The organism is Evansella tamaricis (assembly GCF_019042215.1).
In the GTDB taxonomy this organism is placed as follows: Bacteria; Bacillota; Bacilli; order Bacillales; family Salisediminibacteriaceae; genus Evansella; species Evansella tamaricis.
Map to the genome: position 1 here is coordinate 1 of NZ_JAHQCS010000091.1, position 57,671 is coordinate 57,671.

Below are 57,671 nucleotides of genomic sequence, written 5' to 3' on the forward strand. Positions count from 1 at the left end.
TAGAAGTCCGATCTTTGACTTCGGTTGTCACTTCCGAAGTGCCCCGTAGCGATTAAGAAGCAACTGAAAAAGTTTAAAACCACTTTTTCAGTTCCCATGCGAGTAGGCGCTGGAGATAGACAACTTGCCCGAAGGTGCCAAAACTTATAAATTCTTACCTTTTAAAATAACATAAATTGGTTCTCCTGCATCTTTAGTGGGAGAGCCAATTTAAGCTTAATTTCAGAATGTCAACGAATTCCCCCATCTATTTAATCCTTTTACTAAAATAAAATTGTCCCCCTTCATCGACAGTCAATAAAAAGAGTTCTTTTTCATCCTTTACTCCAAGGTTTTTTAGTTGTTCCTTTAACCAAGATAATGTTCCTATTTTCTTGAGGTTGGCATGAATTACTCTTCCATCCTCTATTAAAACAGTAGGATATCCTTTTGGTTTCGGTTTCTGAACCATGTCTTTTGGTGTTAGTGATTGATAGTCACTTTTCTTAATTACACTGATTTGCCCGTTCGGTTCTAATACTGCATAATCAATCTCATTTAAGTCTGCTGCGCTTCTGAGACGCATGTCCATTAATAGTGATTCAAGAGTCACTTTTGCCTTAGCCATTGCATTATGTAGTATTTTCCCTTTTTCAATGAGGATGATTGGCTCATCTTCAATAACTCTCCTAAATCTTGGAGTTTTAAGAGCGACTAAGGATAAACCAACATGAATAGCTCCTATAAGAGTGGCAGCAGCCATAGGTCCACCCAAAGGAATATCCCCGCTGGATAACGGTTCGCCTATTACATCTCCTATTATAACACCAAATATAAAATCAATTGGTGATATAGTACCCATAGAACGTTGCCCCAATATTTTTACTAATGTAAATACATAAACATATACGATAGCTGCCCTGACTAAAAAGCCCCAAATCGGCAACTCCTCTGCACCAGTCCAAAAGTCAAACACTACAATCACCCTTTTTTAAAAATAAAACGTACATTAATATACTCTCCTAATGGAAAATATTTATAGATAATACAATAAAATTATGGAGGCTTTTTTAAAACGATAATCACAGGCAAGGTATGTTATCAAAGTAGGATCTTGAGGATGTGAGAGTGGTTAGAAATTGATGTGGTTCCTTTTGGAATGAAAGATCGCGTATACCTATTAAAAACTAATTTACTTTCAGCTATCAAACTACTAAAAAAAAGTATTCAACATGTTAAAATAAATGTAAATACTTCCTAAAACGGTTTGGAAATATATTAATTGAGGTAAATTATCCTATGTGTGATTGCTCTAGCAAAAATATAATCTAATTTAATCAAAATCATTCTATATTCTACTAACACGAGAATGGAGGAAATTTATGCAGGATATAAAAGATACTATAAAAGAAGTTGTCTATGCAGTAATGCCAATTACAATAGTGGTTGTAATACTTCAATTTACAATCATCTGGCTACCTTTTGATGTCTTCTTACAGTTTTTGGTGGGAGTATTATTTGTAACAATCGGTCTGATTCTATTTTTACTTGGTGTACATATTGGTTTATTACCCGTCGGGGAAATGATTGGTTCTGCATTGCCAAAAACGAAAAAACTATGGGTAATTTTATTCTTTGGGTTTCTTTTAGGTTTTGTAGTAACCGTAGCTGAGCCTGATGTAAGGGTGTTAGCTTTACAAGTGGATCAGGTTTCAGGGGGAGATATCTCAAGGAATATACTTGTATATTCCGTTGCCTTAGGGGTAGGGATTTTTGTATTATTAGCGATGCTACGAATTGCTTTTAATATCAAGATCACGTATCTTCTAGCAGGGGGATATAGTGCGGTGTTTCTTTTAGCGTCTTTTACTCCAGCAGGGTTTATCCCCATTTCCTTTGATGCTGGAGGAGTAACGACAGGTCCAATGACCGTACCATTTATTTTGGCACTTGGAGTTGGAGTGGCCTCTGTTTTGCGGGGGAAAAATTCGCCTACTGACAGTTTTGGTCTCGTTGCTTTAGCATCCATTGGTCCCATTTTAGCAGTTCTCATTTTAGGGGTGATTTATGGATGAATGTTAATATATTCGAAGGTTTTGGACATGTTTTAATTGAAGTAACATTTGCACTAATCCCATTAATTATTCTGTTCCTTATCTTCCAAATCTTCTTCTTGAAATTAGAAAAAGAAAAGTTAATAAATATTTTTAAGGGGTTAGTATTGTCTTTCTTTGGCTTAGCTTTCTTTTTACAAGGTGTCCACATTGGATTTTTTCCGGTTGGGGAATTGATCGGAGAAAAATTAGGTGAAGTTTCTTATAGGTGGATACTTATTCCCATAGGCTTTGTCTTTGGATTTGTGGCAACATTTGCAGAGCCTGCTGTCCGAATACTGAATCATGAGGTGGAAAAAGTTTCAGCTGGATATATTTCACAAAAGGTAATGCTTTATACGTTATCGATCGGTGTAGCGGTATCCATTGCTTTATCTATGCTAAGAATTATTGTAGGGTTTCCATTATGGTTTTTTATTATCCCAGGATATGCTATAGCATTGATAATGATGTTTTTTTCATCAAAGAGGTTTACTGCCATTGCATTTGATTCTGGGGGTGTAGCTACTGGACCAATGACAGTAACATTTATCCTTGCTATTGCTGTTGGTGTAGCTTCTGTTATTGAAGGAAGAGATCCGTTGCTTGATGGATTCGGGATGATTGCATTAGTTGCTCTTGCACCAATTATTTCCGTTCTCACACTTGGATTACTATTTGAAGGGAAGGGTCGGGAACATGATAGTGAAAAAGATCGATCGTCAACATAAACTCATTGTTACTATTGTAAAGAAAGGGGCAGCGAAAAAAGTTGTAAGTGCTTCCAAGCGAGCAGGGGCAGAAGGGGGCACAATACTTTTAGGCAGAGGAAAAGGTGTGCATGAAAACAAAACGTTCTTAGGTATCCCAGTGATTCCTGAAAAAGAAATAATACTAACTCTTGTAAAAAATGATATTGTAGAACAAGTTTCGGACGCTATCATATCAGGAGCAAACTTTGATCATGCTGGTACAGGACTTGGAATGATAATTAATACAAAATCGGTCATGGGGATCTGTCATTTACCTGGTGTAGGTGAATCTCCCACTGATGGAATGGAAGGAGATAACATGGAAAAAAAATCTCTTCAATATGATCTTATTGTAACGGTAGTGAATAAAGGCGATGCGGAAAAAGTCGTTGATTCCTCTAAAGACGGAGGCGCAGAAGGTGGTACGATCATAAACGGTCGAGGAACGGGAATCCATGAACAGGCAAAATTTTTAAACATAATGATTGAGCCTGAAAAAGAGGTCGTTTTAACCTTAGTTGAAAAAAATATGACAAAAGATGTGTTAGAATCAATAGAAAAAGGAGCAAAGCTTAACGAACCTGGAAAAGGAATAGCATTTGTTCTAGAAGTGGAAAAAACAATAGGGATTAACCACATCCTAAATAAAATGGTAAATGAGCATCTAGACAATTAAAAGAGGCAGGGACATAACTAAAGTGTTTCATTGAAAATCCGTACAATACACAACGATAGCGAAGTATATTTCCTTAGCTATTGATTGCTTGGATTTTTCATTGATAAAACACTTTTGTCCCAGCCTCTTTAACTCCACCAACAAATATAAAACAAATCTGTTATTTCCTATATAAACAAAACAGAACCTTTAGCAAGCGAGTATATCAGATCAAATCCACTATGACTCTTGATAGGAGAAAAAGAAAATGGTTTCTATTTTAGAAAACGTTTATGATGTATCAATCGCAGTTTTATTGTTAGCGTCCTTATTCTATGTGAGACAGATGAAAAGAATTAAACGAGATCGAGGTCTAACGGCCTTTGAGTTAATTATGTATTATATCATTCAGACTGCTATTATTTTATGGATAATTAGTTTTCTATTACTTAACTATGTACTATAAATATTTTAGTTTAGTTAAAAAGATTGCTATAACCTAGAGTGGACAACATGTTGAATAAGGTAGAATTAGTTAAAGTTAATGGGTAACTATGCAATTCAGGTAATACGATTGATACAGTAATGAAGACGGAAAGGAGTGTAAAGATATAAATCAATTGCATTTCCACATATTCGGTTGGTGTTTTGTTTCATGAATAGCCATAATATATTTTTGCCTAATTTGCGTTATAGGGGGTACACAATAAACGGAAGGGTTTTACCTATTCCAGTGCGTGATTAATTCTTCCCAATTTGTCTTTTTTTTCTGATTAGCAATAAAAGGTCCACGAACATATTCCAGATGAAGGTTTTGTGTACTTATTAAGTCACCTGCTATGTTTTTTTTGACAGTAGAAAAAACAAAGCTGTAATAATCATCAAGGTGTCTGCAACTTTGCCTCTCATCCATTAATACATGCATCCTTGCTGCAACTCTCGAAGAGAAACCTGTTCTACTCTTGAAAGGTTTATCAATGCTGATCACTTCTATCGTGTTAATTGGACCAGATAGTTTTTCTAGATACCTTCTAATAATAGTTTCATAATCTGCCAGACTTTCTAAATCAAAATAAAAGTGAGCAATGGTTTCTGCTTGAATCATTTATACCACTCCCTATTAGTCGTTTATATATTGGAGATGACAACATAAGTTTATCGCCACCCTCTTTGTTATACTTTTAAGAATTTAGGGGCAAATATCTAGAAAAAACATAGGATATATGGATATTTTAGAAAGAAGGTGTATGAAGTGTATCCAAATTATCCTTACCCACACGACTGGTCTTCTGTTTTAGAAATATTAATCCAAAGTATGAATGGGGAAGAGATGGTCTGTTCCATGAGTTCTCAATTGTATCATATTCCAGAGACAGAAAATCTGGAGGGACTTGATGAAATGCATAGACATCTTTATGATTCGTCCTATCATCGGGTAACAGCAACCGGTTGTGCAAAACGGCTCCAAGCAGGTGAATATCATGACACAATTATAAAAACGATGATTTCATGTGTTCAAAATGCATTGGATGCGGATCAGAAAGTAATGAAATGGCTTCAAGTGATGAGAGATAACGCCCCGAATGAGTTTACTCAGTTCATTGAGATAATCATCAGGTGGCAGCAAGAGACAGTACAAAGCTTATCCATGGCACAACATAGATTAAGTCAAATGGGTTTTGAAATAGAAAATCAACGTATGAATGCTGCTTACTAGTTTTTTCCATAAAGCCATAACAAACTCCTTTGGTAATACCATTCAAAGGAGTTTGTTTTATAGTTTTACCGAATTAAAAGAGCGGGAAAGCCCACTCCTTCATAGGTGGGATCGTCAAACTTCTATTTTCCTACATTATTATCAAACGCTTCGGGAATCATTGTGAATCCTTCGATCACCGTGTCCTGTTCCACTTCAATCATTAAATACCGTTTTCCTTCAAAGTTTATTTGCCGTACGAATCGTAAATCCTGTGGACTTACAGATATTTTAGCGACTTTTGTATCAATTTTAATAGATTTGGATTTAAACTTAGGTATGACACTACTGGCTTTAAATTCATAGTTTTCATCATCGATTACTTTCTTGAAAGCAGATTCTACCATTTCCGTATTGATTTCATCTACACCGCTTACCTTTAAGACCCGCTCTACATCTTTATAATCTAATTTTGGTGCTTCTTCCTCTTCATTTTCCTCAATGACCCGGTTAATTTCTTCATAGACATTTGAGAGAGTAGCTGTATTCAATTGATCCCCGGTAACATCCTTTACGATTTCTTCAAAAACAATTTTATCATCTTGAGCTGTCATTACCTCTTGTCCATTTAAAACGTCCTCAATGAACTGATAGTCAGGTTCATTTGCTTTCCCTGCAGAGTACAGAATGTGGTTCACATCTGCATAATTGTCGGTAAAACACGGAAAGAGAAAGCCTCCAATAGGAGCATTCAAGTTAATAATCGGATCTACCACAAAATTGTATTTGAATTCCTTTTCCACATAATCAAAAAGCAATTCTTTTTTTGGCTCTTGCGTGTTATTGATACTGCACAAAATAAAGGAATGGGAATAGACAGTATCTGTTCCACCTTCTTCTGATGCTTCACTTCTTCGTTTCGTAGGTTTGTAATATTCCCCTCGGATGAAAGTGATTACAATATCCTTATCATATTGGCGGTTGTTCAGCATTTTGCCTATCATCATCAGCATTTGCTCTTTCCAGCCTTCCACATCACTGCTAAGTAAACCTTGGTGTAAAATGAGTTGACTGTTATTTTGCGCCTCACGATTAAACTTTAATTGAAATAATTTTTCATCCAATTGTCCACCAAGCATTTTCTTGAAATTATTCAAAAATAACTCCTTTTGATCTTGGTCCAGTAATTCAAAGGCTTGACTTTGATAATGATAAATATCACTTGATTCCTTCATAATATACACATTAAATATTTCTTTGATTTTTAGTAATTCATTTTCTACTTTGAATTGTTTTCGAAAGTGTGCGATGTCTTTTTTATTCATTTCTATTCCCACTCCCATGCTAGTTCAATTGTAAAATTCTCTGTAATGTAAAAATTGGCATTAGAAAATGGAGAGCATAATACTCCCCACCACTTAAAATATTCTTTTATTTTAACATAAGGAGTTTAACGGTAGTAAAGTTTCATTCGGACCCAAACAATAAAAATAACGATTACAAAGACTTATTTGACCAAACCAATGACAAAGTAGTAAAGTATGGATATGAGTCGAAGGGAAACCATAAGCCCGTGTCAGGTGGGAAAGGAAAAATACTAATAGAAGACAATTGCCAAGTACACTAACTAGCAGACTATTAATACATAAAGAAAGACAGGTTAACTACATGAAGCCAATTTTAAAATACCGTGGAGGGAAATCTAAGGAGATCCCTTTTTTCCAAGAATATATTCCTCAACAATTTTCTACATACTTTGAACCATTCTTTGGTGGAGGTTCCGTTTATTTTTATTTAGAACCAAAAAAAGCTAAATTGAATGATGTTAATACAAGATTAATCGGATTTTACAATACTGTTCGAAACAATTATACAGCACTTCGGAATGACTTAGATGATATTCAGAGACAATACGAGAATAATCGGCAAGTATATGAACAAAGGAAAAAAAAGTCCCCTGATTTAAGGGTCACCGATGATAATGAAGCTCTATACTATGAATTAAGGGACATGTATAACAATATCATTCCGAAAGTATATAGTGATGCAGCTCTGTATTTTTTTATTAATAAGACATCCTATTCTGGCATGATTCGTTACAATGCGAGAGGGGAATTTAACGTTCCTTATGGAAGGTATAAAAACTTTAATACACAGCTATTAACGGAGGCTCATAGCCAATTATTGCAAACTGCAGAAGTCACCAACGGTGATTACTCCTTACTATTTAACGAGATGACACAACATGATTTTATGTTTTTGGATCCCCCTTATGATACGATCTTCAGTGATTATGGGAACATTGAATTCACAGGTGATTTTGATGAATCTCATCATCGGAGATTAGCTGATGATTTTAGAAACGTAAATGGAAAAGCTCTTATGGTCATTGGATCTACGCCTTTGATTGAAGAATTATATAGTCCTTATATAAAAGGTAGATATCAAAAATCATACGCAGTTAATATCCGGAATCGGTTTAAATCAGAGTCTGAACATTTAATTATAACGAATTATGAAATATAATTAATACAAAAGTTAATAGTAAAAGAAGCTTAAGTCCGTTAGATGATGAAAACTTAAGTTTCTTTTTTTACATTTGTAGATGATGGGGGACTGTTTATGATTTCTTTTCAAGATGTAATTACTCAATTTGATCAGATTGTAACGGAGTTTAATGTTGAAAAAACTACTAGGGGGAGTGTAGTAGAATACACAACCGAAATTTTTAGTGAGAAAGTAAATATATTATTTTTAAAAACAAGTTTAACTGGGAGTGAAAGACCACGGCCACAAATAAGAGTGTTTACTGAAAAAATAATCGAACTAGCCAACCGTTCTTTGGAGAATAATGAAAGGTTTTTTTGTTTTATTCACTGTTCCCATAGTGTGGATCAATTAAAGTTTGAGCACGTTAAGCCATATGAGTATGTTGTCTCGTTGGAGAGTGATTGGAATATGGCAGCTGGAAGAATTGATGTGAGAAGTATCTACAATAACCTCGAAAATAATGTTAATCTCGATTATCTTAAAGTGAATTCAAGTCAACACTCCACTCCCAGTATTCGTCAGGCAGCTTTATTCAAGTTGAACGAAACTGGATTTAAGAATGTATTGCAGTATCTTCGTTTCTTTGATAGTAGGCTGATTTCAAGAGATGAGAAACCATCACATGATGACCTCCCATTGGATGATGAAATAGAGGAGGAAAAGGTTGATTTGGCATCCACTGCCAGCCTCGTATCTCAGGGGGTTAATAGGATCTATTTTGGGGCACCTGGTACGGGCAAGTCATTTCGAATCCAAAGATTTATCCGTGAAAATGGAATTGAAAATTACGAGGAAAAAACAGGACATCCGAATGTGTTTCGAACAACATGCCATCCCGAATTCACCTACCATGATTTTGTAGGACAAGTTATGCCTGTAGTAATCCCTGACAAGGATGACCCTTCAAAGACAAGAATTGAATATAAATTTGAACCGAAAGTTTTCACGAAAGCACTTGCACGTTCATTAGCAGAAGGGGTAGTAGAAAAACAACCAGTCTTTTTAATTTTAGAGGAGATGTCCCGGGCGAACGTTGCGGCTGTATTTGGTGATTTATTCCAGTTGTTGGATAGAGATTCCATGACGGGAGAGAGTGAATATAAGATTAACAATGATCTGATTTCGCAATTTGTTTATAACCGTGATCAGCAAATATATTTGCCAAGTAACCTTTTTATTATAGGTACTGTCAATACGAATGACCAAAATGTTTTCGTGATGGATACGGCTTTTAAACGGAGATTTGAATTTGATTATGTTTCTGCAAATTCGGTCGTTATGAGTGAAGGCCAACCTATCAATAACTTTGAGTTTGAATTAAAGGACAATGGAGTATCAATTACCTTTCAATGGATTTCTCTGTATGGAGCACTCAACCGCTTTATTACGAAAAAAGTGGAGAAGGGAGGGTTAGGTCTAAAGGAGGATAAACAATTAGGCCAGTTTTTTATAAAGTTTCGTGATGGGGATGATGAATATAACTATAATCAGATTAAGGGAAAACTACTTCAATATCTTTATGATGACATTGAAGAGGAAGCATATACAGGACAATCCCTTTTTAACGAAGAAATCAACAGCTTTGGAGATGCGTATCTCTCCTTAAATAAAAACCTTGCTATTTTTTCATCGGAATTTATGCAGGAGTATGAGAGATTCGTGAGAAAAACAGCACAAGAAGGATTAGAGAGCGATGTCTAACATGCGCTATCATATTGTACAAGATGGGGATTTTGTGGATCCATTAACGAAGATAAAATTTATAAATCAATTGAATGACAGAGATATTGCCTTCAACCAGGATGGGGAACGATATAATTTTGTGGGGATAATTTTCAACAGTGAAAATGTACTTATAAGCTTTCCGAAGAACACGTTGAATTTGGAGCAAAGGGAGGCCTTTGAAAAAAATAGAAATACATTATACAAACATATGCATCTTCTTTTTCAATGTATCAAAAAGACTGTGGACGCTAGGAATGACAGGTACGCGGGAATCAGGCGAGAATTGAATGCTGATTATCCATTTCTAGAGTTCTTTGTGATCTATCAATACTATAAGAAATTTGGGCTGTTTACCAATGAAAAAGAAATCAGGAAGTTTGGCTACACAGGTAAAATTTCATGGAAGGATACCATTAACAAATCTCCAACTGTCGTGAATAATAATAACATACTATTTTTGCCGCTTGTAATTAAGAATAACGTCAATGAACATGTGTTTATAAGTAAATGTATGGCTTTCGTTATTGATTCCACATTAGAGAAATTTTCTCTGATCCTCCAGGGAAACAAGTTGAATTTAGACACGAGTGATATAGATTTTACAAATAAGCCATTGATTATCTCCCAATTAAGAAATACGAAGCGAACGATGTTTAAGAACGTCCATCAACGACTTGTGGACGGATTAATCTCTTTTTTTGAACAAAGGGATAATCAAGGAGGGAATCAACATTTAAAGATTTATTCGTTCCATTTAGTATGGGAGAGTATGGTCGGCAATTATTTACGGAAAAAATTTAAAAGAGTCACTGAAAATGATGAGTTAGTGTTTTCTGATGAAACTATGGAACATAATCCGTTTATGAAAAAAATAGTATATCCGGATGTTAGGGGAGAAAATGGACATAGAATAGAGCCTGATCATTACTTAATTTCCGGAAATTTCAGGTATATAATGGATGCAAAATACTATCAGGCGATTAAAGAATTGGATTATAAACAAATTTCCTATTATTTTTTACTAAAACACTTTGAAGCAAAACGGGATTCCAATGGGGATGTGATCGAAGAGTTAAAGACATATAATGCCTTAATTTTACCGACTGCAGGTAAAAACGATAGTGAGAAGCATTTTGAATTTAACCCGGAATTCAATATGAATGAGGAGAGATTTGTCATTACCATTCAGTACCTTAATACATTAGAAGTCATGAGAATCTATACTAATGTTTAATACGGAATAAGGGTTGGTCAGGCAGAGGTTTTAAAATTTTATTTCGTACTAGATAAAGAGTTTAAAGGGTCTATCGTAGATTCTATACTTAATTATAAAAAAATATAATATACAACGTTTCAAAAATTTTGTATAATTAGCACGACATAAGAATATTTGAATTAAGTTAGGTGCTAGCCTTCATAGAATGTTAGCTTAAAAGGGAAGATTGGTGTAAAGCCAACGCGGTCCCGCCACTGTAAATGGGAGTAACCTGCATGATGCCACTGTCTTTTTGAAGATGGGAAGGCGCAGGGAACGATTACCATAAGCCAGGAGACCTGCCTCACTTATTTTTCACCGTACTACGAGGATAGGAGGGTGTTAAGTGGTAAAGTATGCTATTTTACTGTCTTAATTTCTTTCTCCTTCACAGGGGATTTTTTTATGCCATTTTTTATACCAACAACCACATAAGAAGAGGGAGAGAAGAAGATGAAACGAACAGGTAACATTTTTCTGAGTTTTCTATTAGTTTTTGGAATGCTCCTTGGCAGCATTCAAACCGCGGTAGTTGCGGAATCCGAAGGGGAGTTAGGAAAAGTAAGAGTAATCGGTGGAGAAGAACCCTTCGAAGCAACTTATGAGTACACGGAAGAAATGACGGCCCTTGAAATCCTGGAAGCCGTTGTTGGGGAAGAGAACGTTGAGACCTCTGAAACAGATGATGGTATCAGTCTTGATCTAATTTTTGGTGTGGGTTTAGGAGATACACATTTTTGGGATTTTTATATTAACGGAATACAGGCTCAAGTAGGGTCTGGGGTCTACGTTGTTAATGAAGGAGACAACCTAACATTTAAATACACAGATTGGACTGAAGATGTAGAAAATAGCACATCTATAAAAGTTATTAACTATGATACTACAATATTCGACACCAGTTGGCCTATTTCTTTCTTGCCAGAAGAACAACCTACTGCATTTGATTTATTGTTGACAGTTTTAGGCTATGAAAACATTGATTACACTTATTATGACGTAATGGGTTATTACATTGAAAGAATCTCAAATAATTCCATTAAAGAGAAACACTTCTGGGCTTTCTATGTAGATAAAGTAGCACAAGTTGTTGGAGCAAGTAACCACTATTTAGAGAATGGGGACCAAATAAAGTTCAACTACGAATCTTGGGACACAGGTGATTGGGATGACGACGGGTCTACAGGTGGATCTGACGATAAAGATAATAGCAATGATCTATCCACGAACTTAGACAAAGCCATTGTAAAAACATCCGTTGAAGCAGCAAAGAATTATGTTCTATCACAAACCGTTGGAGACTGGCAAGCCATTGCCTTAAAACAGGCAGGTTACCCTATACCTACTGAGTATTTAGCTAGTGTTAAAAAAGCAGTTAGTGACGCCGAAGGTCAATTCCGCCTTATTAATGATACGTCTCGACGCAGTCTGGGTATTTTAGCCGCAGGGGCAGACCCAACGAATATAGAGGGATATAACCTTATTGAAAGAATTTATAACGGGACCAACGTTACAAATCAAGGGTTAGTTGGTGTTGCCTTTAGCTTAATTGCATTAGACAGCGCAAACTTTACCGTTCCCGCAGACGCCCTATGGACACGGGAAGCATTAATAGAAGAGTTATTAAATGGCCAACTTTCCGATGGTGGTTGGAACTGGACTGGTAGGGCACCTAGTGATTTAGATTCCACTGCGATGATTCTTACAGCCCTAGCACCTTATGAGAATGACCCAGAAGTTCAAACTGCCATTGACTCTGCCGTTCAGTTACTAGTTGATAGCTTCATAGACGATAAAGTCAACAATAGTTCTACTGCTGCACAAATCATTATTGCCCTTTCCGCATTGGAACTAGACGCCAATGCTTACCATAACAGTAATGATACAAGTTTAATCGAGTACCTATTAAGCTTCCAGAACGAAACGGATGGAGGATTTGGTTGGCAAAACACGAATAGTGATGCTTTCTCAACGGATCAAGCCTTCCGTGGTATCGTTGCCTACCAATTATTTATAGAAGGAAAATCATCCTTATATTCCTTTGGTCAATCTTCTGAACCAGGACAGGAGCCTGAGCCAGAAAAGGAAGAGCCAGCGACTCCGATATCGGATGACGACGGTACACCCCCTGTAGCAGAAACAGAAACGGATAACGGGGAAACGGAAGAAGAAACAACTACACCAGTTTCATCTGAACAAGAAAAAGAAGGCCACCGCCTCCCGGATACGTCAACACTATACTATAATCTGCTTGCTTTAGGTATACTGCTTGTATTGGTTGGGGCTATTTACCTTGTAAGAGTAAGACGACTGAAAGCAATGAACTAATCTTATTAACCTGTCCCTCCTGTTCTTTCAATAGGAGGGATTTATAAAAATTGGTGGAACATGTTTTCTAGAATAATATTTATGAAGGGGGAAAACCATGGAAAAGTTCCGTCTGAGAAAGTATACAATCCTTTTGTTTTCCTTAATTGTAGTTTTTAATTTAATAGGATGTGGCACAAACAATGAGCCATTAACTAGTGAGGAAGAAATTGATCATACAGAAACACCAGAGACTATTGAGCAATCAGAGACCGTAACGGAAATTAGATTACCTGTGGAAGACGGCTATTCGAGAGTAAAAACGGATGATCTAGAAGACTTAGAACTGACAGAGGACCTACAGGAATCACAGACAGATGAAGAAGGAACAGATGAAATAGCAACAGAAGAAGTAAGTTCGTCTGATCGGACTAGTACCTCTGATTCAAAGACGAATACAGCAAAAGTGGAATCCAAACCAAAGGGAGAATCCAACGGGAAAGAAACTACTAAATCTACAACAAAACCAAAGGAAGAGAATACAAAAGAAAATAATTCTTCTAAACCTCCTTCTACAGAGCCAGAGAAAGAAAAAGCACCATCACCAACTGTTACAATAATGATTACTGGTCCAAAGGAGGTTGGCACACTAGTAAGTGAGAAAAAGGTTGACTTCAAGGAAGGGGATACTGTTTTAGATATCCTATTGAAGACATCTGTAGTTGTAGATTATACAGGCGGCGGTGCCACTGCTTATGTTTATGGAATTGCAGATTTATTTGAATTTGACTATGGACCTCGAAGTGGATGGATTGCTAGAGTTAACGGAAATGATTTAACGAAAAGCTCCGGTACTACTACAGTCAAAGAAGGGGACAAAATCACTTGGGTTTACTTAGAAGATTTTATGGACGGTAACTGATGATACACCGTTTTCAGGATTTTCACCCTTTCTTAACCTTTTTCTATTATTGTGGGGCAATTCTTCTGATTATGTTGTTTCAGCACCCAACGATATTAAGTGTTGTTCTTTTTATTATCCTCGTTATTCACTTTATAGATGATGGATTTAGAAGCTTACGTCGTTGGCGTGTTCTAATTTTTACAACTGGAATCCTGATTTTGGTCCTGAATCCCCTTTTTAATGAAAGGGGAAGGAATGTTTTGTTTGAGGTGTTTGGTCACAGAGTGACATTAGAAGCGCTAATTTACGGTGGAATAACAGCACTGTCAATCATAACCATTATTGCCCTGTTTGTTTCCTATAATGAAGTAATGACTCCAAATAAATTGTTATTCCTTTTTTCAAAGTTTTTACCACAATTCGCAATACTGCTAATGCTTACACTAAGGTTTATTCCATTGATGAAACGGAGACTAGAAGATATATCAGCAGTACAACAAAGTAAAGGGATATCAGTTCATGAAGGGAAGTGGAGGAGTAAAGCGAAGAATGGCCTCCTCTATGTGCAAGTACTGCTCACCTATTCCCTTGAGGAAGCGATTCAGACTGCTGATTCCATGAACGCACGAGAATATGGACAAGGGAAGAGAAGCACGTATGAGCATTTCCGTTTTAAAAAATCAGATGGGATTGCACTTGCATTTTTATCAATACTAATTTTCATTTTGTTAATGGGACGGTTTAATGGATACGGTTATCTCACTATCTATCCTGTCATGGGTTCGCTACAATTATCAGCATTGGAATGGTTTTATGTGGTGGTACTTAGCTTGTTTTACTCATTCCCATTACTAGTAGAAGGAGGAGGATATCTTAAATGGCGTTTATTGAAATCAATAATTTAACCTTTAATTATCCAAATAATATCAATGCGCCAGCTTTGGACGAACTCTCACTTTCTGTAGAAAAGGGACAATTTATTGTTCTTTTCGGACCTTCAGGTTGTGGAAAAAGCACACTTCTACGTTTATTAAAAAAGGAGATTCAGCCACATGGAGTGCTATCTGGTGATATTTTGTTCAATGGACATACACTTGATGAAGAAGGATCTGGATCGAGAGAAGTTGGCTTTGTTTTCCAAGACCCAGAGAATCAGGTCGTGGCTGACCAAGTCCTCCATGAACTGGCATTCGGACTGGAAAATCAGGGACTGCCTACTAATGAAATGAGGAATAGGATTGCTGAGATGGTTCACTTCATGGGTGCGGAACATTTGCTTCATCGGAAAACACATGAATTATCAGGGGGACAGAAGCAGCAACTCAATCTAGCTTCCGTCCTGTTAATGCAGCCTAGTGTGTTATTGTTGGATGAACCTACCGCACAACTTGATCCGGTCAGTTCCAGAGAGTTTCTAGATATGATTGTTCGTCTCAATGAGGAGTTTGGATTGACTGTAATTATGGCAGAACATCGCCTTGAAGAAGTTATTTCTGTTGCAGATAAAATTGTCATGATGGATAATGGACGGGTTCAGATTGCTGGGAATCCAAAACAGGTTGTGAATCACATTTGGAATAAAGCAGATAAAACATATATCCCATCGATTCCTTCATTTTATTTACAGATAACAAAGGAAGTGGATCAACATCATCAAAGTGTTGTAGAAGATATCCCTTTAACAGTGAAGGAAGGTAAAAACTGGTTACAATCGCAACCGTTTATTGATAATGGTAGAAAATCTGAATTAAATAAAGCGGAAGAAATAGATATGGCTGACATCGTTCGAGTAAACAATTTATTTTTTCAGTACGAAATAGGAAAAAAAGCGGAACTTATCCTTAAAGAATTGGATTTTTCGTTACGCAAAGGTGAGATTTATACTTTATTAGGGGGTAACGGTTCAGGTAAATCTACGTTGTTAAAAGTGATTTGTGGTATTCATAAACCGCAAAGGGGGAAGGTTTATATATACGAGAAATCACTTAAACGCTGGACTAGAAATGAACTTGCAAAGAGTATTGGTTATTTGCCACAGAACCCAAAATTGTTTTTTATTCAGGATACGCTAGAAAAGGAATTACAGTATACGATGGAGCAATGGGATATTGAATCACCTTATGAGGCCACAACTCTTCTGGAATCTTTGGGTATTTCTCATTTGCGTCACAAACATCCGTATGATCTAAGTGGGGGAGAACTACAAAAAGCAGCATTAGCCTGCCTTTTATTGCGTAAACCCGAGATACTTTTACTGGATGAACCCACAAAAGGGCTTGATCCCGTTTCTAAGAAACAGTTAGGGAAGATCCTGATTCAACTCCAATCAAATGGAATGACAGTTCTTATGACGTCGCATGATGTGGAATTTGCAGCAAAAATTGCAGACAGATGTGGCATGATGTTTGAAGGGAAGATCACATCTGAATCAGAACCTGCGTCCTTTTTTAGAGGTAATTTCTTTTATACAACAATGATTCAACGGTTGTTAAGAAGTACTCCCTGTGAGGCCGTTACATTGGAGGAGGCTGTTCAGTCATGGAAAATAAGCAGAAACTAAAAATGGCTGGACTCCTTGCCATATCAGTTTCACTAGTTATCATATCGGTACAGTGGATTGATTACTATTTGTGGTTCAGCTTTGGTGTTGTTATATCAGCTTTTTTTTTGTTTCTTGTTCGATTTGAGAGAAAAGTCATTGATGCACGTGAAATTGTATTGCTTGCTGTTTTGGCTGCCATTGCCGCTGTTAGCCGAATTCCCTTTGCGAGCATCCCAAGTGTCCAACCCACGACGTTTGTGGTGATGATGGCGGGGTTTGTCTTTGGAAAAGAAAGTGGATTCATTATTGGTGTGGTCGCAGCCCTTGCTTCCAATATGATATTAGGGCAGGGACCATGGACACCATGGCAGATGATCGCATGGGGCCTTGTGGGCTTTTCCGCTGGTCTTCTTCGCAACCAGACTTTTATGCAAAAGACATGGGGGAAAGTAGTATTTGGAGTAGTTTGGGGGTTTTTGTTCGGTTGGATAATGAACATGTGGGGTTTAATTGCCTTCACAGGACCCGAAGGTTTTCTTGATTTTCAGGTGCTCCTTCCTTATTTTATGGGAAGTGCCCTGTTCGATTCCATGCATGCCGTCTCCAACGTTATTTTTCTCTTATTATTCAGTGGATTATGGGTGTCGATTTTACAACGTTTTAAAACGAAATACGGGCTTTTGGAGTAGTAAATACTGAATACATCATTTCTACGTTCTTACTTAAACGTTGGAAAGTACCTGTCACTTTTAAATGAATTGACAGGTACAATTTTTCGATTAATAGTTTTGTTATTGATTTTTATATTCTTGTATCAATATAATTTTCAATGCTTGAATTTCTTCCTCTGTTAGCCGCTCACCAAGAAATTGTTCCGCATCTTCCATTGTTACTCTTCCTGCCATAGCTTCCTCAGACAGATTATTTATTTCACTTAGGCTAAATTCCCTTAAAACAGTCTTCATTGCATCTTCTTTTGTGGAGAAGGGAAGAGTTTCTTTTGATATGGAGGGATTCCCCAATGAATCTTCTGTGCCGATTTCCGTATTATCCATGAATTCCTTGATTTTCGGGTCTTTTAAAAAGTTATTGATTTCCTGATCATCAAGCATGTTTTCCATCATTGAATCTACCATCTGGTCAGATAGATAACCAATGGCGAAATTATATCCATAATAGCCTGCACCACCAAGTCCTGCTAATACAATGACGATAACTAGTAACTTTTTCATCAAGAAGTACCTCCAAAATATCAATTTCAAGTTACATATTATCATAGATTTAAATTAAATTAGTATAGGTAGTTACAACCACTTTCTCAGAAGGTATAAGGTTCATATATCATTTAAAAGTCTAAAAACCATTATGTAAAATCACCTAGAAGGAGTGTTTTTCCCGTTCCGGTAAGGAAGATTTCACCATGTTTACTTAAAGTGTAATTAATTCAATTTTACATATAATATCCTTAATCGTCATAGATAGGGGTTAAATATGTATGTTTATACGTAAAAAATATTACCAGTATCCTTATATTTCATTGTTAGTTGTCCATTCCCTGTTGTTGAAAACAAGAGAGGAAAGGTTTGCTCGCATTATTATTTTCCAATATGGGTTTTGCTTTAATATTTTACTATTTAGTAGTATCCTTTTTAAAGGGTTATACGTACAGGCCCAAAATTATAAAGAACAAATATCTCGATAATGTACTAGGGGCCACATTGTCACAAGCAGTATATGTCCCATTTACTGCCGTATTTATTACTGCATTTAAATTAGGCTGGAAAGTCAAAATACTATTTACTTTTTATTTCGCTTTTGTTGAAAGAGTTTTTATTAAATATGGTCTATTTCAGAAAAAGTGGTGGAAAACAGGTTTTACCGTTATATTAATTCCAGTGTATTTTTTTATTAGTGATATTCGTTGGAAATGGTTAGAAAAGGGTATACCATTTATGAAAACGTTTTGCTTGTTTAACATGATTCATTTGACATGGATAAACGGGTTGTATTTGTTAGAAGTACTTCGAGAACTACGATTTGGGTTCGGAAAAAACAATAAGTGGAATGAACAGATAAAAATTGTACCGTTTTATGTAATAGTTCTATCAGCAGTAGCCACATGGGTTGCCAAAAAAGGGGGATGGAGCATTAAAGGGCTTTTTTTATCGTTAATTATCATTTTGGACCAGCTATTAATTAAATTGGGGATATTAAAGGTACGTAATGTCATTCCAATTACATTAGTACATAGTATTACAGTTCTATTGTGGTCACTATATAAAAATTTATTAAGTCAAAAAAACTTTGTCGCAAGTGAGTAACAATTAGCTTAAACCAGTGGCATAAGGGGTGTACAGCTTGTTATCTTTTGAAGAAAAGTGCGCTATTTTTGATTCTTATCCAGAGCTAAAGAAAAAAAAGAGTAGTAATGGACGTATTAATTATGAGTATCAAGGGAGCCGAGTGAGGGGGAAGAATGTAGGGATTCAGCTGACTGCCAACGGAAAAGGTTATGTGGTAGGGAAATATCTCGACCAAAAAACTGCTTTGAAGTATGACCTCAATGAAACCGATGATATAAACATTACAAAGTTTAGTGAAGAGCGGTTAAGGATTTTAATAGGGGAGGTCATTGATTCCATGTCCAACAGGAAGATTTTTGGGTGGGATCGTTAAATATATAAACTAACAAACAAAAAAGAACTCAGGGAACTGAACCCCTAAGCTCTTTTACCTTATTCGAGAAAGAAAGGTATTCCTTTATTTAATTCCTACGGTCATCAAACCAACCAATTAAATGCTCGAGACGTTCTAAGCGGTGCTTCGGTTTACCAGAGCGTGAAAGGTCATGATTTTCATCTGGGAATCGGACGAATTTCGTTTCTACACCAAGTCGCTTAAGGGCAATATACCATTGTTCTGCCTGCTCCATTGGGCAACGAAGATCCTGTTCGCTGTGTAAAATCAGTGTTGGTGTTTTTACATTTCGAGCATGCGTTAGCGGTGAAATTTCCAACAGTTTGCCTACATCATCCCATAAATCTGCATGGCCGTGCTGCCATTCTGTAAAGAAGAACCCAATATCACTCGTGCCGTAAAAACTGTGCCAGTTACAAATACTACGTTGTGTTACAGCGGCTTTAAAGCGCTCGGTACGAGTAACAATAACGTTAGTCATATATCCCCCGTAACTTCCTCCAGTAACGAATAATTGGTCGTGATCGATGTAACTAACGTTTTCTAGGGTGTAATCGACACCTGCCATAATATCCTCATAATCCATTCCACCGTAATCACCAATTACTGCATTGACAAAGTCATGACCATAGCCATGGCTTCCTCTAGGATTCGTATATAGTACTACATATCCTTTTGACGCCATTAATTGCATTTCATGGTGTAACCCATTTCCATATACTGTTGCTGGACCACCGTGAATTTGTAAGATCATCGGATATTTTTTGCCGTTCTCGTATCCATAAGGCTTCATGATCCAACCTTCGATCTCCCAGCCATCAGTACTCTTATAGTGAATATTTTCTGGTGTGCTTAGGTGGACTTCATCATAAAGTTCTTTATTCCAATCGGTTATCTGATGAACATTCTCCACTTCGGTCAAGTCTTGTGTAACTAAATCTCCTGTTGAATGAGGGGTACCAAGGACCAGGACTGCTTGATCATCACTTTCGATATCGTAAGAAGTAACATTCGCAACGGCTGGAGACAGGGCAGATGATACCTCTCCTTCAAGATCGACTTTAAATAACTGACAATCACCACCTACTGTTGCAATAAAATAAATGTGTGAGCTTTTTGAATCCCATGTTAAGTTTAATCCTGCAGTGTCATATTTTGCATCCACACCTACAAGGTTTCCAATCGTGTAATCAAAGTTTTCTGTTAAGTTTTTTAGTTTTCCAGTTTCTACAGAGAAAAGAAGAACATTGGCATTCCCCTGGCTTCTTTCACCACGGTCATGACCTGCAACTGCTAACCATTTCCCGTCTGGAGAAAAAGATGGTGCCATAATGTATCCATTCGCCTGATAAAAAAGAGTTTCTTCTTTAGAATCTATTTCGTATTTCCAAATGGCTGGGAGGAAACCCCACTCTTTATCTTCTTCCTTTGTTCCAATATAGACTAAACTTTTTCCGTCTGGGGAGAAACAAGGCTGACCAAAATCATAATCCCCTTCTGTCACTTTCGTATAAGACTTTGTTTCAACATCAAATAAATATACATGTGTACGGTCTTCGTTATAAATACCAACCCCGTCCCCTTTATAACGAAGTCTAGTTATGACCTTCACATCACTTTTATCTTCCTTTTTATCTTCTTCCTTATCGGTAGTAAGTTTGAATTCCCCTCTAATCGTAAGCGCAAGCTTGGTTCCGTCTGGAGACCAGACAAAATCACCAATTCCTTGCTTTACATCAGTCAGTTGAATAGCTTCACCGCCATCCGTATGTAAAAGATAAACTTGATTTTTACCAGTGCGGTTGGAACGGAATGCCAGTGTGCTTCCATCTGGTGACCACTTTGGTGCCGTATCTACTTGTAACTTATCTTTGGAATAGTGAGAGGTAAACTGTCTTCCTGGACCTTTTAAATCAGTGACATAAATGGAAGAATAGTAACCATCTTTATCTTTATCGATTTGAGTTAAAACATAGGCTGCTTTGTCTTTGTTTGGGGAAATTTGAGGATCTCCCACAAACTTAAATTTACATAAATCTTCTGCTGTAATAGGACGCTTTGTCATTTTTAATACCTCCAAATAGAAATATAAGTCTATCATAACATTTCGACATTCGAAGTAAAACAGAAAGTTCTTCATAAAATTTTTGAGGATGGTGGTTCTCGTTGAAGAGAGATTTTATTGTTCCTTACCGGATGCACTTTATTGATGGCTTTCTATCTGAGACTAACTATGCTAAATTAAAACAGCATCAAAAATGTAATTTAAACAATTAAGCTTGGTTAATTTAATTGATAGAATATAGAAACTTAATTTTATTAACATTGAAGGGGTTAATACTTTTATGACAAATTCACTTCCATTTACTATTTCTAAAACAGAAAATTTCTTTGATCGTCTGGGAGAGTTTGTAGGGGATGTGTTTTACGACATCTTGCCAGAACAGGGATATGAACTTAGAGATGAACAAATTTATATGGCCTTTCAACTGGAACAAGCGTTTAAGAATAAATCAACTATTTTTGCCGAAGCTGGCGTTGGTACAGGAAAAACGTTCGTTTATTTGCTGTATGCGATTTGTTATGCCCGGTATAAAAGGAAGCCTGCTATCATTTCTTGTGCAGATGAAACATTAATTGAACAACTTGTAAAAGAAACTGGGGATATTAGAAAGCTGGAAAAGGCTCTCGGGATAGAAATTGATGTTCGTCTCGCGAAGGCACGAGAACAATATGTATGCATGAAAAAATTAGATGGGATTGTCCATAAATCAACCGATGAGGATGTTCAGCGTGTTTATGAGGAAATTCCTAGTTTTGTATTTCAGCAAGGCTCCTCCATGCAAGCTTTCCACCGCTATGGGGACAGGAAGGAATATCCTTGGGTACCGAACGAGACATGGGAAAAAATTGCTTGGGATCCTTTGCAACAATGTTCCACTTGTGAATGGCTTCATCGAAGTGGTTTGACTCTTAATCGCGAGTATTACCGGCAGGCAACAGATTTGATCATCTGTTCCCATGATTTTTTTATGGAACATACTTGGACGAAAGAATCTCGAATACGGGAAGGACAACTACCGTTATTACCAGAGTCAAGCTGTGTCATTTTTGATGAAGGTCATCTATTAGAATTTGCAGCACAGAAGGCACTGACTTATCGATTCCAATCTCAGGCATTAACGACGATTCTTACGGGATACATGAGTCAGGATGTGAGAGAAGAGTCATTATACCTTATTGAAGATATCATAGCCCTTCACGATGAATGGTTTGAAGTATTAACAAAAACTGCGAACACCGTAGAAGGTTCTAACCGAAAAGAAGTACCCCGTTCAGGCTTGATAATGGAATTAGCCGCTAAAATGAGTAATAAAGTAGATTTACTGTTAGAGCAACTTGTTTTCGATTCAGAGCTATTCACCATCGATGAATATCATGTGAAGATTATTGAAGAGTATTTAGAGTTTTTTTCCTACGGATTAGGTATTTTTCTGAAGGATGATCAAGGAATCTATTGGTTGGAGGAAACAGCTTCTGATATAATTTTTGTGATTATGCCGCGCTTGGTGGAAGATGTGTTGAAAAAAGAGGTGTTTTCTCAAGATATTCCCTTTATTTTTTCCTCTGCAACGATGTCTCAGGCTGGAGACTTCCGTTATATTTCGAATAGTTTAGGAATTGAACGGTATGACTCTTTTTTAGTGGAATCTCCATTTCAATATAATGAGCAAATGAAGATTGTTGGTCATATTGGAGAATCTCTGTTAGAAAAATGGCAAGGAATTGCAGAAAATGTAATCGCTAATGGTGGACATTCATTAGTATTATTTTCGTCTAAAGAAGAGATGATGAAGTTTCGAAATTGGTGGACTGACCAAAGGGATTTGAAACTTGCTATCCTTTATGAAGGAGACCGTGAAATTAGTGAATTGATTCTGGAATTTCAAAACGATTCATCATCAGTTTTGTGTTCCTATAACTTGTGGGAAGGGTTAGATGTACCAGGTAAAGCATTATCACAGGTTATTATCTCGTCGTTGCCTTTTCCTCCATTTGATCCGGTATTTGACGCCAAACGGAAATATACAAAAAGTCCACTTGATGAGGTTGACAAGCCTTATATGCTCCTTCGACTGAGACAAGGAATTGGCCGATTGATTAGAAACCGTAGTGACAAGGGTACGATTCATATTTGGATGGACAAAACGCAAAGAAAAAGGTATGAAAATACCATTCAACAAGTGTTACCGGTTGAAATGACTTGGAATTAATAGCTTTGTCTATGGAAAATTAAAAATATGTGTTGTGGTAAGCTTATCCTTAATCATTAAAAGTGAACCGTGTGTGTAGAAAAGGCACACATGGTTCACTACGTTAATCTATAATAAGAGTTGAAGAGGGAGAATATATGTTAAGTTAAAAAAATATCGTACTCAATCTTCTATATGTTCCGTAGTAAAGGGAGATGCAGGTAGTCCCTCCAGATTATAGAGATTAGCACCTTTTGGGTTGTCAGCCCATGCATATCTTACATGAACAGGAGACTTAATTTTTTCGTGACTAACAATAACGGTATTATTCGATATGACCGCCTTTGCCTCGTAAAATCGCCTATCTTTTCCACAAATCATGAATTGCTGAAGTTCCCCATTTCGTGATATAAGTCCACTTCCCACATGATCAAAATAGATGTGAACCGTTTCTTCAATGATTTCCATTTCCTTATAAATAGGACCGCTTGCAACGATGTTCTCGTTATATGCAAGTTTCTGTGCACATAAAGCCAGTCTTTTTCCTAATGTTTTCTTATCTTGAGGATGTAAATCATTCGATTCTCCGATATCAATCGCAACTGCCATACCAGTATTGGAAACGGCTAACCCAGCCTTTTGTTCGTCACGAAGTTCAGCCCATTTGTTCGATTCTTTATTCTTTTTGCCAGTATCAAAGTTAGCCAGTTGTGTAAAAATAAATGGAAAATCTCCAATGTCCCAGAGAGTTCGCCAATCTTTAGTTAATCCTTCAAATAATTCTCTGTATCCCTGTGGATGTTCTGTGTTGGATTCACCCTGGTACCAAAGAACACCTTTCATTTTATAGTTCTGTAATGGTGATATCATTCCATTGAATAATCCCGAAGGAAAATACTGAAAGAAAGTCTGTGGTAAAAGGTCATTTGTTCTGATGCCAAGACGGTATCTCCAAGTTCCTTTTAAATCAAATATTTCTCCGTTGACTATCAATTTGTAAGGCATGTCCTTTACAAAGCCACCAATGTTCTGGGTGCTGATGACCCTAACGGTAATGATGTTTTTCCCAGGTTGTAATACGCCTTCAGGAATCTCATAGCGCCTTGGAGGATACATATAACCGGTACTTCCAATTCTAATACCGTTGACATACGTATCATCTGCATCAATGATAGTTCCTAATGAAAGTCTGCCTTTGAAGTTGGCCAGGGAATCTGGAATAGTTATTTCTTTTCTAAACCAAACAGATCCTCTTACATCTTCCAGTGGTGTACCTTCCCAAGAAAGTGGAACTTCAACTTCTTCCCATTCTTTCGAGGAATAGGAGTTGTGGTACCATTCTTCTTTTAGACCAGGATCATTTTCTTGAAGATACTTAAACCACTCACCAGAGGATTCATCTTCTGATTTTATTGTAGTGGAAACATAGAAATCATCTTTACATTTTTCAAGAGTTTCCTCGTACCCGCCGATTTTTCTTAATGTGTTCTCGCTCATCCATGCTTCAATGGGTGTTCCACCGATTGCCGTAAGGATCAAACCTATTGGTACTTCATATTTCTTATGTAGTTCAGAAGCAAAGAAATAACCAACTGCACTAAAGAACATTACATCATCAGAATTTGCTGATATCCATTTGCCGCCGTGTATATCTTTTTTTGGATGATGGAAGTCATAGTATTGAGGAACGGTGAATTGCCTGATATATGGTTGATTGACTGTTTTTATTTCTTCCCTAAACAAATCGAGCGTTCGGTTGACTGGTAACTGCATATTCGATTGTCCACCCAATATCCAAACATCTCCTATGAGAATATCATTTATTACTGATTCATTTTCATCCGAAATGACCATTTGAAAAGGTCCGCCAGGTTCTAAACCATTTAGTGTTATCTCCCAATTTCCATTTTCTCCAGTTTTGGTTTCATAGATTTTTTCTAAGAAAACAACCTTTATTTTTTGAAAGCTTTTACTCTTTCCCCATATTGAAACTTTAGCATTTCTCTGAAGTACCATTCCGTCACTCAGGATACTCGAAATATTCATTTTTTTACCGCCTTTACGATCCTTCTATTTTGTTTGTAGTTTAAAAAAATTTAGTGAACTAGCCATATTTTAACATTATAATATTATAGAAGTAAATTTCCCTATTGGAAGTACAGTTGAGCTAAAAGGGAGAGGGTGGGGAATCGTATGAATTATCTAAAAATAAGTTTTATTTTTCTGCTAACGTCTTTTTCCTTTTTGGGGTTGGCTTTGGCTAACTCTGGACCTGCGTATTGGGACGGGTATCCTGGGTCCGATATAATGGTTATTGATCATGATAACCCGATCATCGTGGAAGGGGAAGAACTTATCTTTGACTTTTCAAGAGATGGTACAGTGAATGGAAGGGTAACAGCTACTTATCAAATGTTTAATCCTACAGATGTGGAACAATCTGTACAAATGGTTTTTCCCTTTGTTGAAGATTTACTGGAGTTTTCATCAAATAATATTTTAGTCACTTCTGATCAAAAAAACGTAGCATATGAGGTGTTCGTCGGGGACACTGTTTATCCTGGTGACCAGAAGAACCAATATGAGTTCGAAAAAATTCTTAATGGAATTACTAATATAGAATACGAAGGTAAACATTTTAGTAGTGATGATATTGGAACACTGTATAGTATCAATATGAAAATGGAACCGGATCAAAGCATCATTTTTAGAGTTTTTTTTCAATATAATATGGAAAAATCCAAAGTTTTGGTGAACGGGTTCAATGGTTATGGTTATTCTGACCAGACAATGGAAGTCTCTGCTTGGTCCAGTGGGGAAGCACTTGAACTTTTTGTGCTAGGGGATGACGTCGATTTTACAATCCATGCCTATATGGATGAAGATCGAAAAGGAGAAACAGAATTTAAGGATTATATTGTTCTTTCGGAAGATCTAACCATAGAGGATTATCTCTTATCACTTATTGAAAAACGTGTAGATCATTTCGATGACAACATATCAGAAACCCAACTTTATAATTTTTATGGGAAGTCGCTTGACGAAACATTCACTGAAATGTCAGGTTTTAGTTCTGAACAGGAACTTCTCTCTAGAGCGTATGAAGACAGAATTTTATCATTAGTTTATACAGTTGATTTCCCGCCAAATTCCCGGCAAGAGGTGTCAGTCAGTTATGGTACAAATGGAACTATGGATATGACTAAAACACCCACGCCACTATATACCTTTGATTATATCGTTAATCCAGCGAAAAATTGGCATGATTTTAAAGATTTTGAACTCACAATAGTCACTCCTGATGAAGCGCCATTTATTGTCAGCAGTAGTATTGACCTCATGAAAAAAGATCATCATGTTTATCAAGTTAGCCTTGATCAGTTGCCGGAGGAAGACCTATCTTTCACTCTTTATGTGGAGGAAGATGTCACGTTTTTGGATAAAGGGAGTGAGAAGAGGGGCAATCAATTCATGGTTTATGCTGCAACCTTCGCGTTAATTTTAATGATTTTTGCTTTACGGAGGATTCTATATCCATTAAGAAAACGTATTAGTTAATCGTAGTAAATTTGAATTATACAGAATGCCTCGGTATTTATACTGAGGCTGTTTTTATTGAGAGAAAGTATTAGTTTATTTATCATTGTCTAGATCGAGCGACGTAAGTTTACTTTGCTGACAGTAAGCGAGAGGTGATACAGAGAGGATGTCCATATAACGGACATGCCACAGGATGTGGCGTTTACCTAATCGACAGATATACTTCGGAGTGTGATGTTTGTAGAGGAAGAGGCACTGCCCAACGCACGTGATCATAGGCGCTTGTGCTTTTTTTGTATTTAAATTAGATGAAATGACTTCATTTATTGTCTTTAGATTTGACACTATGTCTAATGTATTAGTAAAAAAATCGATATATACTGTAACGAAAGTTAACGGACTTGGCTTAATAAATATTTAAACTCAATAATTTAATGTGAGAAAAACTCACGAAATGGAATAGTTAATAAAAATGCATAGATGAGGGGAGAGGTGTCACTTGACAGTTGCAAAAGTATACACACCTGAAATTCAACTGGACCATGTGAGCATGCGATTTCAAACGGATAAAACGGAAGTGGTGGCTCTTGAAAATGTCAGTGTGGACATTCAAAAGGGAGAATTTGTGTCATTACTTGGGCCTTCAGGTTGTGGCAAAACAACCCTACTCCGAATTATGGCTGATCTAATTCAACCTACAAGTGGTGAAATAAAAGTTGCAGGGAAATCAGCAAAAGAAGCTAGACTGGCTCAAAAATATGGAATCGTATTTCAAAGCCCAGTTTTATACGATTGGCGGAAAGTAAAAGAAAATATTTCACTTCCTCTAGAGATGACCGGTGTAAAGAAGGGAGAGCGGGAAAGCAGGGTAGATGAACTACTGCAATTGGTCGGATTAACAAATTTTCAGGATAAATACCCTTGGCAGCTAAGTGGAGGGATGCAACAAAGGGTTGCCATTGCCAGGGCATTGGCGATGGAACCGGAGATATTACTTATGGATGAACCTTTTTCTGCTCTAGATGAATTCAGCAGGGAACGATTAAACGAAGAATTATTATCTATTTGGAGTAAAGTGAAAAACACCGTAGTGTTTGTAACTCATAGTATTCCGGAAGCAATTTTTTTATCAGATCGAGTCTTTGTTTTATCACCCCATCCTGGAAGATTGGCTGCTGTCGTAGATATTCCCATTCCCCGGCCGCGAAAACAAGAAATTAGGCAAAGTAAAGAGTTTTATCAGCTCATATCAGGAATTCGAAATATCTTTGAAGGGGTGTAGGTAAGATGAGAAATACATTTGTTCTTTCCCGTTCCAGATGGACACCGACACTCTCCTGGATTATTGGGGTACTTGTCATATGGGAAGTATGTTCTTGGCTATTACTTCATGTAATTCAGGTTCCTTTAGCACAATCTAAACTTCCATTTATTCATATGTTAGCTCAGACTCTCATTGGTTATGGAACTACTCTTTTGACAGAAGGGTGGGTAACTTTCAAAAATGCCGGGATCGGCTTTTTCGTTGGTGCAACGGCAGGGTTAATATTAGCGATACTCATGAGTATCTCTAAGTGGATTGAACAGCTAACATTTCCGTATGCTGTTGCCTCCCAGATGATTCCAATACTTGGTTTGGCTCCCATTGTATTTGGGATTGTCAGGGATGATCAATTAGCGCGGATTTTAATAGCGGGATATATTACGTTTTTCCCTGTAGCATTAAATGTTTTACGAGGTCTCCGCAGTACGAATCCTTCGGCATTGGAACTCATGTATTCCTATGCTGCTAAGCCTTGGACTATTTATTGGAAGTTACGATTTCCAGGCATGTTACCTGGTTTATTTACTGGTTTGAAAATTGCTGCGCCATTGGCAGTTACAGGCGCCATATTAGTGGAATTAATGGGTGCCACAAATGGGATTGGTGTTATTATGCTTCGAAATCTTTATTATGGTCCTTCCCATATATATATGTTCTGGTTGACCGTTATTACTGGGGCTCTTCTCGGCATACTGAGTTATTCTATTATCAGTTTCATCGAACGCTGGATTACCCCATGGCAACCGGAATACCGCCCGTCGGGAGGTGAGGATTAGATGCAAGGAGAACCTGCCGATAAAAAAATAAACTGGGTAGATACACCTTCTGTAACTACAAAAGAAACGAGTCCAGAAACATCTGTAACAACATATATGTCAAACCCTAAAAAAGAAAAGAAACTGCGAGTAGAAAATACGACCAAAGTTATAACCCCATTAGTTGCTGGGATTATATTTATTCTATTATGGGAATGGCAGGTCTTTCATCTCCTCTTTCAACTTCAAACTTATCAATTACCTTTACCAACTGATATACTAGATGCCTTTCTTGTAAATATGGATACGTTATTGTCTTATGCAGGATATACATTGACAGAGGCAGTTTTAGGGATGTTATTAGGATCCTCCATGGGGTTTATGGTAGCTTTAATTGCTACAGCATGGCCAAAATGGGGGAAAAATGCCCTTACCATGGTTGCAGCACTTAACGCTGTCCCTATTGTGGCATTGGCACCAATTATGAACCTTTGGTTTGGTGATGGTATTGGGTCAAGGATTGCTATTGTAACTATTATGACAATGGCAGCAATGGCTATAAATGCTCATAAAGGGATGAACAATGTGGATCCACTCGCTATCGATTTGATGCATTCCTATGCGGCAAGTAAATATGAAGTCTTTAAATATCTAAGAGTATTTAATAGTTTGCCATATGTTTTTACCGCATTAAAAATAAATACAACTGCAAGTATGATCGGAGCAATCGTCGGAGAGTTCTTCTTTTCTTCAAAGGGTCTTGGTTATCTCCTTTCTAACTCGATTAAGATAGGTAGAATGCCCTTAGGGTGGTCATGTATTATTATGGCTGCGATAGCCGGTATCCTATTTTATCTCGTAGTGGAAAGGTTAGAAAAAATATTTTTGAAATGGCATCCATCAAAACGGACATAAGACAATCAGTTTTTCTATCAGCTTAATTCTGTACCTTTTCCACAAATAAAGTGGTGGTACGAAATTAATAGATTAAGAACATGTTTAAAAAGAATTTAATTTTAAGAGGAGGGTTAATGAATGAAATGGAAAATGAAAAACTTGAGCAGATTACTAGTTTTACTCGTAGTAACTTTAAGTTTGTTGTTGTCTGCCTGCGGAGATGAAGAATCTTCAACCAGTGCTGATGAAATGATTCCGGTAAGCTTACAGCTTAAATGGGTTCCTCAAGCGCAGTTTGCAGGATATTATGTTGCTTTGGAAAATGGATATTATGAAGAAGAAGGTCTCGATGTCACCATTGTACCAGGTGGTCCGGACATCGTTCCTGAACAGCAGGTTGCCAATGGTTCCGTCGATATCGGAGTGAACTGGGTAGCTAGCCTTCTTGCCCATCAGGAAGAAGGATTTCCATTAGTTCAAATTTCTCAAATCTTTCAAACGAGTGGTTTAGTTTTGGTCACAAATAACAATAGTGGTATTGAATCACCAGCAGACTTTGCTGGAAGGAGCGTCGGAAACTGGATGGGTGGGAATGAATTCGAAATCTTAGCACTGTTTGATAAATATGGATTAGATCCTTATTCTGATTTAGAATTTAAATCCCAAGGGTTTACAATGGATCAATTTTTTACAGGGGACATTGAAGTTGCATCAGCAATGACTTATAACGAGTATCAGGTAGTTCTTGCAGAAGGGGTATCGGAGGATGAACTAACAGTCTTTGATATGAATGATGAAGGTGTCGCTATGCTTCAGGACAATTTATTTGTCAATAAAGAATGGATTGAAGAAAACAAAGAAGTTGCTGCTAAATTTGTACGTGCATCCATAAAGGGATGGCAGAGCGCCATTGATGATCAAGAAGCAGCAGTTGACGCGGTAATGAGTTATGCAGAGGATGGAAGTACTACTAGGGATCATCAAGTAAAAATGATGGAAGAAGTGGCGAAACTGATTGTCCCAGAAGGGTTTGATTCTTCTAAAATCGGAACGATTGATGATGAGATGTTTAAACAAACGGCAGATATTGCTCTTGAATTTGGTGTCATTTCAGAACCGGCAGATCTCAATGAAGCCTATACCCATGAAATAATGGAAATGGTTCTGGATTAATCAATTTATATGAAGATAACCTTCCCCTGTAGCAGATGCAGGTCGGAAGGTTATTTAAATAAGAATGTTTATGAAGTACAGGCAAAATAACGGAAGATAACCTAACTAATATAATGTTCTAATTCCGATTTAATGGTACCATTTTAAAAATTAGAAGATTCAGAAAAATCAATAAATATCTTTTACACACTGTTCAAAAAGCAGGAAAAACGATTTAACACTTTGTGTACTGTAAAGTATTCTCATTCACTCTAGAATAAGAGTATTATCTTGGAGTTGACCGAAAAAAAGATTTCCCAAATACTTAAGGGGGTATTTCAATGTCAGATCAAGTAGTTATTGGTTTAATTCAGGCAAAAAACGATGTGCACGGTGATGAGCCAGTAGAGGTTCATAAAGAAACAGCGATTGAAAAGCATATAAAACTTGTTAAGGAAGCGAAGGAAAAGGGAGCACAAATGGTTTGTCTTCAGGAAATTTTTTACGGACCTTATTTTTGCACCGAACAATCGACGAAATGGTATGATGCAGCAGAAGAGATTCCGAATGGACCTACTACCAAGTTATTTCAGGAATTGGCGAAGGAATTAGGGATTGTTATCATCTTGCCAATCTATGAAAGGGAAGGGATAGCAACGTACTATAATACTGCCGCGGTGATTGATGCCGATGGCTCATACTTAGGAAAATACCGCAAAACACATATCCCCCATGTCGGTGTGGAGGCAAAGGGATGTGGATTTTGGGAAAAATATTATTTCAAGCCTGGAAATTTAGGATATCAAGTATTTGATACGGCATTTGCTAAAGTTGGTGTTTATATTTGCTATGATCGTCATTTTCCCGAAGGTGCTAGATTATTAGGGTTAAGGGGAGCGGAAATTGTTTTTAACCCATCTGCTACTGTCGCAGGTCTTTCGGAATATTTATGGAAATTGGAGCAGCCAGCACACGCGGTCGCGAATGGCTATTATTTAGGGGCAATCAATCGTGTGGGAGTGGAAGCCCCATGGAATATGGGAGAATTTTACGGACAGTCCTACTTGGTGGATCCGAGGGGAGAGTTTGTTTCCACAGGTACGAGAGATAAAGATGAGGTCATTATCGGAATTATGGATAAGAAGATGATTCGAGAAGTCCGGGATACCTGGCAGTTCTATCGTGACCGCAGGCCGGAGACTTATGAAGAAATGACTGCACTGCTCCCTTAAAAAAAATGGCACAAAAGGGTATGAATTTCGCGAAATTACTATCAATGAAATCATTCTGAAAGTTAGTAAAATTATTGAATTTCGGAAAGAAGGAGGCCAATCCCATTGACGAGTACTCTACCATCTATTGATGATCTAAAGAAAAATTTCGAAGAAATCTCATCGGGTCTAAAAAACCAGGAGGCAATGGAAGAAGCAAACCGGTGTCTTTACTGTTATGAAGCCCCTTGTATTCAAGCCTGTCCTACCGATATTGACATCCCGTCCTTCATTAAAAAAATTGCTTCCGAAAATCTATTAGGTTCTTCTAAAACAATTATGAGGGCTAATCCACTAGGTGCTAGTTGCGCAAGAGTATGTCCCACAGAGGAATTGTGCGAAGGAGCTTGTGTTTTAAACCATTCGACGAAACCCATTATGATTGGTGACCTTCAACGGTTTGCAACAGACTGGGCTATCCGAAATAAACAAGTTTTGTTTAAGCGTGGGAAACCGAATGGGAAGACAGTGGCGATCGTTGGCGGCGGTCCAGCTGGTTTATCAGCTGCTAGAGAATTGGCACTTCTTGGTTATAACGTGACTATTTTTGAAGCGGAAGCACATGCAGGTGGTTTAAATACGTATGGCATTGTTTCCTTCCGACTTCCCCAGGCAATTTCCTTTTGGGAAGTGGAGCAAGTGAAGAGTCTTGAAGTGGATATTCGCACTAATACAAGAGTAGGGAAGGACATAAGTACAAAAGAAGTATTAGAGAATTATGATGCTGTTGTACTGGCCATTGGTATGTCCAGTGTTCCGAATCTGAGGATAGAAGGGGAAGAGTTAGATGGAGTTTATGATGCCATCGAGTTTGTTAAAAAAACAAAGACAGAAGAATTATCCCATGAGTTTGTAGGAAAAAAGGTTGCTGTCATTGGGGCCGGAAATACTGCGGTAGATGCAGCAACTAGCTCTGTTCGACTAGGTGCAGAAAATGTAAAGATGTTATATCGAAGAACGGTGAAAGAAATGACTGCCTATGAATTTGAGTATGAGTTTGCGAAACAAGAAGGGGTAGAATTCAGGTGGTTAACCACTCCTAAACGAATCCTTTCAGATGAAAAGGGAAATGTGAACGGGATCGAATGTATTCAGGTTGAATTGCAGGAATCAGAAGATGGATCCCAACGTCCGGTGCCAATATCGGGTTCAGAGTTTTTCATTGAAGCGGATGTGGTTATACGAGCTATAGGACAATCCAGATATATAGAACTTATTGAATCCTTTCAGATTGATCATACCAATGGAGTTGTTGAGGTGGAGGAAGGATCTTATATGACATCCAACAAAAAGGTTTTTGCCTGTGGCGATGTGATTTTCGGAAATGGTCAAGGTGAGGCCATGGTTGTAACAGCTGCTCAGCAAGGAAAATTAGCTGCGTATGATATTCACGAGAATATGTTTGGAAAGATTTCAGTAACTGCGTAACTTGAATGATAAGGAGGTTGAGCGATGGCTGATTTACACATTAACCTTGCTGGAATAGATTCGCCAAATCCCTTTTGGCTGGCGTCTGCCCCACCGACAAATTCTGGCTATCAGGTTCAAAGGGCGTTTGAAGCGGGATGGGGAGGCGCTGTATGGAAAACACTCGGGGATCCGATCATTAATACATCTTCACGGTTTGCGGCGATCAATTTCAATGGTCAGCGTGTTGCAGGTTTTAACAATATCGAATTAATTACTGACCGACCATTAGAAATTAATTTAAAAGAGATTTATGAAACGAAGAAACGTTTTCCTGATCGAGCCATCATTGCTTCTCTCATGGTAGAACCTAAACAGGAGAAGTGGCATGAAATAGTAAAATTGGTGGAGGACGTTGGGGTAGATGGATTGGAATTGAATTTTGGGTGCCCGCATGGTATGGCAGAAAGGGGAATGGGTTCTGCATCTGGGCAAGTACCAGAACTGGTGGAAAGTCAAACCTATTGGGTTAAGGAAGTTGCTCAAACCCCTGTAATAGTTAAACTCACTCCAAATATAACTGATATTACGGCAACTGCGGAAGCAGCTGTTCAAGGTGGAGCAGACGCCATCAGTATGATCAACACTATAAATAGTCTAATGGGGGTTGATATTGATACATGGAATACAATTCCGAATGTAGCTGGAAAAGGAGCACATGGTGGTTACTGTGGACCTGCGGTGAAACCGATCGCACTTAATATGGTGGCTGATTGTGCTAGGCATCCGTTAATCAATGTTCCTATCTCCGGGATCGGAGGCATCTCTAATTGGAAAGATACTGTGGAGTATTTATTAATGGGAGCAACAGGAGTTCAAGTATGTACCGCTGTAATGCATCACGGATTCCGAGTAGTAGAAGACATGATTGAAGGTCTTTCCAACTATTTGGACGATAAAGGAATCGATTCTGTCATGGACTTAGTGGGAAAATCCGTTCCAAAGTACTCGGATTGGGGAAACCTGGATTTAAATTACAAAGTCGTTGCTCGAATCAATAATGACATTTGTATTAATTGTAATAAATGTCATATTGCCTGTGAAGATGCTTCCCATCAGTGTATCGACATGTTAAAAGATGCCAATGGTAATTCCTATTTGCAGGTTCAGGAAGATGATTGTGTTGGATGTAATCTTTGTTCCATCGTCTGTCCGGAGGAAGGTGCCATCAATATGGTTGAATTAAAAGGAGATCATCCACCGTTAACGTGGAATGAACGGCAAAAAGCGTTGAGTGAAATAGGAGCAAAGTAAACTATGCTAGAAAATAGGAGGGATACGAATGAAGAAAGTAATTAAGAATGGAACGATTGTTACAGCTTCCGACACGTATGAAGCGGACATCCTCATTGAAGGAGAAAAAATCGTTGCAATCGGTTCAAACCTTCCGGAAGCTGGGGCAGAACTTATTGATGCGAAAGGGACTTATGTCTTTCCTGGTGGAATTGATCCGCATACCCATTTGGAGATGCCATTTGGAGGGACTGTCTCAAAGGATGACTTTGAAACGGGAACTATTGCTGCAGCCTTTGGGGGAACGACTACGGTCATTGACTTTTGTTTAACTAATAAGGGGGAGCCCTTAAAGAATCCAATTGCTGTTTGGCATAACAAGTCTAAAGATAAAGCCGTTATAGACTACAGCTTTCATTTAATGATCTCTGAAATTACCGATGATGTCCTAGAACAGCTACCAGCTGTTATTGAAGAAGAAGGAATAACATCTTTTAAAGTGTTTATGGCCTATAAAAATGTTTTCCAGGCAGATGACGAAACGCTTTTCAGGACGTTAGTCACGGCAAAAGAATTAGGGGCTTTAGTAATGGTTCATGCGGAAAATGGAGACGTGATTGATTATCTGATAAAAAAAGCTTTGGATGAGGGAAATACAGACCCCATCTATCACGCATTAACTAGACCCCCTGAAGTGGAGGGGGAGGCGACCGGTCGTGCAGCTCAGCTAACCGGTCTTGCTGATTCGCAGCTTTATGTTGTACATGTATCGTGTTCCCAGGCGGTGGAAAAAATTGCTGAGGCAAGGAGCAAAGGTGTTGATGTTTGGGGAGAAACCTGTCCCCAATACTTAGCATTAGATCAAAGTTATCTGGAAAAACCTAATTTTGAAGGGGCTAAATATGTTTGGTCACCCCCGTTAAGAGAAAAGGCACATCAAGCGGATCTTTGGAATGCATTAAAGAGCGGATCCCTTCAAACATTGGGTTCAGATCAATGTTCCTTTGATTTTAAAGGACAGAAGGATTTAGGAAAAGGAGACTTTACAAAGATTCCAAATGGTGGACCGATGATTGAAGACAGACTAACGATCCTCTTTTCAGAAGGTGTAAAAAAAGGACGAATTAGTTTGAACCAGTTTGTGGACATCAGTTCAACGAGAATTGCTAAATTGTTTGGTTTATTCCCACAAAAAGGTACCATTGCTGTAGGAACGGATGCTGATATTGTTCTTTTTGACCCGAACGTAGAGCGTGTCATTTCTGCAGATACACATCATATGGCAGTAGATTATAACGCTTTTGAAGGGATGTCAGTAACTGGAGAAACTGTCTCCGTCTTATCCCGAGGAGAATTTGTCATCCGTGAAAAACAGTTTGTAGGAAAACTTGGCCGTGGAAAATATCTCAAACGGGCTAAATATGGAGAGGTAATTAGTAATAAGGAAGAAATCTCCATCTAAACCTTACATTCATTATTATTTAGATAGAACTGTAAGAAGTAGGGGGTATTTTAACCTATGAGACAAGCAACTGTTTCATAAAAGGAGGTTTTATGAAATTGTCTGAATATCAGGAATATATAACGGAGCGGGAGAAATTCGATTTTTTCATGGAACAGGGTTTTAAAATCATTGAAGTGAATGAAAGCCTAAGTGGTGATATCGTTAAATTGAAACTGGAAGAGAAAGACATCGTGGAAAATCTTCATATTAAAACAGCAAACGGAAGAAAATATTACACCAATATAATGATAATGCAATTAAATCTTACGAATGTTTGAAGAATAAACTAGGGCGTAGACATGTCCTAGTTTTTGTTTGTTAGAAAACATCACCTCATACAAGTCATGGGGGAAGTCACATACTATAATCAATATATAGTATACCTTATTAATAAGGAGGTGGAAGGGTGAAAACACTAATATCTTTAGAGGAAGTACTAAAACGAAAGTATTTTGACAAATCGGAAGTCATTACAGGAAAAGACAAGTTGAAACATCAACAAGTAAAGTGGGTCCATGTTGTAGAAATAACTGAAATTAGTAATCTATTAAACGGAAGGGAATTAATTCTCACCACAGGGCTTGGCTGGAAAAGTAATACTAACCTTTTTCTATCTTTCGTAAACCAGCTGATCGAATGTAATACAACTGGTTTATGTATTGAAATGGGAACCAACACTACCCACATTCCTCAAGAAGTTATTGCATTAGCCGAAAAACATCACTTTCCCATCATCCTATTCCATGAAATAGTACCATTCGTAGAAATCACACAGGATATACACTCCATTCTTATTAACAAACAATATGAACTCATCTCCAACTTAGAAAGCTATTCCCAATTGTTAAATAAGAAACTGTTAGAAATTGATAGTCACCAGGAGATATTAGCATATATGCAGGAGCATTTGGACATTCAGGTTGTCACTATATTTGACGAGAAGCGAATGGAGTTCATCCCCAACCTGACATACAAAGAAAGAAACGAACTATTAGAAAAGATTCATCAAGCAGATCGAGTGGGAGATACCACCATAGCAAAACAGCCTGTTATGATTTTAGGAAAGCAATTTGCGCAGCTTGCAATTCATTCCAAAAACAAAGATATTACAGAATTCGAAACACTTATCCTAGATAGAACAGTAACAGCTTTAGCACAACATTTACTCCGTGACTTATATGTGAAAGAGAAGAAAATGTCAAAAGAGAGTGAGTGGCTTTCGAACTGGCTTGATGGAAATTATAATGAGAACTTTCTGAACGAACATCTTTCATTTAACGACCCTGTGCTTTCAATTCAAGGTGGTGTTGTATGTATTTGTAAACGAAATACAAACGCCCATTCAGGGGAAATAGATGGAACTTACTTTAAATTGTTGTTTCGGACTGTGTTAGAGAGGTATGGTTTTCATCTGTTTTCAACTGAAATCCATGACCAGAATATTTTTATATTAGTGGATAAACGCTCTTGTGAAAACTGGAAAGAACGGATGATAGCAGCTTTTAAACGTTTAAAAAACGACAGTTCTGGAAGAATAAATTTGTCGACCATCACTATCGGTGTTGGAAAATACGTCCTGTCCTTGAATGAGATGCACAAAAGCTATCAATCTGCGAAAGAAACACTAGTTTTACAGGAGACACTTAATAAAGAGAATAAAAGCTACTTCTACGATGATCTCCATTTGTTCCGAATCATTTCGTTAACGAAAAAACATAGTAATCTTGTGGAAATTGTTAATGACTATCTAGAACCTGTTATTGAATATGACAGGAAGTATAACGGAGATTTATTATTAACGTTAAAAACATATTTAGCTTGTAATGGTTCTAAGCAAGAAACAGCAAAGAAATTATATATAGTCAGACAAACCTTATATCATAGAATTGAAAAACTAGAAAACCTCTTAGGGTATAATTTTATGAGTTTTGAACGTCGTGTTGCCATCGAGTTTATGCTAGTTGCTTATGATTATTTAACTACAAGTAAGAAAAATAAACTTCTTCAATTTAATAACATATAGTCAATGAGTCGTTCATTTTTGAATTCGTAATCTAATGTCTATATTTGTGTTTGGACATAAAATTAGCCAAATTCTACTTATGAGCTAATAGTGGGTCTAGTGCTGCTCCAACGTTGATCATTACGATATGAGCTGTCATCACTGTAACAGATCCGTTTATGGAGTAGCACTTGCTTCTAAAGTATCAACAAGGGAATCAGTAAGACCGTTTGTGAGGATTTCGTAGCATCAAGAAGTTTGCTGATTTTCGGAGGAATACCCAACGAATAGTGGATTAACCCTGATTAATCCACTTGCCAGTAAAGCTAATAAACCTCTAAGTCCCCAGAATCCATTGTAAAAACCCATACATTTCCCACGATTATCTTCAGAGCGATGCTTTTAGAGGGAGGCACAGTCCTACGCTCGTGTTCATGGCGCTTGCGCTTTACTTATGATGGTTCATTTTCTTGGTATTCTTTCAAAATGTCGCGTTTTCTTATTCTTTTCTTTTACATACTGTCTAATGAAACAACAGTTATTGTAGGCGATAATACACTTAATATAGTATGAATGATTACTATTATATAGGTGATCGTTGTCCATGAAATTTATCAGTAGGAGGGAGAAGGTAGAATTTGAAGACCGTTAATAAGGTTGTGAAACTCCAAAATTATATTAATGGGGAATGGCTCAATTCCTCCAGTACAAAACAATTAGAAGTTTTGAATCCTGCAACGAATGACATTATAGCAAACGTTCCCATATCTACAGTGAAAGATGTGGAGGTGGCTGCAAAAGCTGCCAGATCAGCTTTTCAGGACTGGAAGAATGTGCCTGTTCCAAAACGTGCCAGACTGTTATATAAATATCACCATTTATTACAGGAGAACCATGAAGAACTCGCAAAGCTTATTGTATTAGAGAATGGAAAAGCTTATAAAGAAGCTTATGGGGAAGTTCAGCGGGGAATTGAATGTGTAGAATTTGCAGCAGGGGCACCAACATTAATGATGGGGGAAACACTGTCAGGAATAGCAGAGGACATGGATTCAGAAATGTTCCGTTATCCATTGGGAGTTGTCGGTGGTATTACCCCTTTTAATTTTCCGATGATGGTTCCCCTTTGGATGTTTCCCCTTGCTATTGCATGTGGGAACACCTTCCTTTTAAAACCTTCCGAAAGAACCCCTTTATTGGCTTCCAAATTGGTGGAACTGTTTACGGAGGCTGGAGCACCTCCAGGTGTCTTAAATCTCGTTCATGGTGCACATGATGTCGTCAATGCCCTACTAGAGAATGGAGAAATTAATGCCATCTCTTTTGTCGGATCTCAACCGGTGGCAAAATACGTCTATGAAAGGGCTGCATCAAAAGGTAAACGGGTACAGGCTTTAGCAGGAGCTAAAAATCATCATATTGTCATGCCTGATGCTAATATGGAAAAGGCGATTCAACATATTCTCAGTTCTTCCTTTGGGAGTGCAGGACAACGTTGTATGGCATGTAGTGCTGTTGTTGTAGTAGGCGATGGGGACGATTTTGTTCGTGAGTTGAAAAATAAATCAGAGAATTTAGTAATGGGCAACGGTTTAGATGATGAGGTATTATTAACACCTGTGATTCGAGATTCCCATCGGAAGAAAGTTATTGGCATCATTGAAAAAGGAATTGAGGAAGGTGCTACTATACTGAGGGATGGCAGGAAAGAGATGGAGAAATGGACAAACGGGTACTTTTTAGGAGCAACCATTTTTGATAAGGTGACACCCGAGATGACTATTGCAAAAGAGGAAATTTTTGCACCTGTGTTAAGTATTTTACGTGCGAGAAATTTAGAGGAAGCATTAGTATATATACAAAAATCCCGATTTGGAAATGGTGCAACCATTTATACAAAAGATGCAAGTGCTATAAGGAAATTTCGTGAGGAAGCTGATGCAGGAATGTTGGGAATTAACGTAGGCGTTCCCGCGACCATGGCGTTCTTTCCTTTTTCTGGATGGAAAGATTCCTTTTATGGAGATCTTCATGTGAATGGGAAAGACGGGGTAAACTTTTACACTCGCAAAAAAATGATTACTTCCAGGTTTGATTTTTAAAGAAGCAGATGGGAAAGGGGTAGATTGTTTGGACGTTGTGGATGCAAGTGAACTGGTACAAAAGACGGATGAAAAGTATGTATGGCATTCCATGAAGCCCTACAACCCAGAAACAACGATGATCGTTTCCGGAGCAAAGGGAGCATGGATAACAGACATTAATGGGAAAAAGTACTTAGATGCCATGTCCGGATTATGGTGTGTAAACGTTGGTTATGGCCGGACTGAATTGGCAGAAGCAGCTTACGAACAATTAAAGGAGTTGGCCTATTTTCCGTTAAGCCAAAGTCACCTCCCCGCCATAAAACTTTCCGAAAGGCTGAATGAACTTCTGGGAGACGATTATGTTATTTTTTATTCAAATAGTGGGTCGGAAGCTAATGAAGTTGCTTTCAAGGTGGCAAGACAATATCACCAACAAAACGGAGATTACCACCGATACAAAGTTATTTCAAGGTATCGGGCGTACCATGGGAACTCGATGGGTGCACTTGCGGCAACCGGTCAAGGACAACGGAAGTTTAAATACGAGCCGTTAGCCCCTGGTTTTCTCCACGTTTCTCCACCAGATTCCTACCGTTTTCCAGAAGAGGTTTGCCCGCCAAGAGAATTGAAATCGGTTCAGGCTATAGATACTATGATGAATTGGGAAATAAGTGATACTATTTCTGCTGTCATTATGGAACCAATTATTACTGGTGGAGGTGTTCTTATTCCTCCGGAAGGATATATGAAAGGTGTAAAAGAGGTTTGTGAAGACCATGGTGCACTACTTATAGTGGATGAAGTAATTTGTGGGTTTGGACGTACAGGTAAACCACTTGGGTTTATGAATTATGGGGTTAAACCAGACATTATTACGATGGCCAAAGGATTGACAAGTGCTTACTTACCTTTATCTGCTACAGCGGTTAAACGGGAAATTTACGAGGAATTCAAAGGCAAGGAGGAATATGATTTTTTCCGTCACATAAATACTTTTGGGGGAAATCCTGCTGCATGTGCACTTGCTTTGAAAAACCTTGAAATCCTAGATAAGGAAAACTTAGTGGAGCGCTCTAAAGTAATTGGTTCTGCAATGCTTTCAGATTTAACCATACTTCTTAAAGATCATTCGTATGTTGGGGATGTTAGGGGTAAAGGTCTCCTTATTGGTATCGAGTTGGTGAAAAGTAAGGAGACCAAGGAGCCACTGGATGTCCAAATCGTAAATAAAGTAATCAGTTCCTGTAAAGAAAAAGGGCTGATAATTGGTAAGAATGGAGTGACCGCAGCAGGGTTTAATAACGTATTGACATTAGCACCTCCATTGAATATTGAAGAGAAGGACGTTTCCTTTTTAACCGAAATACTAGTGGAATGTTTAAATGAAATCAAATAGTTGCTCTGAACTGTCTGAATAGATTTGGGTGTTTTCCCAAAAACTATCGGAGAGGTGATTACGGTGAGCAGAGGAATCTTAACGGCATTATTTGCCATTGGCTTAGCACAGTTTTTAAAGATCCCAATAAAGCAGCGAAAAACAAAAAAGTGGGAGTGGGAAACGTTTTTTGAATCTGGTGGGATGCCCAGTTCCCATTCTGCCGGTGTAGCATCCTTGGCCACTTACACGGGACTCCGCTTAGGACCGCGAACGTTGGACTTTGCATTATCAGTTATCTTTGGTTTAATTGTCATGTACGACGCCCAGGGTATTCGCAGGTACGCCGGGGAAACGTCGATCAGGGTCAATGAATTGGAGGAAAAGATGGAGAAATTGGCAGGGAAACAGAATGGCAATTATCATGATCAGATGGAAAGCCAGTTGAAAGAGGCCCTAGGTCATCAACCGGAAGAAGTTGCAGCAGGAGCATTTGTAGGTGTAGTTGTTGGTTGGGTGAGTCATTTGATTGGAAGCAAGATGATCTCCTCTCGTACTTAAAAACCTAATAGTAAAAATATACGGGTGCAAACTGGGAGATACTGATCATTCAGTATCTCTTTTAAGTGCAGTTTAACAATAGGTAGCGATTACATTCTATCATCGAAATAGTGATAAATTAGACTAATTAGTCGAATTATTATATAATTAGACTAAATAATCTAAGTAATTTTTAAAGGAGAATTCATATGAAAAATCCTGTTTCCATTTTTATAATGGATGTGTCCAATTCCACTAGCAATTCTAACTGGAATAATATTTCTAGCTATTTAGATCAGGTTGAAGATTGGATCAAAGAATGGGTATCTCCAGTTGGTAAATCCATTGTAAAACATCGGCGGGGAGATGAAATCATATTTGTTAGTGAACATTATTTTACTGCTTATATAGTCGCCTGTACTCTCACACATTTGTGGAAGTATCCAGAACATAAGCCATATTTTGGGATGAGTTTTGGTATTATTGATAAAGAGATTGATGCTATCAATATAGAAACATGGAATCACCCTTTAGTGAAACTGGCCAGAGATGCTAATGAAATTATCAAACAATCCAACAACAGGATTCCAATACTATTTCATCTGCAGAGAGACTATCTTATAGACAATAATAGTGATTTTTCCGGCAACAACAAATGTTTTATGGAAATGGAAAACTCGCTGAACTTATTACTTGAATTGCAGCACAACCTCATGAATAATCAAACCGATAACCAACGATTAATTCGTAGCTTATACTTTATCTACGGTCAACAAAAACTGGTTGCTTCTTTAGTAAATAAATCCCCTGCAACGATTTCAAGTCATTATAAAAAAGGAAATACTGGACTAATCTTTAAAACGCAAACGCAAATTGAACAAAATTTAAATTCTTTTCAAGAATCATATTGGGAGAATGATGTCAGTCGTTTATCCAATAAATTAAATGAGGTTATAAAAGATATCATTAGTAAAAATGTAAAAGAATTTATTTTGCTTCATGATCAAGGAGGGGATAATTAGAGATGGAAGTTTTAATTCTTCTATTAGCCCATTTAATTGGTGATTTTTATTTCCAGACGGATAAAATGGTTAAAAACAAGAGGAAATTTTTGAAGAGGCATTTGATTCATCAATTTCTATTAGGTTTTATCGCACTCTTCTTTATATATCTCTTTCTAGAAGGAACTAGTTTTTGGTATCACGTGATTTTACCAGTCATCCTGTTGACATGTGCCCATTGGTTGATAGATATTGGAAAAATAAAGGCTGAAGCTCAATTAGAAGGAAAATTTGGTAAACTTAATTCATGGAAAGGTGCACTTTTTGTCATCGACCAGTTGTTTCATCTCTTATCAATAGTATTGATTTCCCTTTGGTTTTTCCAGGTTGATATGACTAGTGGCGGTAATACCATTCTTGTGGTTTTCAGATTAGTGGAGGGCTCACAACCAAGTTTTAACGTGCTAGAAAAAGTGTTATTGCTCTTGATTATGATAATGATTACAACAACAGTTAGTGGCCATTTCATTCGAAATTTGCTAGGCTCTTTAACAAACCATATTGCCCTTTTTGAAGGGAAATACAGCATTAAAGATACACGGAATGGACAAGGATATATCCCTTCTGACCAAAAGACTTCTATTAGTGAGGAAATTACATATACCGTTATGAAAAATCAAGATTTATCCAGGGGAAAGGTCATTGGATATTTAGAAAGATTACTGGTAATTATCTTGATCCTAAACGATTCCATCGGTTCAATTGCTTTTATTATTGCAGCTAAATCAATAACAAGGTTTAAACAACTGGATGATCGGGATTGGGCTGAGTATTTCTTATTGGGTACACTGACATCCATTTTTTTAGCAATTGTTTATGGATTTTTAATCAAGTTTATCCTTTTTAATTAATAGATTAATAGATTAAGATTAGTATACTATGGGAGTATTCAGAAGTTGGTCAGTGGTGAAATTGCTGGAAATCATCGTTTTAAGTGTGATTCAGTTTGCATAAGTCATAAAAAAGGAATATTAAAAATAATGTAAGTGGAAACTAAAAAAAGGTAAATGAACAATGTTCTCAAAAGCAGTTTAAGTAATCATCTATAACGTTTGAATTTAGCTGGACTATCTTTTTCAAATAGGAAAGGGAGATACAATGACTAGTAATGTTGAATGGAATCTCGATAACAGTTATGCCCGTCTGCCGGATAAGTTTTATTCACAAATCGATCCAAACCTTGTTGATTCACCAGAACTGGTAATACTTAATGAGACGTTGGCGAGGTCTTTAGGGTTGGATCCAACGTTGTTACGAACAGAAGAGGCTATAGAGGTGTTTGCAGGCAATAGAATTCCAGAAGGTGGAATAGCTTTGGCTCAAGCGTATGCTGGACATCAATTTGGCCATTTTACGATGTTGGGGGATGGTAGGGCAATGCTCCACGGAGAACAAATTACTCCAACAGGTGAACGGTTTGATATACAGTTAAAGGGTTCAGGCCGAACGCCATATTCCCGTGGGGGAGATGGTCGAGCATCACTTGGCCCCATGTTAAGGGAATATATCATTAGTGAATCCATGCATGCTTTAAATATTCCAACAACCCGAAGTCTTGCTGTGGTAACTACGGGGGAACCAGTTTATCGGGAAACGGAACTCCCTGGTGCTGTGTTGACAAGGGTTGCAGCCAGTCATCTGCGCGTTGGTACCTTCGAATTTGCGGTACGATATGGTACAGGTGAAGAACTGCGAGCTTTAGCGGACTATACGATAGAACGTCATTATCCATCTGTTACTTCTACTAATAAAAACCGCTATATTGTATTTCTTCAGGAAGTGATCAAACGACAAGCCTCATTAATTTCAAAGTGGCAATTAGTTGGATTTATCCATGGTGTCATGAATACAGATAATATGACTATTTGTGGAGAAACCATTGATTATGGTCCATGTGCATTCATGGATAAGTATGATCCAGAGACTGTTTTCAGTTCCATTGACAGGGACGGTCGATACGCTTATGGTAATCAACCTTACATTGGTGGTTGGAACTTAGCTCGATTTGCTGAGACTCTGGTTCCCTTGTTACATGAGGATCAAGATGAAGCAGTAAAGCTTGCGCAAAATGAACTCTCTAAGTATTCGGATTTATACCGAGAATATTGGATGAGCGGGATGCGGGCAAAACTAGGATTGTTCCATGGAAAGGGAGGGGCAGGCGACGGAGACGAAGTTATTATTGACGGTCTTCTCAGCTTGATGAAAAAATATCATGCAGATTTCACCAATACATTTCGTTCATTGACGATGGATGAGTTGGATGGGAAAGAGATGGAACTCTTCAAGGCTCCTGAATTTACAGAGTGGCACGATTTGTGGCAAGGAAGACTTTCGGAGCAGGAAGAAACAACGGAAGATTCCTATGAATTAATGCGTCGTTCTAATCCTACGGTAATACCACGGAACCATCGAGTGGAAGAAGCATTGGATGCTGCAGTAGAAAATGAGGATTTCACTGTTTTAGAAAACCTACTTGCTGCTCTTTCAAATCCATACGATTACTCAAAAGTACAAAGGGAATATACGTACCCGCCAGATCCTAAGGTCTGTGCTGGTTATCGAACATATTGTGGGACGTAAGATTTTGTTATTACTAATTTTGACGTTATTTATCATATCAGGTCCCTTGAGATAATTCATGGGGCCTGATCTTATAAAATTATATTGGATGACACACTGATGGGTGGAAGGATTATCACTTCCTCTAGAAACGAGTAATTAATCTAGAAGAAAACTATCATCGTTAGTGATTATTTACTTGAACTGGAAGAAGAGTTTTTCTTTTATAGTTTGATACAGAACAGGTGGGAGTTGGGGTTTTTTAGACGAACCGATGAAACTTCTCCTTGTTTTGTTTCGTAAATACAAGAAACTATCATTAATTATTATGAACATCGGAGGACTGTGATGTCTACTAAAAGTGTAATTCCCATGGCATTAATGTGTGTTTTTGTTGTTGGCATCATCATTTTTTCAACAATCTTTGAAAATAATGACAAAATAAGGGAACCTGATTTTTCCGGTCATGTGTATTTTCATTCTGAAGAAGAACAGATGATGTTTATTTAAAAGATAAGTATTAGTTTTTGCACCTTCGGGCAAGTTGTCTAGCTCCACCGCCTACTCGCTGCGGGGCACTTCGGAAGTGACAACTGAAGTCAAAGAGCGGACTTCAGGTTGTCATTCCTCCACTGCCCTACGCTCGTGTTCATAGGCGCTTGCGCTTTTCTTGTGTTGAAGACAATTTAACTCCCCGAGAAAGAGATAGATTTGTAGATCCTGAATATATATATGGCTATTGGATAAAAGTCCCTGATGACACTATTTTTTTGAATGAAGAGGATGAAGAAGTTAGCTATGAGGAACTCCCTTTTTCCAGGATTAATGTATGGGTAAAGGAAAATTTCGAAGAGAAAAGAACTGATTATCATAGCCAAATGGAACTTACAATCGGGAATTATGAAGATTTCCCAGTTTATACTGCAGAAAAAGTAAAGCCAGTAAAGCGGACGAAAGAAGATGTTATTACGACGCTAAAGTCTTATGAAGAAGGATTATTTACGTTAAGGCTATTTTTTGAGAGTGAGGAAAGTTATACCAATAAACTTGAGGAAATTAATGACATTTTGACTTTTATATCGGAATCAGAGAAACTCGAAACAGGTTCCATTAGTGTTGGAGTTGTAGGACCTTCAACTGATGCTCTTCTCTTAGAGGTTAAAGAGTTTCCTTCTTTTGTTATTTTTGATACGAAAGATGTAGTTTTCGTTTCGAATGATTTTATGGAAGTGAAATCATTTTTAGAAAACCAATAATTGTTCAAATGAGAAGTGTGTTGTGGGTTAATGTAGGTTTCTCTGGTAAGCAAGCTTAGTATACAGAAAAGCAAGATTAGTATACAGAATCGCGCTGTTTGGTTTTATTCCATTTTGCTTTGGTATACTATACTGGCATTTGTTTTCTTAAATTTTATGTGACCTAAATCGGGCTCATTTCCATTTCGTACTCTTTGGCATTTTTTTAGGTATTAACCCATGTTCTGTGATAAAATCTCATAGAGAATTGGAGGAATACATTTATTTTAAGAAAACAATAATCCTTCATATCATATGGTATTACTAAGAATCGATATAGGGAGATGACATTAGATGAGTAAACAAGTGATTGTGTATTCCGCAGATGGATGTGTCGAGTGCACTTATGTGAAACAAATGTTAGAAGACGAAGGTGTTCCTTTTGAGGTTAGGGACATCATGGCTAACAAAGAATACAGGGAAGAAGTTGAGAAATTTGGATTTATGGGCATTCCTGTGACCGTAGTTGGGGAAAAAGCTGTTAAGGGGTTCACTCCAGAATTAAAGGGGTTAATTGAGGAAGTAAAAAGTTAATCATAAACGTCCTGAGTGAATAGATTGAATAATTATTTAGTAAAGGGTGCCTAAAAGTCGGTATAGTGACTTTTGATAGGTACCTTTTGTTGTTGCCTTTAATGTATAAGGGTTTCATGAACGCATGAGCGGTGATCCAACCAAAGTTCACGCCTGCCAACCTCAAATTTTCTGAATGACTTTCTTCTTGCCTCATCCACCGTGTAAAATCACTCACGATAGCATAAGGATCATACCCACATAACATAGTTTAGAATAGTTGAATCCGTTGTAAATCAAAATGACAACCAGTAAAATATATACTAATACCTTTCTTTGTTTCCATTACTTAAAAATTGATTTGTGTACCCCTATAAAATAAATAACTTCTAGCAGCATGATATAACTGAAGGAGGACAGATACTACCGATGAAAATAATAGATAATGTAAATGAAACGCTTAAAGATGATTTAGCAAAATCCATTACGAAAAACAGTAAAGTGGCCATAGCAGCATCCTATTTTTCCATCTATGCATTCCAAGAGCTGAAAACGGAGCTTGAAACTGTCGAAGAGTTGCGATTCATCTTTACTTCACCAGCATTTACAACAGATAAACCTGAAAAAGAACAAAGGGAATTCTATATTCCTCGCTTGAATCGGGAAAAGAGTCTGTATGGAACGGAATTTGAAGTGAAGTTACGAAATGAATTGACTCAGAAGTCGATTGCAAAAGAATGTGTGGATTGGATCAGACGGAAAGCGGTGTTTAAATCTAACATAACTCAGGATAATATGGGTGGATTTATTCATGTGCGAAATGATGAAAGTAAGTATACGTATATGCCTGTGAACGGATTTACTACGGTAGATATTGGCTGTAAGAAAGGAAACAATGTCTATAACATGGTAAATCGCCTTGATTCTCCGTTCAGTGATGAGTATTTACGACTTTTCCAGGAAATTTGGAACAGTGAAGAAAAATTGCAAGATGTTACAGAAGAAGTTATCGAAAATATCTCAACCGTGTATCAGGAAAATTCTCCTGAATTTATATATTTTATTACGTTATACAACATTTTCAATGAGTTTTTAGAAGATATTTCGGAAGATGTGTTACCAAATGAAGCAACAGGTTTCAAAGAAACAGCGATTTGGAATAAACTCTTTCATTTCCAGCAGGATGCCGTTTTGGCGATTATTAACAAGCTGGAAAAATATAATGGCTGTATTTTAGCAGACAGTGTTGGTCTTGGAAAAACGTTCACTGCTCTAGGTGTAATTAAATACTATGAAAACAGAAATAAATCCGTTCTAGTATTATGTCCAAAAAAGCTTTCGGATAACTGGAATACTTACAAACTGAATGTGTTAAACAATCCCATTGCCTCCGACCGTCTCCGTTATGATGTACTATACCATACGGACTTGTCACGGACACGTGGAACTACGAATGGAATTCCCCTAGACCGGATTAATTGGGGAAATTACGATCTGGTTGTCATAGATGAATCTCATAATTTCCGGAACGGGGGACAAACCTCGGGAGATTTCGGTGAAAAAGAGAATCGATATTTGAAATTGTTAAATAAAGTCATCCGAAAAGGTGTGAAAACAAAGGTATTAATGCTTTCGGCAACACCAGTGAATAATCGGTTCGCTGACTTAAAAAACCAGTTAGCCTTAGCTTATGAAGGGGGCGATAAACTTCTAGAGCGTGAATTGAATACGAAAAATAGTATAGATGTGATATTTCGAAGGGCACAAGCTTCCTTTAATAATTGGAGTGAATTGGCAGCAACGGAAAGGACAACAGACAGCCTCTTAAAAATGCTGGATTTTGATTTCTTTGAACTCTTAGATAGTGTAACGATAGCCCGTTCCCGAAAGCATATTGAAAAGTATTATGACAGTTCGGAAATCGGCACGTTTCCAGAAAGAAACAAACCCCTTTCTATCCGCTGTGATTTAACAGATCTTTCGGAAACGATAAATTACAACGAGATATATGGTCAATTGTCATTACTTAATCTCGGAATATATACACCATCAGACTATATTTTAGCCAGTAAAGTTGAAAAATACGAATCTCAATACGGTTCAGATATGAAAAATACGAGATTCAAGCAGTCCGACCGTGAATTTGGCATTATGGTTTTAATGCGGATTAATCTTCTAAAACGATTGGAGAGTTCTGTTCATGCTTTTCGCCTGACCTTACAACGGATATTAACGTTAGTTGACTCAACACTTGAAAAAATTGATAAGTTAAATGTGGACAATCAAATGGAAGTCACAACCATTCATCAGAATGATTTAGATATGGATGATCAAAATACAGACCTCTTTACGGTTGGAAAAAAAGTAAAAATTAGCTTATTGGATATGGATTATAAATCTTGGAAAGATGATTTAATGAGTGACAGGACCATACTGGCAGACTTATTGGAACACATGGTAAAAATTACTCCAGAACATGATAGTAAGCTGAATTTGCTGCTCGAGACGATAGAGCGCAAGCTGAAAAATCCAATTAATCCAAATAACAAGAAAGTCATTGTTTTTTCTGCTTTTTCAGATACCGTGGATTATTTATACACTTATGCTAGTAAACTTCTTAAAGAGAAGTATGGATTAAATACAGCGATGGTAACCGGTGGGAATGACAGTAAAACAACTGTTGAGCAACTCTCAAATGACTTAAATAGTATATTAACTTGTTTTTCACCGCAATCGAAAGAAAAGCAGTTGATTATGCCTGGGCAAAAAGAAGAAATCGATTTATTAATAGCCACAGACTGTATATCTGAAGGACAAAATTTACAGGATTGTGATTACTTAATCAACTATGATATTCATTGGAACCCTGTCCGTATCATTCAACGGTTTGGGAGAATTGATCGGATCGGAAGTAGGAATAAAGTGATTCAACTCGTTAATTTTTGGCCAGATTTAGATTTAGATGACTATATAAATCTGAAGGCAAGGGTGGAAACTCGAATGAAGGTGACGGTAATGACATCTACAGGTGATGACAATCCAATTGAAGAGGAAAAGGGTGACCTAGAGTACCGAAAACAGCAACTTGAAAGACTGCAGACAGAAGTAGTTGATATGGAAGAGATGTCTGGCGGTGTTTCGATTATGGATCTTGGATTAAACGAATTTCGAATGGATTTATTGGGATATTTGAAAGAGAATCCTAACATTGACAAATCACCGTTGGGGATGCACGCTATCGTGCCGGCAGAAGGGGAAGTAATTCCACCTGGAGTTGTTTTTGTATTAAAGAATATTAATAACGATATCAATAACGAAAATCAAAACCGTCTTCATCCTTTTTATATGGTTTATATTACAGATGAAGGAGAAGTAATCGCGAATCATCTGGAACCTAAAAAAACGCTGGATACTTTAAGGATGATGTGTAAAGGACATAAAGAGCCTTTTAAAGCATTATGCCGTCAATTTAATGTAAAATCAAATGAGGGACGGCATATGAGTAAATACTCCGATTTGCTTCATGAAACTATTACATCCATTATGGAAGTGAAGGATGAAAGTGATATTGACAGTTTATTTAAAATGGGAGGAACGACAGCACTGAAAACACATATTGATGGATTAGATGATTTTGAACTTATTTGTTTTGTAGTGGTGATGGAATGTTAACTTTTCCAGAATCGACTCTATTTAACCGAAGAATTCCAAAATCTAAGTTCTATCATCATTTAAGCGTTTCACATCAGTTAGAACAGAAATTTACACAAGAAGTGGATACCATTGTTTGGAAAAATAAGTTTTCTCCTGAAACAATTAACATTGAAAAAGGAAAAGAAGTCTCTGAAATACAAGTAATGGAAGTGAACCTGAAAAATAAATCCATTAGTGATGTCATTATTGAAACGATTGATAGGGATATACCATATCACCTTCTTTTTCTCCTAAGGTACCAGGATTTTGCACAACTGAGGATTAGTTACAAGGAGTACAGCAAAAATAGAGAAGGAAAGTTTAAAGTAGACAGTTATTTTCAAACGGAATGGATGCTATTGGATCAGCTATTTTTAGCCATAGAGGGAATAAATCTGGATAAAGTATATGAAAACTTTATCATTCAGATTGCTGGGGATCAGTTACAGACAAAAGAAGACACCGACATCAAAACTTCTATCGATATTTCGAAAGAAGTAGAAAAATTAAAAAAAGACATTCAAATGATGGAAAAGAAAATGAAACAAGAAAAACAATTTAATCGCCAAGTCAAGTTATCAGGTGAAATTAGGAAATTGAAAAAAGAACTAGAACGAAAATTGAAATAGACGGAGGGAATAAAATACGTGGACAAGCTCAAGATGGAAAGTATCGACTTAACCAAGAAAAATATTGAAAAAATCGGAATGTTGTTTCCAAACGTCATCACAGAAATGAAAGACGAAAACGGTAACCTTAAAAAAGGGATTAATTTTGAATTATTGAAACAGGAACTATCAGACGATGTCATTGATGGAGATGAAAATTATGATTTTACATGGGTAGGGAAAAAAGCATCCATTGTAGAAGGGAATACGCCAATCAGAAAAACATTACGTCCATGTGTGGAAGAAAGTAAAGCATGGGAGAAAACGGAAAATGTTTTTATCGAAGGGGATAATCTGGAGGTATTAAAGCTCCTGCAAGAAAGTTATTTAAACAGTATTAAATTGATCTATATCGATCCCCCTTACAATACGGGGAAAGACTTTGTGTATAAAGATAATTTTACAATGGATAAAGAGGAATTTGATGAAAAAATCGGGACACATGATGAGGAAGAAAACAGGCTTTTTAGAAATACTCAAACAAATGGAAGGTTTCACAGTGACTGGTGCAGCATGATCTATCCAAGACTAAAACTTGCTCAAAATTTACTGCGGGAAGACGGTGTTATCTTTATTAGTATCGATGACCATGAAGCAGATAACTTAAAGAAAATCTGCCATGAAATATTCGGGGAATCCAATTATATATGCGATTTTATTCGAAAAGGCAGTGGTGGGAGACAGGATAGTAAACATTATGCCATTGTCCATGAATATATCTTGTGTTACACCAAAAACATGAATTACTTTGTTTCCGGAAAAGAACTGAAGGAAGATGACAGTTACCCTCATTTTGACTCAGAGAAGGAATTACACTATAAAACGCAGCTTTTAAGAAAGTGGGGCGAAAATAGCCGTCGCAGTGATCGTCCGAACTTGTACTATGCGATCAAAGATCCCGATGGAAATGATTTATATCCAATGCTATCAGCAACAGAAGCTGGGTGCTGGCGTTGGGGAAGGGATCGAATGACAGCGGAGATTGCTGCAGGTAATGTGGAATTTAAAAAGAAGGATGATGAATGGATTCCATATGAAAAAATTTATGAGCCAACAAAGGATAATCCAAAAACGAAATTATATACAACGGTGTTAGAAAACATTGGAAATGCCAGTGGGGCACCTTTATTAAAGGAGTTATTAGACGGGAAAATTTTTAGTTATCCAAAGCCAGTGGAACTGATAAAGAAGGTCATTGAGTTAGGAAATGTTGGACCAGATGATATTGTACTTGACTTTTTCGCCGGATCTGCCACTACGGCCCACGCCGTAATGGATTTAAATTCAGTGGATGGGGGGAGCCGTAAATATATTATGGTTCAGATTCCAGAAGAAGTGGAAGAGAAAAGTGATGCTTATCAAGCTGGGTATAAAACGATTACAGAAATTGGGAAAGAACGAATTCGTCGTGCCGGTGAAAAAATTAAAGGTGACGTCATGGAATTTAACGAACAAAAGAAAGAAGAGGATGATCCAAGAGTTGTCCCTGATATTGGGTTCAGAGTTTTAAAAGTAGATAGTACAAATATGAAAGATGTCTATTATTCAGCCACTGAATATACACAGGATTTATTGGAGCGAGTGGAATCGAATATCAAAGAAGACCGTTCTGATTTAGATCTTCTTTATGGTGTTTTAGTGGATTGGGGACTACCGTTATCCTTATCGCTTGAACTGGAAGAAATAGAAGGTGTTCGAGTACACACCATTGATGAAGGGTCCTTAATCGCATGTTTCGATGAGAATGTATCAGAAAATGTGGTAAGGGAAATTGCTAAACGTCAGCCCCTTCGTGTCGTCTTTCGGGACAGCAGCTTTAAAAACAGTCCGGACAAAATTAACGTGGGAGAAATTTTTAAATTGTTAGCACCAAATACAACCGTTAAAGTCATATAGGGGGGCAAATCAATGAAACTGCAATTCAAACATCAAAAGTTTCAGGCGGATGCGGCCAATGCCGTTTGCAGTGTATTTGCCGGTCAGCCTAAACGAACCAATACGTATATCGTAGATAGAGGAACCGTCAGAGGGGTGGAACAGCTGTCCTTAGAAGGTGACCAAAGTTTTACTGGATATAACAATACAAAAATCGTCCTTACAGAAGATCAGATTAAAGAAAATCTACAAAAAATTCAGCGTCAGCACCAGATCGAACCTTCTTCTAAATTAGAAGGAAAATATAATTTGACGATTGAAATGGAAACGGGAGTTGGAAAAACATACACATATATTAAGACAATGTATGAGCTTAACAAACTGTATGGATGGAGCAAATTTATCATTGTTGTCCCTTCCGTTGCCATTAGGGAAGGTGTTAATAAGTCACTCGCTGTCACCAAGGACCATTTCGCTCTGGAATATGGTAAAAAAATCCGTTACTTTATTTACGACTCAAAAGATTTAACAAAAGTGGACCAGTTTGCAAGTGATAGTGGTATTAATGTGATGATTATTAATTCCCAAGCGTTTAACGCCAGGGGGAAGGATGCTAGGCGAATTTATATGAAGCTTGACAGTTTCCGCTCCAGAAGACCGATCGATATTATTGCTGCAACAAATCCGATCTTAATTATTGATGAACCTCAATCGGTGGAAGGAAAGGTTACGAAGGAAAAACTCAAAGAATTTAATCCGTTAATGACATTGCGGTATTCTGCCACTCACAAAAAAGACTCTATGTACAATTTAGTATATCGTCTGGATGCATTAGAAGCTTATAATAAAAAGCTTGTTAAGAAGATTGCGGTAAAGGGGATTTCCATAACAGGAACGACAGCAACGGAAAGTTATCTTTATCTTGAGAAGATTAATCTCTCTGGTAACCAATTGCCTACTGCAACACTGGAATTTGAGGTTCGAGGGGCAAGGGGAGTTCGGAAAACTTCTAGAAAGGTCCGGGAAGGGGATAGTTTATTTTCCCTTTCAGGGGAATTAGAAGAATATCAAGGCTATATTGTTTCCAGAATTAACGGGTTCGCCAATTCTGTGGAGTTTTCCAATGGGAAGGTTCTTTACGCAGGTGATGTCTACGGTGAAGTGAATGAGGAACACATTCGGCGGATTCAGATCAGAGAGACGATTAAATCTCACTTCGAACGGGAAAGAGAATTGTTTTACAAAGGGATTAAAGTCCTTTCTTTGTTCTTTATAGATGAAGTTGCAAAATATAAAGGTTACGACGCGTTAGGAAATGAGCTAAATGGCCAATATGCTGAAATATTTGAAGAAGAGTATAACATCATGTTAAAAGAATGGCAGTCAGAATTTGGTGTAGATGATTATATCACTTATCTAAATAAAATAGAGGCGACGAAAACCCATTCCGGATATTTTTCCATTGATAAAAAGACCAATCGTTTGAAAGACAGTGCCATAAAAGATAGAAAACAAAATACATCAGATGATGAAGATGCTTACGACTTAATCATGAAGAACAAGGAAAAACTCCTTGATCTAAACCATCCTGTCAGGTTTATTTTTTCCCATTCAGCTTTACGGGAAGGTTGGGATAATCCTAATGTCTTTCAAATTTGTACTCTTAAACAAAGTGGATCTGACATTCGCAAACGTCAGGAAGTGGGACGGGGCTTACGATTGAGTGTTAATAATAATGGGGAACGAATGGATACCCAAATGCTTGGTGAAGATGTTCAAAAGGTGAATGTGCTGACAGTTATCGCAAATGAAAGTTATGAAAGTTTTACAAAGGGACTTCAGTCGGAAATTGCTGAAGTAGTAGCAGATCGGCCCCGTGAAGTAACTGCGGAACTATTCGAGAATAAAGTCATTAAAGATGAGAATGGTCAGAACGAACAGATTATTGACCGGAAACTCTCTGTTAAAATTACGAACGGATTAATCCGTCATGGATATATTGACGATGATAATACGTTAACTGATAAATACTATGAAGATGTAAAAAGCGGTGCATTTCAGGTAGCAGACGAGCTGATTCCTTATAAGGGAGAAATCGTCACTATCCTCCAATCCATCTACGATCCAAAAGCGATTACACCGGAAGATGCGAGGGGGAATAATGTAGAATTAAAACTGGACAAGAAAAAGCTGGAAATGAAACAGTTCAAAGCCCTTTGGAATCAAATCAATATAAAATCAACGTATGTTGTAGATTTTGATACGGATGAACTGATTCAAAAATCGATCCGTGCCCTTGACTTAAAACTACGCGTTGCTCAAATATACTTTAGAATCCAGTCAGGGGAAATGGATTCCATTTCATCAAAAGAAGCACTACAAACTGGAGAGAGTTTTAACGTAGTCGAAGGGGATAATAACAAAATTGATTCTGCCATTAACACCAATGTAAAGTATGATTTAATTGGTAAAATTGTGACGGAAACAGGTTTAACAAGAAAGACTGTCAGTTCGATTTTAAAGGGGATCCAAAAAGAAACATTTGAACAATTCCAGAGGAACCCAGAAGATTTCATTATAAAAGCATCTACTATTATCAATGAGCAAAAGGCTACGGTTATCATTGAACATATTACGTATAACAAGTTGGAAGATTCTTATTCCACTGATATCTTTACGGAACCGAATTTAAAAGGGCGACTAGGTTTTAATGTGGTCAAAACGGATAAGCACCTTTATGACCATGTAATTTATGATGCGGATAATGAAAGAAAATTCGTAGAAGACCTGGATAAGAAAAGTGAAGTGGCAGTTTATGTGAAGTTACCCAGTGGTTTTTACATTGATACACCTGTAGGGAAGTACAATCCTGATTGGGCCATTTCCTTCTATGAAGGAAAAGTCAAACACGTCTTTTTTGTGGCTGAAACGAAAGGTAGTTTATCTTCCATGGAATTAAGGAAGATAGAAGATCTGAAAATTCATTGTGCAAGGGAACACTTTAAGAAGATCAGCAGTGACACAGTGGAGTATGATGTCATTGACAGTTATGATGAGTTATTAAATATAATTTTACAGTAAATTGTTTATGCGAAGCATGGGAGGGAAACAACTTCCATGCTTTTTTCTATTTTTTTAAATAGTATAAAAAAGTATAGAAAATGCTAAAAGATTACCCTTTGTTAGCGCTCTCATTTCTTATTCCGAGCTTTATAATGAACCTGTAATACAAATGAAATCATTTGAAAAGGGGAATTGAAATGAGAAAAAGTTGGAAAGTAATCTCTGTGTTGTTGGTTGTCGCTTTTGTTTCGATGATGTTAGCTGCTTGCAGCAACGATGCCAGCGGAAGCGGAGTAAGTGTTGGAATCGTATTGCCTACAAAAGATGAGCCAAGATGGGTACAGGATGAGCAACGTTTTAAAGACGCATTATCCGATTCAGATTAT

The 57,671-nt window shown here is 37.4% G+C and carries 47 protein-coding genes and 1 riboswitch (1 of these 48 running past the window's edge); of the genes, 41 read left to right on the top strand and 6 right to left on the bottom strand.

Translation table 11 applies throughout. The features are described from left to right. Positions 1 to 247: 247 nt before the first annotated feature. The gene (locus KS419_RS09605) at positions 248 to 955 is read right to left on the bottom strand and encodes a DUF421 domain-containing protein (RefSeq protein ID WP_217066148.1); all 708 of its coding nucleotides are present in this window, start codon (positions 953 to 955) and stop codon (positions 248 to 250) included. Positions 956 to 1,361: 406 nt separating this feature from the next. On the opposite strand from KS419_RS09605, the gene KS419_RS09610 reads away from it, so the two are divergent. From KS419_RS09610 to KS419_RS09625, 4 genes are all read left to right on the top strand, one after another. Then, positions 1,362 to 2,054, top strand: coding sequence for a DUF1538 domain-containing protein (locus KS419_RS09610; RefSeq protein WP_217066149.1), 693 nt, complete (start codon positions 1,362 to 1,364; stop codon positions 2,052 to 2,054). Continuing rightward, positions 2,051 to 2,803, top strand: a complete 753-nt coding sequence (locus KS419_RS09615) for a DUF1538 domain-containing protein (RefSeq protein WP_217066151.1) — start codon at positions 2,051 to 2,053, stop codon at positions 2,801 to 2,803. The genes KS419_RS09610 and KS419_RS09615 overlap by 4 nt, the downstream gene beginning before the upstream one ends. Beyond that, positions 2,772 to 3,500 carry a P-II family nitrogen regulator gene (locus KS419_RS09620; protein ID WP_217066152.1) on the top strand — a complete coding sequence of 243 codons (729 nt, stop codon included), beginning with the start codon at positions 2,772 to 2,774 and terminating at the stop codon, positions 3,498 to 3,500. Before KS419_RS09615 ends, KS419_RS09620 begins: the two co-directional genes overlap by 32 nt. A gap of 247 nt (positions 3,501 to 3,747) precedes the next feature. After that, entirely contained in the window at positions 3,748 to 3,945 is a 198-nt protein-coding gene (locus KS419_RS09625) for a hypothetical protein (protein ID WP_217066153.1), read from the top strand. 255 nt (positions 3,946 to 4,200) lie between these two features. Here KS419_RS09625 and KS419_RS09630 read toward each other — a convergent pair whose 3' ends face one another. Further along, positions 4,201 to 4,584 carry a hypothetical protein gene (locus KS419_RS09630; RefSeq protein ID WP_217066154.1) on the bottom strand — a complete coding sequence of 128 codons (384 nt, stop codon included), beginning with the start codon at positions 4,582 to 4,584 and terminating at the stop codon, positions 4,201 to 4,203. Between the two features lie 147 nt (positions 4,585 to 4,731). Here KS419_RS09630 and KS419_RS09635 point away from each other — a divergent pair, with 147 nt between their 5' ends. After that, a complete protein-coding gene (locus KS419_RS09635; RefSeq protein WP_343215051.1) occupies positions 4,732 to 5,196 on the top strand; it encodes a hypothetical protein in 465 nt (154 codons plus the stop codon). 122 nt (positions 5,197 to 5,318) lie between these two features. Here KS419_RS09635 and KS419_RS09640 read toward each other — a convergent pair whose 3' ends face one another. Beyond that, a complete protein-coding gene (locus tag KS419_RS09640) occupies positions 5,319 to 6,500 on the bottom strand; it encodes a DUF4317 domain-containing protein (RefSeq protein WP_217066155.1) in 1,182 nt (393 codons plus the stop codon). Between the two features lie 343 nt (positions 6,501 to 6,843). Between KS419_RS09640 and KS419_RS09645 the strand changes: the two genes are divergently transcribed. The 8 genes from KS419_RS09645 (at position 6,844) to KS419_RS09680 (ending at position 17,147) form a co-directional block, all read left to right on the top strand. Continuing rightward, the gene (locus KS419_RS09645) at positions 6,844 to 7,701 is read left to right on the top strand and encodes a DNA adenine methylase (RefSeq protein WP_217066156.1); all 858 of its coding nucleotides are present in this window, start codon (positions 6,844 to 6,846) and stop codon (positions 7,699 to 7,701) included. Positions 7,702 to 7,797: 96 nt separating this feature from the next. Further along, complete coding sequence (locus KS419_RS09650; RefSeq protein WP_217066158.1) at positions 7,798 to 9,426, top strand: AAA family ATPase; 1,629 nt, start codon at positions 7,798 to 7,800, stop codon at positions 9,424 to 9,426. Next, positions 9,419 to 10,684: a hypothetical protein gene (locus KS419_RS09655; protein WP_217066159.1), complete on the top strand. Its 1,266-nt coding sequence runs from the start codon at positions 9,419 to 9,421 to the stop codon at positions 10,682 to 10,684. Before KS419_RS09650 ends, KS419_RS09655 begins: the two co-directional genes overlap by 8 nt. A gap of 151 nt (positions 10,685 to 10,835) precedes the next feature. Further along, positions 10,836 to 11,026: riboswitch (cobalamin riboswitch) on the top strand. A gap of 132 nt (positions 11,027 to 11,158) precedes the next feature. Further along, complete coding sequence (locus KS419_RS09660; protein WP_217066160.1) at positions 11,159 to 13,033, top strand: DUF4430 domain-containing protein; 1,875 nt, start codon at positions 11,159 to 11,161, stop codon at positions 13,031 to 13,033. A gap of 97 nt (positions 13,034 to 13,130) precedes the next feature. Then, on the top strand, positions 13,131 to 13,934 hold the full coding sequence (locus KS419_RS09665; RefSeq protein ID WP_217066161.1) for a DUF4430 domain-containing protein: 804 nt from the start codon (positions 13,131 to 13,133) through the stop codon (positions 13,932 to 13,934). After that, the gene (locus KS419_RS09670; protein WP_217066162.1) at positions 13,934 to 14,821 is read left to right on the top strand and encodes an energy-coupling factor transporter transmembrane component T; all 888 of its coding nucleotides are present in this window, start codon (positions 13,934 to 13,936) and stop codon (positions 14,819 to 14,821) included. The genes KS419_RS09665 and KS419_RS09670 overlap by 1 nt, the downstream gene beginning before the upstream one ends. Beyond that, positions 14,794 to 16,476, top strand: a complete 1,683-nt coding sequence (locus tag KS419_RS09675) for an ABC transporter ATP-binding protein (RefSeq protein ID WP_217066163.1) — start codon at positions 14,794 to 14,796, stop codon at positions 16,474 to 16,476. Before KS419_RS09670 ends, KS419_RS09675 begins: the two co-directional genes overlap by 28 nt. Before the next feature lie 2 nt (positions 16,477 to 16,478). Then, a complete protein-coding gene (locus tag KS419_RS09680; protein ID WP_380085918.1) occupies positions 16,479 to 17,147 on the top strand; it encodes an ECF transporter S component in 669 nt (222 codons plus the stop codon). Between the two features lie 102 nt (positions 17,148 to 17,249). On the opposite strand, the gene KS419_RS09685 is transcribed toward KS419_RS09680, so the two are convergent. After that, positions 17,250 to 17,690, bottom strand: coding sequence for a hypothetical protein (locus KS419_RS09685; protein ID WP_217066166.1), 441 nt, complete (start codon positions 17,688 to 17,690; stop codon positions 17,250 to 17,252). Between the two features lie 351 nt (positions 17,691 to 18,041). Here KS419_RS09685 and KS419_RS09690 point away from each other — a divergent pair, with 351 nt between their 5' ends. Continuing rightward, complete coding sequence (locus KS419_RS09690) at positions 18,042 to 18,779, top strand: hypothetical protein (protein ID WP_217066167.1); 738 nt, start codon at positions 18,042 to 18,044, stop codon at positions 18,777 to 18,779. Positions 18,780 to 18,816: 37 nt separating this feature from the next. Next, positions 18,817 to 19,134 (top strand): hypothetical protein, encoded by a 318-nt coding sequence (locus KS419_RS09695; protein WP_217066168.1) that lies wholly within the window; start codon positions 18,817 to 18,819, stop codon positions 19,132 to 19,134. 88 nt (positions 19,135 to 19,222) lie between these two features. Here KS419_RS09695 and KS419_RS09700 read toward each other — a convergent pair whose 3' ends face one another. Further along, positions 19,223 to 21,220, bottom strand: coding sequence for a S9 family peptidase (locus KS419_RS09700; RefSeq protein WP_217066169.1), 1,998 nt, complete (start codon positions 21,218 to 21,220; stop codon positions 19,223 to 19,225). A 280-nt stretch (positions 21,221 to 21,500) separates the two neighbouring features. Here KS419_RS09700 and KS419_RS09705 point away from each other — a divergent pair, with 280 nt between their 5' ends. Then, positions 21,501 to 23,429, top strand: a complete 1,929-nt coding sequence (locus KS419_RS09705) for an ATP-dependent DNA helicase (RefSeq protein ID WP_217066170.1) — start codon at positions 21,501 to 21,503, stop codon at positions 23,427 to 23,429. A 162-nt stretch (positions 23,430 to 23,591) separates the two neighbouring features. Here the strand turns inward: KS419_RS09705 and KS419_RS09710 are convergent, their stop codons facing one another. Continuing rightward, a complete protein-coding gene (locus KS419_RS09710) occupies positions 23,592 to 25,454 on the bottom strand; it encodes a sialate O-acetylesterase (RefSeq protein WP_217066171.1) in 1,863 nt (620 codons plus the stop codon). A gap of 147 nt (positions 25,455 to 25,601) precedes the next feature. Here KS419_RS09710 and KS419_RS09715 point away from each other — a divergent pair, with 147 nt between their 5' ends. The 25 genes from KS419_RS09715 to KS419_RS09835 form a co-directional block, all read left to right on the top strand. Next, complete coding sequence (locus KS419_RS09715; RefSeq protein WP_217066172.1) at positions 25,602 to 26,966, top strand: hypothetical protein; 1,365 nt, start codon at positions 25,602 to 25,604, stop codon at positions 26,964 to 26,966. 481 nt (positions 26,967 to 27,447) lie between these two features. Then, positions 27,448 to 28,230, top strand: coding sequence for an ABC transporter ATP-binding protein (locus KS419_RS09720; RefSeq protein ID WP_246593758.1), 783 nt, complete (start codon positions 27,448 to 27,450; stop codon positions 28,228 to 28,230). 5 nt (positions 28,231 to 28,235) lie between these two features. Next, positions 28,236 to 29,048: an ABC transporter permease gene (locus KS419_RS09725; RefSeq protein WP_217066173.1), complete on the top strand. Its 813-nt coding sequence runs from the start codon at positions 28,236 to 28,238 to the stop codon at positions 29,046 to 29,048. Beyond that, entirely contained in the window at positions 29,049 to 29,942 is an 894-nt protein-coding gene (locus tag KS419_RS09730; protein WP_217066174.1) for an ABC transporter permease, read from the top strand. Positions 29,943 to 30,062: 120 nt separating this feature from the next. Further along, positions 30,063 to 31,097 (top strand): ABC transporter substrate-binding protein, encoded by a 1,035-nt coding sequence (locus tag KS419_RS09735; protein ID WP_217066175.1) that lies wholly within the window; start codon positions 30,063 to 30,065, stop codon positions 31,095 to 31,097. 320 nt (positions 31,098 to 31,417) lie between these two features. After that, positions 31,418 to 32,308 (top strand): nitrilase-related carbon-nitrogen hydrolase, encoded by an 891-nt coding sequence (locus KS419_RS09740; RefSeq protein WP_217066177.1) that lies wholly within the window; start codon positions 31,418 to 31,420, stop codon positions 32,306 to 32,308. A 105-nt stretch (positions 32,309 to 32,413) separates the two neighbouring features. Further along, positions 32,414 to 33,775, top strand: coding sequence for an NAD(P)-dependent oxidoreductase (locus KS419_RS09745; RefSeq protein WP_217066178.1), 1,362 nt, complete (start codon positions 32,414 to 32,416; stop codon positions 33,773 to 33,775). 24 nt (positions 33,776 to 33,799) lie between these two features. After that, positions 33,800 to 35,068 (top strand): NAD-dependent dihydropyrimidine dehydrogenase subunit PreA, encoded by a 1,269-nt coding sequence (gene preA / locus KS419_RS09750; protein ID WP_217066180.1) that lies wholly within the window; start codon positions 33,800 to 33,802, stop codon positions 35,066 to 35,068. A 28-nt stretch (positions 35,069 to 35,096) separates the two neighbouring features. Next, the gene (gene hydA / locus KS419_RS09755; RefSeq protein WP_217066182.1) at positions 35,097 to 36,509 is read left to right on the top strand and encodes a dihydropyrimidinase; all 1,413 of its coding nucleotides are present in this window, start codon (positions 35,097 to 35,099) and stop codon (positions 36,507 to 36,509) included. A 92-nt stretch (positions 36,510 to 36,601) separates the two neighbouring features. Continuing rightward, on the top strand, positions 36,602 to 36,829 hold the full coding sequence (locus KS419_RS09760; RefSeq protein WP_246593759.1) for a hypothetical protein: 228 nt from the start codon (positions 36,602 to 36,604) through the stop codon (positions 36,827 to 36,829). Positions 36,830 to 36,957: 128 nt separating this feature from the next. Beyond that, on the top strand, positions 36,958 to 38,574 hold the full coding sequence (locus KS419_RS09765; protein ID WP_217066184.1) for a PucR family transcriptional regulator: 1,617 nt from the start codon (positions 36,958 to 36,960) through the stop codon (positions 38,572 to 38,574). 617 nt (positions 38,575 to 39,191) lie between these two features. After that, positions 39,192 to 40,655 carry a CoA-acylating methylmalonate-semialdehyde dehydrogenase gene (locus tag KS419_RS09770; RefSeq protein ID WP_217066186.1) on the top strand — a complete coding sequence of 488 codons (1,464 nt, stop codon included), beginning with the start codon at positions 39,192 to 39,194 and terminating at the stop codon, positions 40,653 to 40,655. A 28-nt stretch (positions 40,656 to 40,683) separates the two neighbouring features. Then, positions 40,684 to 42,036 (top strand): aspartate aminotransferase family protein, encoded by a 1,353-nt coding sequence (locus KS419_RS09775; protein WP_246593760.1) that lies wholly within the window; start codon positions 40,684 to 40,686, stop codon positions 42,034 to 42,036. A 63-nt stretch (positions 42,037 to 42,099) separates the two neighbouring features. Beyond that, positions 42,100 to 42,576, top strand: a complete 477-nt coding sequence (locus tag KS419_RS09780; protein ID WP_217066187.1) for a divergent PAP2 family protein — start codon at positions 42,100 to 42,102, stop codon at positions 42,574 to 42,576. A 188-nt stretch (positions 42,577 to 42,764) separates the two neighbouring features. Beyond that, positions 42,765 to 43,577, top strand: a complete 813-nt coding sequence (locus KS419_RS09785) for a hypothetical protein (RefSeq protein WP_217066189.1) — start codon at positions 42,765 to 42,767, stop codon at positions 43,575 to 43,577. Positions 43,578 to 43,579: 2 nt separating this feature from the next. Further along, positions 43,580 to 44,467 (top strand): DUF3307 domain-containing protein, encoded by an 888-nt coding sequence (locus tag KS419_RS09790; protein ID WP_217066191.1) that lies wholly within the window; start codon positions 43,580 to 43,582, stop codon positions 44,465 to 44,467. A gap of 247 nt (positions 44,468 to 44,714) precedes the next feature. Next, entirely contained in the window at positions 44,715 to 46,199 is a 1,485-nt protein-coding gene (locus KS419_RS09795) for a protein adenylyltransferase SelO (RefSeq protein WP_217066192.1), read from the top strand. Between the two features lie 327 nt (positions 46,200 to 46,526). Beyond that, the gene (locus KS419_RS09800) at positions 46,527 to 46,688 is read left to right on the top strand and encodes a hypothetical protein (protein WP_217066194.1); all 162 of its coding nucleotides are present in this window, start codon (positions 46,527 to 46,529) and stop codon (positions 46,686 to 46,688) included. A 260-nt stretch (positions 46,689 to 46,948) separates the two neighbouring features. Next, entirely contained in the window at positions 46,949 to 47,434 is a 486-nt protein-coding gene (locus KS419_RS09805) for a hypothetical protein (protein ID WP_217066195.1), read from the top strand. 333 nt (positions 47,435 to 47,767) lie between these two features. Beyond that, complete coding sequence (locus tag KS419_RS09810) at positions 47,768 to 48,007, top strand: glutaredoxin family protein (RefSeq protein ID WP_217066197.1); 240 nt, start codon at positions 47,768 to 47,770, stop codon at positions 48,005 to 48,007. A gap of 408 nt (positions 48,008 to 48,415) precedes the next feature. Then, entirely contained in the window at positions 48,416 to 51,658 is a 3,243-nt protein-coding gene (locus KS419_RS09815; protein ID WP_217066199.1) for a helicase-related protein, read from the top strand. Continuing rightward, the gene (locus KS419_RS09820; protein ID WP_217066201.1) at positions 51,652 to 52,308 is read left to right on the top strand and encodes a DUF4391 domain-containing protein; all 657 of its coding nucleotides are present in this window, start codon (positions 51,652 to 51,654) and stop codon (positions 52,306 to 52,308) included. Before KS419_RS09815 ends, KS419_RS09820 begins: the two co-directional genes overlap by 7 nt. 18 nt (positions 52,309 to 52,326) lie before the next feature. Beyond that, positions 52,327 to 54,243, top strand: coding sequence for a site-specific DNA-methyltransferase (locus KS419_RS09825; RefSeq protein ID WP_217066203.1), 1,917 nt, complete (start codon positions 52,327 to 52,329; stop codon positions 54,241 to 54,243). 12 nt (positions 54,244 to 54,255) lie between these two features. Further along, the gene (locus KS419_RS09830; protein WP_217066204.1) at positions 54,256 to 57,303 is read left to right on the top strand and encodes a type III restriction-modification system endonuclease; all 3,048 of its coding nucleotides are present in this window, start codon (positions 54,256 to 54,258) and stop codon (positions 57,301 to 57,303) included. 179 nt (positions 57,304 to 57,482) lie between these two features. Continuing rightward, a protein-coding gene (locus KS419_RS09835) for a sugar ABC transporter substrate-binding protein (RefSeq protein WP_217066205.1) crosses the window boundary here: on the top strand, positions 57,483 to 57,671 show its beginning. 918 nt of this gene lie beyond the right edge of the window; only the first 189 of its 1,107 coding nucleotides appear in the window; its start codon is at positions 57,483 to 57,485; the stop codon falls past the right edge of the window.

Bases quoted from the DNA above. Each gene is read 5' to 3' on its own strand.
- KS419_RS09650 (WP_217066158.1), top strand. From the start codon at position 7,798: ATGATTTCTTTTCAAGATGTAATTACTCAATTTGATCAGATTGTAACG.
- KS419_RS09610 (WP_217066149.1), top strand. From the start codon at position 1,362: ATGCAGGATATAAAAGATACTATAAAAGAAGTTGTCTATGCAGTAATG.
- KS419_RS09705 (WP_217066170.1), top strand. From the start codon at position 21,501: ATGACAAATTCACTTCCATTTACTATTTCTAAAACAGAAAATTTCTTT.
- KS419_RS09815 (WP_217066199.1), top strand. From the start codon at position 48,416: ATGAAAATAATAGATAATGTAAATGAAACGCTTAAAGATGATTTAGCA.
- KS419_RS09810 (WP_217066197.1), top strand. From the start codon at position 47,768: ATGAGTAAACAAGTGATTGTGTATTCCGCAGATGGATGTGTCGAGTGC.
- KS419_RS09655 (WP_217066159.1), top strand. From the start codon at position 9,419: ATGTCTAACATGCGCTATCATATTGTACAAGATGGGGATTTTGTGGAT.
- KS419_RS09680 (WP_380085918.1), top strand. From the start codon at position 16,479: ATGGCTGGACTCCTTGCCATATCAGTTTCACTAGTTATCATATCGGTA.
- KS419_RS09700 (WP_217066169.1), bottom strand. From the start codon at position 21,220: ATGACAAAGCGTCCTATTACAGCAGAAGATTTATGTAAATTTAAGTTT.
- KS419_RS09830 (WP_217066204.1), top strand. From the start codon at position 54,256: ATGAAACTGCAATTCAAACATCAAAAGTTTCAGGCGGATGCGGCCAAT.
- KS419_RS09665 (WP_217066161.1), top strand. From the start codon at position 13,131: ATGGAAAAGTTCCGTCTGAGAAAGTATACAATCCTTTTGTTTTCCTTA.
- KS419_RS09625 (WP_217066153.1), top strand. From the start codon at position 3,748: ATGGTTTCTATTTTAGAAAACGTTTATGATGTATCAATCGCAGTTTTA.
- KS419_RS09615 (WP_217066151.1), top strand. From the start codon at position 2,051: ATGAATGTTAATATATTCGAAGGTTTTGGACATGTTTTAATTGAAGTA.
- KS419_RS09675 (WP_217066163.1), top strand. From the start codon at position 14,794: ATGGCGTTTATTGAAATCAATAATTTAACCTTTAATTATCCAAATAAT.
- preA (WP_217066180.1), top strand. From the start codon at position 33,800: ATGGCTGATTTACACATTAACCTTGCTGGAATAGATTCGCCAAATCCC.
- KS419_RS09820 (WP_217066201.1), top strand. From the start codon at position 51,652: ATGTTAACTTTTCCAGAATCGACTCTATTTAACCGAAGAATTCCAAAA.
- KS419_RS09785 (WP_217066189.1), top strand. From the start codon at position 42,765: ATGAAAAATCCTGTTTCCATTTTTATAATGGATGTGTCCAATTCCACT.
- KS419_RS09620 (WP_217066152.1), top strand. From the start codon at position 2,772: ATGATAGTGAAAAAGATCGATCGTCAACATAAACTCATTGTTACTATT.
- KS419_RS09795 (WP_217066192.1), top strand. From the start codon at position 44,715: ATGACTAGTAATGTTGAATGGAATCTCGATAACAGTTATGCCCGTCTG.
- KS419_RS09800 (WP_217066194.1), top strand. From the start codon at position 46,527: ATGTCTACTAAAAGTGTAATTCCCATGGCATTAATGTGTGTTTTTGTT.
- KS419_RS09670 (WP_217066162.1), top strand. From the start codon at position 13,934: ATGATACACCGTTTTCAGGATTTTCACCCTTTCTTAACCTTTTTCTAT.
- KS419_RS09685 (WP_217066166.1), bottom strand. From the start codon at position 17,690: ATGAAAAAGTTACTAGTTATCGTCATTGTATTAGCAGGACTTGGTGGT.
- KS419_RS09660 (WP_217066160.1), top strand. From the start codon at position 11,159: ATGAAACGAACAGGTAACATTTTTCTGAGTTTTCTATTAGTTTTTGGA.
- KS419_RS09715 (WP_217066172.1), top strand. From the start codon at position 25,602: ATGAATTATCTAAAAATAAGTTTTATTTTTCTGCTAACGTCTTTTTCC.
- KS419_RS09730 (WP_217066174.1), top strand. From the start codon at position 29,049: ATGCAAGGAGAACCTGCCGATAAAAAAATAAACTGGGTAGATACACCT.
- KS419_RS09640 (WP_217066155.1), bottom strand. From the start codon at position 6,500: ATGAATAAAAAAGACATCGCACACTTTCGAAAACAATTCAAAGTAGAA.
- KS419_RS09645 (WP_217066156.1), top strand. From the start codon at position 6,844: ATGAAGCCAATTTTAAAATACCGTGGAGGGAAATCTAAGGAGATCCCT.
- KS419_RS09735 (WP_217066175.1), top strand. From the start codon at position 30,063: ATGAAATGGAAAATGAAAAACTTGAGCAGATTACTAGTTTTACTCGTA.
- KS419_RS09725 (WP_217066173.1), top strand. From the start codon at position 28,236: ATGAGAAATACATTTGTTCTTTCCCGTTCCAGATGGACACCGACACTC.
- KS419_RS09630 (WP_217066154.1), bottom strand. From the start codon at position 4,584: ATGATTCAAGCAGAAACCATTGCTCACTTTTATTTTGATTTAGAAAGT.
- hydA (WP_217066182.1), top strand. From the start codon at position 35,097: ATGAAGAAAGTAATTAAGAATGGAACGATTGTTACAGCTTCCGACACG.
- KS419_RS09740 (WP_217066177.1), top strand. From the start codon at position 31,418: ATGTCAGATCAAGTAGTTATTGGTTTAATTCAGGCAAAAAACGATGTG.
- KS419_RS09790 (WP_217066191.1), top strand. From the start codon at position 43,580: ATGGAAGTTTTAATTCTTCTATTAGCCCATTTAATTGGTGATTTTTAT.
- KS419_RS09760 (WP_246593759.1), top strand. From the start codon at position 36,602: ATGAAATTGTCTGAATATCAGGAATATATAACGGAGCGGGAGAAATTC.
- KS419_RS09710 (WP_217066171.1), bottom strand. From the start codon at position 25,454: ATGAATATTTCGAGTATCCTGAGTGACGGAATGGTACTTCAGAGAAAT.